Annotated in this window: 48 protein-coding genes and 1 tRNA gene; 27 read left to right on the top strand and 22 right to left on the bottom strand. The window is 63.0% G+C overall.

All coding sequences use genetic code 11. The features are described 5' to 3' along the window. Window positions 1–260: 260 nt before the first annotated feature. A complete protein-coding gene (locus tag PV760_RS19295; RefSeq protein WP_144027695.1) occupies window positions 261–740 on the top strand; it encodes a hypothetical protein in 480 nt (159 codons plus the stop codon). A 31-nt stretch (window positions 741–771) separates the two neighbouring features. On the opposite strand, the gene PV760_RS19290 is transcribed toward PV760_RS19295, so the two are convergent. Then, the gene (locus tag PV760_RS19290; RefSeq protein ID WP_354628471.1) at window positions 772–2,331 is read right to left on the bottom strand and encodes a glycoside hydrolase family 32 protein; all 1,560 of its coding nucleotides are present in this window, start codon (window positions 2,329–2,331) and stop codon (window positions 772–774) included. A gap of 326 nt (window positions 2,332–2,657) precedes the next feature. Here PV760_RS19290 and PV760_RS19285 point away from each other — a divergent pair, with 326 nt between their 5' ends. The 6 genes from PV760_RS19285 to PV760_RS19260 all read left to right on the top strand — a co-directional run bounded on the left by PV760_RS19285 (window position 2,658) and on the right by PV760_RS19260 (window position 9,423). Continuing rightward, entirely contained in the window at window positions 2,658–4,094 is a 1,437-nt protein-coding gene (locus tag PV760_RS19285) for a glycoside hydrolase family protein (protein WP_354628470.1), read from the top strand. 45 nt (window positions 4,095–4,139) lie between these two features. After that, entirely contained in the window at window positions 4,140–5,477 is a 1,338-nt protein-coding gene (locus PV760_RS19280; protein ID WP_018779915.1) for an ABC transporter substrate-binding protein, read from the top strand. A 47-nt stretch (window positions 5,478–5,524) separates the two neighbouring features. Then, the gene (locus PV760_RS19275; RefSeq protein ID WP_018779914.1) at window positions 5,525–6,406 is read left to right on the top strand and encodes a carbohydrate ABC transporter permease; all 882 of its coding nucleotides are present in this window, start codon (window positions 5,525–5,527) and stop codon (window positions 6,404–6,406) included. Continuing rightward, window positions 6,403–7,308, top strand: coding sequence for a carbohydrate ABC transporter permease (locus PV760_RS19270; protein WP_354628469.1), 906 nt, complete (start codon window positions 6,403–6,405; stop codon window positions 7,306–7,308). Before PV760_RS19275 ends, PV760_RS19270 begins: the two co-directional genes overlap by 4 nt. A gap of 38 nt (window positions 7,309–7,346) precedes the next feature. Further along, window positions 7,347–8,420 (top strand): LacI family DNA-binding transcriptional regulator, encoded by a 1,074-nt coding sequence (locus PV760_RS19265; protein ID WP_179128463.1) that lies wholly within the window; start codon window positions 7,347–7,349, stop codon window positions 8,418–8,420. 109 nt (window positions 8,421–8,529) lie between these two features. Continuing rightward, the gene (locus tag PV760_RS19260) at window positions 8,530–9,423 is read left to right on the top strand and encodes a glucose 1-dehydrogenase (protein ID WP_354628468.1); all 894 of its coding nucleotides are present in this window, start codon (window positions 8,530–8,532) and stop codon (window positions 9,421–9,423) included. Between the two features lie 286 nt (window positions 9,424–9,709). On the opposite strand, the gene PV760_RS19255 is transcribed toward PV760_RS19260, so the two are convergent. Next, complete coding sequence (locus PV760_RS19255; RefSeq protein WP_354628467.1) at window positions 9,710–10,168, bottom strand: Clp protease N-terminal domain-containing protein; 459 nt, start codon at window positions 10,166–10,168, stop codon at window positions 9,710–9,712. A 42-nt stretch (window positions 10,169–10,210) separates the two neighbouring features. Continuing rightward, the gene (locus PV760_RS19250; RefSeq protein WP_039239890.1) at window positions 10,211–10,414 is read right to left on the bottom strand and encodes a helix-turn-helix domain-containing protein; all 204 of its coding nucleotides are present in this window, start codon (window positions 10,412–10,414) and stop codon (window positions 10,211–10,213) included. A 35-nt stretch (window positions 10,415–10,449) separates the two neighbouring features. Between PV760_RS19250 and PV760_RS19245 the strand changes: the two genes are divergently transcribed. The 3 genes from PV760_RS19245 to PV760_RS19235 all read left to right on the top strand — a co-directional run bounded on the left by PV760_RS19245 (window position 10,450) and on the right by PV760_RS19235 (window position 12,368). Next, window positions 10,450–11,229 carry a hypothetical protein gene (locus tag PV760_RS19245; RefSeq protein WP_354628472.1) on the top strand — a complete coding sequence of 260 codons (780 nt, stop codon included), beginning with the start codon at window positions 10,450–10,452 and terminating at the stop codon, window positions 11,227–11,229. Between the two features lie 212 nt (window positions 11,230–11,441). Beyond that, complete coding sequence (locus PV760_RS19240; protein WP_354628466.1) at window positions 11,442–11,936, top strand: DUF2306 domain-containing protein; 495 nt, start codon at window positions 11,442–11,444, stop codon at window positions 11,934–11,936. A gap of 129 nt (window positions 11,937–12,065) precedes the next feature. Continuing rightward, a complete protein-coding gene (locus tag PV760_RS19235; RefSeq protein ID WP_079582576.1) occupies window positions 12,066–12,368 on the top strand; it encodes a hypothetical protein in 303 nt (100 codons plus the stop codon). A gap of 268 nt (window positions 12,369–12,636) precedes the next feature. Here the strand turns inward: PV760_RS19235 and PV760_RS19230 are convergent, their stop codons facing one another. Then, window positions 12,637–12,873 (bottom strand): hypothetical protein, encoded by a 237-nt coding sequence (locus PV760_RS19230; RefSeq protein WP_018779905.1) that lies wholly within the window; start codon window positions 12,871–12,873, stop codon window positions 12,637–12,639. A 174-nt stretch (window positions 12,874–13,047) separates the two neighbouring features. Next, window positions 13,048–13,542 (bottom strand): hypothetical protein, encoded by a 495-nt coding sequence (locus PV760_RS19225; protein WP_354628465.1) that lies wholly within the window; start codon window positions 13,540–13,542, stop codon window positions 13,048–13,050. Between the two features lie 210 nt (window positions 13,543–13,752). Between PV760_RS19225 and PV760_RS19220 the strand changes: the two genes are divergently transcribed. The 4 genes from PV760_RS19220 to PV760_RS19205 all read left to right on the top strand — a co-directional run bounded on the left by PV760_RS19220 (window position 13,753) and on the right by PV760_RS19205 (window position 15,724). Continuing rightward, window positions 13,753–14,475 carry a hypothetical protein gene (locus PV760_RS19220; RefSeq protein WP_144027694.1) on the top strand — a complete coding sequence of 241 codons (723 nt, stop codon included), beginning with the start codon at window positions 13,753–13,755 and terminating at the stop codon, window positions 14,473–14,475. Window positions 14,476–14,494: 19 nt separating this feature from the next. Beyond that, window positions 14,495–14,647 carry a hypothetical protein gene (locus tag PV760_RS19215; protein ID WP_018779902.1) on the top strand — a complete coding sequence of 51 codons (153 nt, stop codon included), beginning with the start codon at window positions 14,495–14,497 and terminating at the stop codon, window positions 14,645–14,647. Between the two features lie 382 nt (window positions 14,648–15,029). Continuing rightward, window positions 15,030–15,335 carry a hypothetical protein gene (locus tag PV760_RS19210; protein ID WP_275778201.1) on the top strand — a complete coding sequence of 102 codons (306 nt, stop codon included), beginning with the start codon at window positions 15,030–15,032 and terminating at the stop codon, window positions 15,333–15,335. Window positions 15,336–15,379: 44 nt separating this feature from the next. After that, entirely contained in the window at window positions 15,380–15,724 is a 345-nt protein-coding gene (locus PV760_RS19205) for a hypothetical protein (protein ID WP_079582573.1), read from the top strand. Window positions 15,725–15,952: 228 nt separating this feature from the next. Here the strand turns inward: PV760_RS19205 and PV760_RS19200 are convergent, their stop codons facing one another. The 6 genes from PV760_RS19200 to PV760_RS19175 all read right to left on the bottom strand — a co-directional run bounded on the left by PV760_RS19200 (window position 15,953) and on the right by PV760_RS19175 (window position 20,736). Continuing rightward, complete coding sequence (locus tag PV760_RS19200) at window positions 15,953–17,383, bottom strand: hypothetical protein (RefSeq protein WP_156369792.1); 1,431 nt, start codon at window positions 17,381–17,383, stop codon at window positions 15,953–15,955. Between the two features lie 172 nt (window positions 17,384–17,555). After that, on the bottom strand, window positions 17,556–17,837 hold the full coding sequence (locus PV760_RS19195) for a hypothetical protein (RefSeq protein ID WP_055974205.1): 282 nt from the start codon (window positions 17,835–17,837) through the stop codon (window positions 17,556–17,558). Then, window positions 17,834–18,142: a hypothetical protein gene (locus PV760_RS19190; protein WP_064723544.1), complete on the bottom strand. Its 309-nt coding sequence runs from the start codon at window positions 18,140–18,142 to the stop codon at window positions 17,834–17,836. The genes PV760_RS19195 and PV760_RS19190 overlap by 4 nt, the downstream gene beginning before the upstream one ends. Next, complete coding sequence (locus PV760_RS19185; protein WP_354628464.1) at window positions 18,135–18,806, bottom strand: helix-turn-helix domain-containing protein; 672 nt, start codon at window positions 18,804–18,806, stop codon at window positions 18,135–18,137. The genes PV760_RS19190 and PV760_RS19185 overlap by 8 nt, the downstream gene beginning before the upstream one ends. Before the next feature lie 827 nt (window positions 18,807–19,633). Next, a tRNA-Thr gene (locus PV760_RS19180) sits at window positions 19,634–19,710 on the bottom strand. 147 nt (window positions 19,711–19,857) lie between these two features. Then, window positions 19,858–20,736 (bottom strand): DsbA family protein, encoded by an 879-nt coding sequence (locus tag PV760_RS19175; protein ID WP_018779880.1) that lies wholly within the window; start codon window positions 20,734–20,736, stop codon window positions 19,858–19,860. Window positions 20,737–20,912: 176 nt separating this feature from the next. Here PV760_RS19175 and PV760_RS19170 point away from each other — a divergent pair, with 176 nt between their 5' ends. The 5 genes from PV760_RS19170 to PV760_RS19150 all read left to right on the top strand — a co-directional run bounded on the left by PV760_RS19170 (window position 20,913) and on the right by PV760_RS19150 (window position 27,582). After that, a complete protein-coding gene (locus tag PV760_RS19170; RefSeq protein ID WP_064723542.1) occupies window positions 20,913–22,409 on the top strand; it encodes an alpha,alpha-trehalose-phosphate synthase (UDP-forming) in 1,497 nt (498 codons plus the stop codon). Next, a complete protein-coding gene (otsB, locus tag PV760_RS19165; RefSeq protein WP_354628463.1) occupies window positions 22,399–23,196 on the top strand; it encodes a trehalose-phosphatase in 798 nt (265 codons plus the stop codon). Before PV760_RS19170 ends, otsB begins: the two co-directional genes overlap by 11 nt. Before the next feature lie 206 nt (window positions 23,197–23,402). Then, entirely contained in the window at window positions 23,403–24,485 is a 1,083-nt protein-coding gene (locus PV760_RS19160; protein WP_018779877.1) for an ABC transporter ATP-binding protein, read from the top strand. Window positions 24,486–24,574: 89 nt separating this feature from the next. After that, complete coding sequence (locus PV760_RS19155) at window positions 24,575–26,170, top strand: beta-N-acetylhexosaminidase (protein ID WP_354628462.1); 1,596 nt, start codon at window positions 24,575–24,577, stop codon at window positions 26,168–26,170. Then, window positions 26,167–27,582 (top strand): DUF4032 domain-containing protein, encoded by a 1,416-nt coding sequence (locus PV760_RS19150; RefSeq protein WP_018779875.1) that lies wholly within the window; start codon window positions 26,167–26,169, stop codon window positions 27,580–27,582. Before PV760_RS19155 ends, PV760_RS19150 begins: the two co-directional genes overlap by 4 nt. Before the next feature lie 62 nt (window positions 27,583–27,644). Here PV760_RS19150 and PV760_RS19145 read toward each other — a convergent pair whose 3' ends face one another. Next, complete coding sequence (locus PV760_RS19145) at window positions 27,645–28,346, bottom strand: GntR family transcriptional regulator (protein WP_227453684.1); 702 nt, start codon at window positions 28,344–28,346, stop codon at window positions 27,645–27,647. Between the two features lie 34 nt (window positions 28,347–28,380). Next, the gene (locus tag PV760_RS19140) at window positions 28,381–29,847 is read right to left on the bottom strand and encodes a chlorohydrolase family protein (RefSeq protein ID WP_110506121.1); all 1,467 of its coding nucleotides are present in this window, start codon (window positions 29,845–29,847) and stop codon (window positions 28,381–28,383) included. 160 nt (window positions 29,848–30,007) lie between these two features. Here PV760_RS19140 and PV760_RS19135 point away from each other — a divergent pair, with 160 nt between their 5' ends. The 6 genes from PV760_RS19135 to PV760_RS19110 all read left to right on the top strand — a co-directional run bounded on the left by PV760_RS19135 (window position 30,008) and on the right by PV760_RS19110 (window position 37,262). Then, entirely contained in the window at window positions 30,008–31,042 is a 1,035-nt protein-coding gene (locus PV760_RS19135) for an ABC transporter permease (RefSeq protein WP_209783734.1), read from the top strand. A 66-nt stretch (window positions 31,043–31,108) separates the two neighbouring features. Continuing rightward, window positions 31,109–32,833 carry an ABC transporter substrate-binding protein gene (locus PV760_RS19130; protein ID WP_039239854.1) on the top strand — a complete coding sequence of 575 codons (1,725 nt, stop codon included), beginning with the start codon at window positions 31,109–31,111 and terminating at the stop codon, window positions 32,831–32,833. An 81-nt stretch (window positions 32,834–32,914) separates the two neighbouring features. Then, the gene (locus tag PV760_RS19125; RefSeq protein WP_055974226.1) at window positions 32,915–33,916 is read left to right on the top strand and encodes an ABC transporter permease; all 1,002 of its coding nucleotides are present in this window, start codon (window positions 32,915–32,917) and stop codon (window positions 33,914–33,916) included. Next, window positions 33,913–34,965 carry an ABC transporter ATP-binding protein gene (locus tag PV760_RS19120; RefSeq protein WP_039239850.1) on the top strand — a complete coding sequence of 351 codons (1,053 nt, stop codon included), beginning with the start codon at window positions 33,913–33,915 and terminating at the stop codon, window positions 34,963–34,965. The genes PV760_RS19125 and PV760_RS19120 overlap by 4 nt, the downstream gene beginning before the upstream one ends. 8 nt (window positions 34,966–34,973) lie before the next feature. After that, the gene (locus PV760_RS19115) at window positions 34,974–35,996 is read left to right on the top strand and encodes an ABC transporter ATP-binding protein (RefSeq protein WP_354628461.1); all 1,023 of its coding nucleotides are present in this window, start codon (window positions 34,974–34,976) and stop codon (window positions 35,994–35,996) included. 36 nt (window positions 35,997–36,032) lie between these two features. After that, entirely contained in the window at window positions 36,033–37,262 is a 1,230-nt protein-coding gene (locus PV760_RS19110; RefSeq protein ID WP_055974230.1) for an amidohydrolase family protein, read from the top strand. 80 nt (window positions 37,263–37,342) lie between these two features. Here the strand turns inward: PV760_RS19110 and PV760_RS19105 are convergent, their stop codons facing one another. The 7 genes from PV760_RS19105 to PV760_RS19075 all read right to left on the bottom strand — a co-directional run bounded on the left by PV760_RS19105 (window position 37,343) and on the right by PV760_RS19075 (window position 46,989). Beyond that, window positions 37,343–37,828 (bottom strand): pyridoxamine 5'-phosphate oxidase family protein, encoded by a 486-nt coding sequence (locus PV760_RS19105; protein ID WP_018779866.1) that lies wholly within the window; start codon window positions 37,826–37,828, stop codon window positions 37,343–37,345. After that, window positions 37,825–39,030: an MFS transporter gene (locus PV760_RS19100; protein WP_231375290.1), complete on the bottom strand. Its 1,206-nt coding sequence runs from the start codon at window positions 39,028–39,030 to the stop codon at window positions 37,825–37,827. The genes PV760_RS19105 and PV760_RS19100 overlap by 4 nt, the downstream gene beginning before the upstream one ends. A 450-nt stretch (window positions 39,031–39,480) precedes the next feature. Next, window positions 39,481–40,944, bottom strand: a complete 1,464-nt coding sequence (locus tag PV760_RS19095) for an FAD-binding oxidoreductase (RefSeq protein ID WP_354628460.1) — start codon at window positions 40,942–40,944, stop codon at window positions 39,481–39,483. 113 nt (window positions 40,945–41,057) lie between these two features. Beyond that, window positions 41,058–43,022 (bottom strand): glycoside hydrolase family 13 protein, encoded by a 1,965-nt coding sequence (locus PV760_RS19090; protein WP_354628459.1) that lies wholly within the window; start codon window positions 43,020–43,022, stop codon window positions 41,058–41,060. A 2-nt stretch (window positions 43,023–43,024) separates the two neighbouring features. Further along, window positions 43,025–43,957 carry a sugar ABC transporter permease gene (locus PV760_RS19085; RefSeq protein ID WP_039239841.1) on the bottom strand — a complete coding sequence of 311 codons (933 nt, stop codon included), beginning with the start codon at window positions 43,955–43,957 and terminating at the stop codon, window positions 43,025–43,027. Next, a complete protein-coding gene (locus PV760_RS19080) occupies window positions 43,957–45,594 on the bottom strand; it encodes an ABC transporter permease subunit (protein ID WP_354628458.1) in 1,638 nt (545 codons plus the stop codon). Before PV760_RS19080 ends, PV760_RS19085 begins: the two co-directional genes overlap by 1 nt. A 96-nt stretch (window positions 45,595–45,690) precedes the next feature. Next, window positions 45,691–46,989, bottom strand: a complete 1,299-nt coding sequence (locus PV760_RS19075) for a sugar ABC transporter substrate-binding protein (protein WP_064723531.1) — start codon at window positions 46,987–46,989, stop codon at window positions 45,691–45,693. Window positions 46,990–47,198: 209 nt separating this feature from the next. Between PV760_RS19075 and PV760_RS19070 the strand changes: the two genes are divergently transcribed. After that, entirely contained in the window at window positions 47,199–48,926 is a 1,728-nt protein-coding gene (locus PV760_RS19070) for a glycoside hydrolase family 13 protein (protein ID WP_354628457.1), read from the top strand. A 20-nt stretch (window positions 48,927–48,946) separates the two neighbouring features. Then, window positions 48,947–49,969, top strand: coding sequence for a LacI family DNA-binding transcriptional regulator (locus PV760_RS19065; RefSeq protein ID WP_055974252.1), 1,023 nt, complete (start codon window positions 48,947–48,949; stop codon window positions 49,967–49,969). 13 nt (window positions 49,970–49,982) lie between these two features. Here the strand turns inward: PV760_RS19065 and PV760_RS19060 are convergent, their stop codons facing one another. Beyond that, window positions 49,983–50,504, bottom strand: a complete 522-nt coding sequence (locus PV760_RS19060; RefSeq protein WP_354628456.1) for a GNAT family N-acetyltransferase — start codon at window positions 50,502–50,504, stop codon at window positions 49,983–49,985. Beyond that, window positions 50,497–50,991: an SRPBCC domain-containing protein gene (locus PV760_RS19055; protein ID WP_026267458.1), complete on the bottom strand. Its 495-nt coding sequence runs from the start codon at window positions 50,989–50,991 to the stop codon at window positions 50,497–50,499. Before PV760_RS19055 ends, PV760_RS19060 begins: the two co-directional genes overlap by 8 nt. Window positions 50,992–51,142 lie beyond the last annotated feature (151 nt).

The following is a 51,142-nucleotide window of genomic DNA, read 5'->3' as shown; positions in this document are numbered from 1 at the left end:
GACAACACCTTCCAAGGCGCCACCTCCACCATCGCCTTCGCCTTCACCGGCACCCAACGCACCGAAACCACCAAATAAACCACCCCAAACCCCGGGAACCGGCCCGTCTTGCCCTTCAGGCCGGTTCCCGGCCATTACTGTGCCGGTCAAATCCAGGCTTTCGCTGAGTCTTGAGTAGACCTTGAGGGTCCGAAGGATCTTTTCCTGAGGATCCCTTGGGAGAGTTGGATCAAGGCCAATCCACACCATCAGAAACGGAAGTGACGACGAGCATGCGGATCAAGTTCATCCTCTGGCGCGGACCGGCCATCTTCCTGGCCGTCCTGCTGATGCTGATGGGCTTTTCGTTGTCTCCGGCCCATGCACAGTTCCACGACACCGAAAGCGCCGGCATGGCCGTGGCGGCAGCGCGGATCCCGGCACCGGCGGCCAATACCGTCTCCGTAACCAAGAGCTGTGATTCCTTCTTGTGGTTCGGCCAGGCCAAGATCAGTGTAGGAAGCTACACCGCCGTAACCTATGCGAACTACTACGAGCTCAAAGTCATCGATCCCGACGGCGTCGTCCAGTTCACTGGAGATCTGAGCAAGTCGTCCGGCCGTTCCTACAGTTCGGGAATCCAGAGCGTGGGAAACCTCAGCGGAACGTGGACTTACCAGATCCGCGGTTATTACAAGGTGCCCAACTCCACCAACAGCTGGGCAGGCCAGCCGCTGACCGGCACGCTGAACTGCCCCTGAGCCGCGGAATCCGCGACGCCACGAAGAGCTTCTAGATGGGGTTGCCGAACTCACGGATGGTTATCCCCGTGAAGTTGGCAGGGCCACCATCGGCATAGAGGGAAATCCCGGTGTCCCCGTCCGCGAAGTGAACTTGCTGCGAAACAACGGTGTGTCCGGAATTCACAAAGACCTCCACGCTTTGTTTATCGACAAAGATGCGCAGGTGGACGGAGCGGGCGTTGGCATCAATGGGTGCGGCAGCACGGGTGTACGGTGCCAGCGAATAGCCGGCCAGCTCGGAGGGACTCCTGTCCACGTACAACTCATCGCCGTACTTTCCGATGTTCGTGTGCCGCGTTCCATCGGCCGAACGGCCCACTGACACCCCGACGTTGGCTGCTGCGTCCCAGGAGATACTGAGCTCCAGTTCATAGGCACGGCCGGTCCATGGCAGGACGGCGCTGCCATTGACGACGCGGTCCGCGAGGGCGGTGGTGGCGCTGACGTAGCCCTGCAAGGCAGCGACCGGGGAACTCAGCAGGCTGTACCAGCCTCCTGACTGCCTTTCCAGCCTCAGCTCCCGGACAATCGAGTTTTGCCCGTTGTACCCATCGGATGCGTCGGTGGGGACGTCCCGGGCGGCGTATTTCCAGTTGTTCATCCATGCAACGGCAAGACGCTTGGTCTCCGGCGCTTCCACGGCCGGCCAAGTCACCCCGGCGTACCAATCCCAGCCCCAGTCCAACCACTGCGGCGTCAGGTCATCGGCAATGAAGGCCGAGCCGTTCCAGCTGCCAGTCCAGTACGCATAGGTCATGGGCAAGCCCACGCTGTAGGCATCCATGCTCGCGGCGAAGATCCAATGCCGGGTGCCATCGCCTGCAGTCATTTCAAACAGGTCCGGGCACTCGATCCCGCCGAGGGCGTGGTTCGGGTAGTCGAAGTTGGAGGTCCATTGCCAATCACGCAGGTTCGCGGAGGTGTAGAAGGCCGCATAGCGGGCCCGGCCGATGACGCACACCCATTCGCTGCGTGTCGCATCCCAATGGATCTTGGGATCGCGGAACCACTCAGCGTTGTCGATCTCGGCGGGTGTGGTGGCAGCCCGGCCGTCAGTGTTCACGATCACCGGATCCGGCAGGGCCGTGAAGTTGTAGCCGCCGTCGGTGGACCAGTACAGGTACTGCTCCTGGTACTTGCGGATGCCGTCGGTCGGCTTGGTAGCCAGCACGACGACGGCTCCCGCGCCAAAGCCTGCGGTGTTGGCCGTGTCCACCACTCCCGACCCGGACCAGACGGGGAAGTTCGGCTGGAGCGGCAGGACTACGCCGTGGTGGCTGAAGGACACCGCGTCAGTTGTGGTGGCGTGATCCCAACCGCCTTGGCCGTTGTTGATGCTGGAGTGCAGGTAGTACAGCTGGTAGCCGCCGTTCGTGTACACCGGCCTCTGCGGATCACACAACCATCCGGACGGCGGTGTCATGTGATAGACCGCCCGCTGCGAGGCAGCAGCCTGGGCGGAGCCGGACACGGCACCACCCATCAGCAGGGCCAAAGCGCCGGCTCCGGTGCCTTGGAGAAGGGTTCGTCGTGGAAATTGGGGCGTCATGAAGCGGTTTCCTCTCAAACATTCTTTGGTTGAGAACGCGGTGGGTGTGCGGATACGGCTGCGCATCCGGGCACGCCAAAGTGCGCCATCAAAGGAACTGGATTACTTCGTCCGGTGGGCGTGACCAAAGGTGTCTGCTCGGCGTCGAGGGACACAGGTGTGCCTCCGGTAGCAAGGACGTTAGTGGCTGGGGGTTTCGGTGGTCAAGCGTTTTAGCGAAGAATATTTTTGAGCAAATTAACTTTGCTAAAACGCTTGATCAATGTGTGTGACCTGCGCTACCTTCAGTGTGATCAAACGCTTTAGCAGAATGGACATCAGCGCAGATGAAACGCTCAGTCTTCTTCCAACCCGCCGACGGCTGGGTCGGCGACCTCATCCCTTTCGAGAAAGACGGGGAGTTTTGGCTCTACTACCTCCATGAAGTCCGGTCACAGCCCAAACCGGGCACTTCATGGAACCTCATCACCACCAAGGACCTCACCCAGTTCGAGGACCACGGCGTTGCCCTCCCGCACGGAACCGAAGCGGAACTGGACTTCAACGCCTACACGGGCAGCGTCGTCGTCGATGACGCCGGAGTCCACCACCTGTTCTACACCGGCCAGAACCCCCGCAACCTGGGCCCCGACGGCGCACCGCTCCAACTGGTCATGCACGCCACCAGTACCGACGGCATGCAGAGCTGGACCAAGCACCCGGAGCTCACCTTCGGAGCTCCCGACGGGTACGAATCCGGGGACTGGCGGGATCCCTTCGTTTTTCGGGATGAAGCCAAAGGCCAGTGGCGGATGCTGCTCGCGGCTCGGCATTCAGAAGGACCCGAGCGGCGTCGCGGTGTCATCGCCCAGTGCGTATCCACGGACCTGATGACCTGGGAGCACACCGAGCCTTTCTGGGATCCCCGCCGCTACATCACTCACGAATGCCCGGACGTTTTCCAGTGGGGCGACTGGTGGTACATGGTCTACTCAGAATTCTCGGAATCGTTCACCACGCGGTACCGGATGGCCAAGAGCCCTGACGGCCCATGGACCGTACCGAACCTGGACAGCATCGATGGCCGGGCCTTCTATGCGTCCAAAACAGCCGAACGCGACGGACGCCGCTTCTTCTTCGGATGGATCGCCAGCAAGGAAGGCAACAAGGACCACGGCCCTTGGGAATGGGCCGGCACCATGTCCGTCCTGGAGGCCCGACAGAATCCGGATGGCACCCTCGGGTTCTCCTTCGCGGATGAACTGGTGGAGAGCTTTTGGGAAGACGTGCACGTATCGCTGGCGGACGAGCTGCCGGCAGCTTTGGACGTGCCGGACAGCTACGCAGCCCTGGTATCCCGGGAGGAGCTCCCCTCGCAGTTCTACGCCAAGGCCGTGCTGGACATAGGGCCCGACACCACCGAATGCGGCCTGCTCCTGCGGGCAAGCCACGACGGCGACCAGTCCTACATCCTGCGCCTGGAACCCAAGCGCGGCCGCCTGGTCGTTGACCGATGGCCCCGCGCCATCACCGGCGACGCCCAGTGGCACGTTTCCGGGGACGTCCCCTTCGATATCGAACTGGAACGCCCCTGCGACCTCACCCCGGGCGAGCACAGCCTTGAGGTGATTGTCGACGGCGACACTTGCGTCGCCGTCGTCGACCGCCAAGTTGCGCTCAGCGCCCGGATCTACGACCTGACGGCGGGACGGATCGGCGTTTTCGCCGGTGAAGGTTCCGTCAGCGTCACCGAACTCGAAATCCGTCAACGCACCGAAAACTAATACCCCCCACCCCAACCTCTGTTCCAATCAAGGGAGATTGCCGCAATGAAAAAACTACTCCGCGTTGCCGCCGTCGCAGCCGCAGCCGCACTGGCATTGACAGCCTGCGGCGGCGGAGGAAGCACCGCCGACCCTGCCAACGTCAGCCCCACCGGCGAGATCAAACCCCGCGAAATCTCGTGGCTGCTCTCCAGGCCCGCCGACGGCGCAGTCATCAACATCATGAAGAAGCTCGCCGATGACTACGCCAAGGACCACCCCGGCTTCGCGCTGAACCTCATCACCACACCGGACCGGCCGTCCTACATCCAGAAGCTTGAGACCCTGGCTGCAGCGAACAAGCTTCCTGAACTTTTTGACACCGACGCCACCCCGTTCGCCCAGCAACTGGCGAAGCAAGGCAAGATGGTGGACGCCGACAAGCTGTTGAAATCCTTGAACCTCTACGACGACTACCGTCCGGGCGCCTTGGACTACCAGCGTTTCGACGACGGTTCGCTCTACATGATTCCGTTCCAATTCGAGCTGGAATTCATGTGGTACAACAAAGCCCTCCTGGAGAAGGCCGGCGTTTCCATCCCCAAGTCCCTCGATGACATCCCGGCCATGTGCACGGCTTTGAGGAAGGCCGGGATCACCCCGATCGCCATTGACGGGCAGGACCAGTGGCCGCTGGAACGCTACGTTGCCTACCAGCCCTTCCGCGAAGCCGGTCCTGACTTCGTGCAGAAACTGAAGAAGGGCGAGTCCTCATTCTCCGACGCCCCGGGCCAGAAGACAGTCAAGTGGATGGCTGATCTCGGCAAGGCCAATTGCTTCCAGGACGGGTTCTCTTCGCAGGGATACTCGGACGCGCAGAACCAGTTCACGTCCGGCCAGGCGGCCATGTACAACATCGGAACGTGGGAGCTGCCTAGCCTTGCCACGGACAAGCTCAACCCGGCAGTCCGGGACAACATAGATTTCTTCACCCTTCCCACCACTGAGGGGTCCGTGACCGCGGCCAACGAGTTCGTCTCACCGTCCGGCATCGGCATGGCCGTGAACTCGAAGACCTACGATCCGTTGGTCAGCGACTTCCTGAAGTTCGCCCTGGAGAAGTACCCGTCCGAGTACGCGGCCACCGGCGCACTGTCCCCCACCACCAATGTTCAGACGGCAATCCCGGCCAACGCCACCCCGCTCTACAAGAAAGCGCTGGAGACGGCCAACGATCTTGGTGACAAGCAGGCCATGCCGTGGGATACGCAGTTGGACCCAACCACCAACGGCAGGCTCCAGCAAGAGCTGGTCCTGCTGGTCCAAGGCAACATCACGCCCGAACAGTTCACCAGCACGATGAACGACGCCATCAAGCAGAACGCGCCCAAGTTCTTCAAGTAAACGTAGCAGCGGGGGGTCGCAAGGCCCCCCGCCCGAAAGGCCCCGCCATGCTTCCCAACCGGTCAAGGACGTCCGTCCTGGTCTTCCTGCTCCCTCCACTGCTGCTGTACTGCGCAGCCGTGCTGTTCCCCATCCTGCAATCCCTGTTTCTCAGCTTCTTTTCCTGGAACGGCATCAGCGACATGGAGTTCGTCGGGCTCCAGAACTACGTCCGGATGCTCACCGCCGATGATGTTTTCTGGCGCTCCTTCTTCAACGCGCTCCTCTACCTGGCCATCTGCCTGGTCCTGCAACTTGGCGGCGCCCTGGTTGTCGCAAGCCTGTTGACCTCGCTGCGCCGGGGCCGGGAGCTCATCAAGACCCTGTACCTGCTGCCCGCGGTCATCTCCACTGTGGCGATCGCCTTCCTGTTCGTGCGCATCTACTCAATCGATCCCGTCGGCCTGCTCAACCAGCTCCTGCACTGGGTGGGACTCGGTTCCTTTGAACGCGCCTGGCTCTCCGATGTGAATACCGTGCTTGCCGCAGTTTCGGCCCCGGAGGGATGGCGATTCACCGGGCTCTACATGCTCATCATCTACGCCGCACTGATCGCCGTTCCCAAGGAACTTGAAGAGGCCGCCGTCCTGGATGGCGCCTCCAAATGGACGCTCTTCACCAAGATCCGTTTTCCGTACATCCGCCCTGTCTGGATCACTACCACCATCATGGCCACCACCTACGGCCTGCGCGGCTTCGACATCCCCTATCTCATGACCAACGGCGGCCCCGGACAATCCTCCGAGCTGCTCACCACCTACATGTACAAGACAGCGTTCACCAGTACGGACTTTGGTTACGCAAGCACCATCTCCGTCTTCATCGTGATCGAGTGCCTCGTCGCCGTCGGCCTCATCCTTTTCATGCTCAAGCGGAAGGCAGACTCATGATCGCCCAGACAGCCCCGGCCACCAAGTCACCGGCAGCTCCGCCGTCCGCGCCGGCACCCAAACGGCGTCGCCGCAAGCCGAGCCTGTACCGGACGCTTTCGCGGGTCCTGATCATGCTGATCGTGATCGTCCAGGTGTATCCGTTGGCCTGGCTGTTCCTGACAAGCCTCCGCACGGAACAGGACTTCGCCACCGGAGACCCGTTCGCCCTGCCGAGCGCACTGACCTGGGACAACTACGCCCGGGCTTTTGAGACGGGTGACCTCGGCCGGAACATCCTCAACAGTTTCATAGTGACCATGGGCGCCAACTTTCTCATCGTCCTGTTCGGCATGATGGCCGCGTACGCCATCCAGGTCCTTGGCTTCCGATTGAGCCGGTTCGTGCGGGGGTTGTTCCTGGTGGGCATCATCGTTCCCGTCCAGATCGCCCTGGTCCCCCTGTTCATCGACTACTCCACCGTGAATCTGCTGGACACCTACCAGTCGATGATCATTCCCCTGGCCGGCTTTGCGCTGCCCATGTCCATCTACCTGTTCTCGTCCTTCTTTGAGTACATTCCCCGGGAAACCTATGAAGCGGCTTCCCTGGACGGCGCCGGGCCGTACCGGATCTTCGGCCTGATTACCCTGCCGTTGTCGCTGAACACCGTGGTGACCGTGGTCCTGGTAAACAGCATCTTCATTTGGAACGACTTCATTTTCGCCAACACCTTTGTCCTCTCCGAGGACCTCAAGACCATTCCCCTCGGTCTGCAGAACTACATCGGCGCCATGGGCAAGGTGGACTGGACAGCAACGTTTGCTGCTGTCTGCGTGACCATCACACCGCTGCTGCTGGTCTTCCTGGTGTTGAACAAGGCCATGATCCAGGGCCTGGAGAGCGGGGCGAGCAAGGGATGACCACCACAGCGGATGGATATACTCCTGATGGAGGACAGATGATTTCGCAGGAGAAAAATTCAGGCAGCGCGGCCGATGTTCCAATCACCACCGACCGCGCCCATCCGGTAACCCTCCGCGAAGTTGCTGAAGCAGCCGGTGTTTCAACGGCAACTGTCTCGTTGGTCATCAACAAGAAGAAGAACGCCCGCATCGCTGACGACACACGGCAGCGCGTTCTGGAAGCCATCCAGCTCCTGGGCTACCGGCCCAATGCGATGGCGAAGAATCTGGTCAGCGGAACTTCCAAGTTCATCGGACTCGTAGCGGACGGCGTGGCAACCACCCCGTTCGCGGGGCAGATCATCCACGGCGCGCAGGACGAAGCCTGGAAGCACGGTTACGCCCTGCTAATCGCCAACACCGAAGGAAACGTGGACCTGGAAAAGGACGCGATCGCCATGATGCTGGAGTACAAGGTCCGCGGCATCCTGTACTCAACCTGGTTCCACCGGGCCACGGAAGTTCCGGAAACCCTTCGTGAGTCCGACTTCGTGCTGGTCAACTGTTTTTCGCCGGATTCGCCGGCATCCCGCGCCGTAGTGCCCGATGAAGCCCAGGGCGGGAAATCGGCCACGGAAATCCTGCTGCGCGGGGGGCATCGTCGTATCGCCTTCATCAACACCACCACTCCCGCTCCGGCCAAGGACGGCCGGCTCGAGGGCTACCGGGAGGCGTTGGAAGCGGAGGGAATTGCTTTCGATCCGGAACTGGTGATGGAGGCGTACCCGGACCAGGAAGGTGGCTACGGCGCGACGGAGGAGCTGCTCAAGCTCAACGTTTCCGCCGTCTACTGCTACAACGACCGCATGGCCATGGGCCTCTACGATGGCCTGCGGGAACACGGGCTCGCCATTCCTGAGGACATGGCCGTTGTGGGCTTCGATAACCAAGAGGTCATTGCCGCGCACCTCCGCCCGCCGTTGTCCACCGTTTCCCTGCCGCACTACGAACTCGGGGCGGCCGGCGTCCGCATGTTGCTCGGCCTGGATCAGGCCGCTGGCGACGGCCCCGTGAAAATCGCGTGCCCCGCCGTTGAACGGGCTTCCGTGGCGGTGCACACAGCAGCTTGATATGGGAGGTGGTTCCCCGGTTTGGCAGGGACGCCTTCACGTGTCTAGGCTGGAAATCATAAGCTTACTTAGCTTTCGTGTTCCACGCCTAAGAAACCGGAGGACCACCATGACTGACCAGTACACCTTCCGCAACCCGGTCACCGCCTACGAGCAGATCTCCCCGCCGAAGCAGCACCAGCCCGAGCCCGGCCTCGACGCCGAACTCACGCCCAAGGCGGATCTCGGCGAGGAAAGCTACCGCGGCACCGGACGGCTTGAGGGGCGCAAGGCGATCATCACCGGCGCCGACTCAGGGATCGGCGCAGCCACCGCCATCGCCTTCGCACGTGAGGGGGCCGACGTCGCACTGTCCTACTTGCCCGAAGAAGAAGAGGACGCCGCGCGGATTGCGGCACTTGTCGAGGCAGCAGGCCGTAAGGCCGTGAAAGTCCCCGGCGACCTCAAGGACCCGGCGACCTGCCAGGAACTGGTGGGCACCGCCGTCGCGGTTTTGGGCGGCGTGGACATCCTGGTCAACAACGCCGGAAAGCAGGTTGCCCAGGAAAACCTGGCCGACATCACGGACGAGCAATTCGACCACACACAGAAAACCAATGTGTATGCAATGTTCTGGCTGACAAAAGCGGCGCTCCCGCACCTGCCGGCGGGCTCGACGATCATCAACACCACGTCCATCCAGGCATACAACCCGTCGCCCACCCTGGTGGACTACGCCACGACCAAGGCGAGCATCAACAACTTCACCAAGGGACTCGCGCAACAGCTCGCACCGAAGGGCATCCGCGTCAACGCTGTTGCACCCGGACCCATCTGGACTCCCCTGCAGGTCAGCAGCGGTCAACCCAAGGAAGAGCTCCCCGAGTTCGGCCAGTCCACTCCCCTGGGCCGCGCCGGGCAGCCGGCCGAACTGGCTCCGGCTTATGTCTTCCTGGCGTCGGCGGAATCCAGCTACGTAGTGGGCGAGACCCTCAACGTCAACGGGGGCAGCCCCACGCCATAGGCGCCACTTGGCACCATCACGACGGCGACGCCTCCACACGCTGGGGCGTCGCCGTCGTCGTCCCAGCCGCGCAGCCCTCGCGTCAGGGCCGGACAGCACTTCTGGGAGATGCGTCCGGCCCTGCGCCGCGGATCCGATGGGCAGCACCGGCCGACGAGGGGGGTCATGGGCCGTTGCTTGGATCCGCTGGATTCAGTCAAGTCGCTCCCACCCGCGGGGACACGAGTAATATGTACTCGTTTTTTGCTCCCGTTGGAGCCTCCCGCTACTTGGACTCTCTTCGGGACTATTGGGAGAGCAGCCGTTCTCGAACAGCTTCACGGTTTACCTTGAGCTCCTCGAACAGGGCGGACACGGGGTCATGCTCCTCCCGATCCAACAGGGAGAGTAAAAGGCTCGATGCGGTGATCTTCCGGGATTTTTGATCCACAGCAGATTTCACCATGCTCGCCATGACCTCCTTGGCTCCGGAGCTGAAAGGCGGCTTCCTTCCGCGGGTTGGCATGGGTGCCCGTACAAGTCCCTTGCTTTTGAAGCCGATGGCGTCCAGCGCAGCGGCGTCAAGCCTGGCCGCCGCCTTCCGCGCATCGTCCAGGGAGACGCCCAGGACATCAGCGGGGCCGCGTTCGTGGAGTGCCCCCAGGAGCAGGTGCTCAGTTCCCATTCGCTTGTCGCCCAGACTGCGTGCTTCTTCCATGGCAAACCCGACGATCCGGCGGGTGTCATGGGTAAATTGCTCAAACATTGCTCAACTCATTCCCTGTACTTGGTCATTCTCCGTAACTGGTCATTCCCTGTATTTGGCATGCACCGATTGCCGGGAAACACCCAAAGCGTCACCTATCTGCTCCCACGTCCAGCCTTGCTCGCGTGCCGCCCGGACATGGACGGCTTCCACTTGCTCGGCCAGGCGGTGAAGGGCACCCACGGCCCGCAATCCGACGGCGGGGTTGGTGGAGTGGATCTGCTCGGAGAGTTCATCAGCTTCCATGCTGTCAGGCTAGACTGACACGAGTCATTGTGTCAATGCAGACTGACAAGGAGCTTCTTCGCGGCATCCCGACCTACACGGCTAGACTCGTCGTGAAGGACGGATTGGGGGATCCACAACGACGCGCGCAATCGGTCGTTCCGCTGGTCGGTCGAAACCAGCGAGCAAAGGACCCCATGGCCTTCTTCCAGGATTTCCCCATTCCAACCCAGCCCAAACGTGGGCGCCAAGGCCGCTTCGTTCCCCCGCCATGGTCCGGGACACCCCGCTACGAGCTCCCCGCGCTGGTCCACATCGGTCAGTTCCTGTACTTCAGCCCCACCAGGGTGATCGCCGTCAAGGGCGTTGAAGTGTTCTCCACCGGATGCAATTTCGATCTGACCTGGATCATCCGCCGGGCCGACGAGACAGACGAGGAATGGGAAGCCCTCAATGGCGTGTTCTTCCAGCACGGGTTCCGCCCGAAGCCCGAACAAAATCTGCTGGACGTGCTTCTGCTGTTCGGCGTAGAACTCCCTGACGGTTCCCGCGCTTTCACCGGAGCCCACGGAGGTGGCCGGTACATGGACCCGTCACAGCAGCCCACAGCTCCCGTCCTCTCCTTCAACGGCGGTGGAGGCAGCGGCGGTGACGACGAACTTGCCGGCTCGGGATCACTCTGGCTGTGGCCTCTTCCCAAGGAAGGCGACCTTCGGCTGGTCACGCAATGGCCCGCGCTCGGCATCGAGGAAAGCTCTCTAATTCTCGACGGCGGACAGCTCAAGGCTGCTGCTGCAGGTGCCAAGGAGTTCTGGCCGGGCGAGTACACGCCATAAAAACGCTTGAAGGCTACGCAGGCAAGGATTTGCAGTGAGTAGCTGCCACTACCGTGTGCCTCCGGAGAATCCAGTTGACCAATATAGCGGCCACGATTGTGATCGCCGCCAGAGACCACGGACGTTCGAGCCGGAACAGGGCAGCGATTCCGATCATTGCGCCCATGTTGCCGCAGTCCGTCACTGCCCGTCCGACTCGCTAGGCTGGCCGTATGCCTTCGCCGTGGACTTTCCTGATCGCCCTGCACGCCATCGCTGCGGGCTACGCCCTGATCTTCGGCGCCGTAAACCTGCTCAAGCGCAACAAAGGCACCGCAGCACACAAGATCCTGGGCCGCGTCTGGGCGGCGACCATGTACGTCGTTGTCCTCACCTCATTCGGGATCCGGACCATCGACGGCGGGTTCAACTGGCTTCACGCACTTTCTGTGCTGACTTTCTGCACCTTGACCCTGGGCTTGTGGTCCGTCCGTAAGGGCAACATCCGCGCTCACCAACGATTTATGACCGGCAGTTACTTCGGACTCATTGGCGCGTTCATCGGCGTCGTTGCTGTACCGGACCGACGTCTCCCCCAAATGGCCGTTCACGACCTCGTAGGCTTGACCCTCTGGGTAGCAGCGATGGCTCTCACCGCCGGGCTGACTGTCGCCGGCCTGACGCAGCTTCGTCAGAAGACGACGCCAGGGGCCAGCGTCCGGCAGTAGCGCCGAACAGCGTCCCGAGACTTTCAATAATATGAAGGTGCGCCCGCTGAAAGACGTGTAACACCGCCGCCCAGCCACGGCCACACCGCACAACAGCCGATCCACCAGACCAACCAACGAGAAACGAATATGGACCTTCTTGACGCCCCCACAGTAGTGATCCCTGCCGTCCTCCTAGTGCACATCACCGGCGTGATGATCGTAGTGGCATCGGCTGCCGGCCTGGCGATTTCCCTGTTCACCGTAGTGATGGCCGTGCACCTCACCCGAACAACATGGGGACTGACGCAAAACCTGCGGGACCAGGAGCCGTTCCGCAGCAGCTGGAGTAAGGTTCTTGGCACTTTGAAGGCAGGGGTTGTCGCGGCACGCCCTCTGATCGTGGCGACACGGCAGAAGATCAGCCAGCTGAGATCGTACAAACCCCAGTAGCCCGGCTGACGTCCATGCAGCGCTTCTTCTTCTCGTCGGGCCCGCTCCATCGTGTGCGTTGCGTAGGCTGGGGCGAATAGGCGACGTGACTCGGCTTAGGGAGACGACCCCTCAGGAGTCCCACAAGATCTGCATGATCGATCGGCCGGAGCAGATTGAATCCCTCGCCCTACGAGACGGCGTGTCCCGTTTCGTGTCATGCCTGGAGTGGGCCTGCTGTAGTCCTTGAATAAGGCATCGTGGCGGGCAGCGACGTGCCAGCACACTCCTACATGTTGAACATCAGACGCCATTTGACCGGCACACCGTTGACGGTGCTGATGACGGTGCAGTACTGGACGATGGTGCCGCGCTGGGCGTAGTATTCAGCGGCCTGGTTGCATGTTGAAAGTGACTCATAGGTGTACACCCTCAACGTGGCCGCCTGGGCAGGAATCGCACCGCCGACGAGTGTGGAACCTGCGATGCCCAATCCGAGCAATGCTGCGGCAATTCTGCGTTTCATGGTTACTCCCCCAAATAGTCCTGTATGGATAGAGCGAAACTATCAGCGGGGGTTTCTGGCGTATATGGGCAGGGGTGCCCATGTCCGCCAGATGTAGGCGCCATGCCCTCTCCGCAAGAGTTTCTCAGGGAGCCGAAGTGGCGGCTGAGCTCAAGTAGCTCCGCCACCACACGCTTAGCCCAGCCTGGCCGCCCAGTACTGGCGCTGCTGCGAAGTTGCGGAGAGAACCCGCGGCGCTAACACCGCCTCAGGCCAGATCTGCACCAGATAGTCTTCAACAGCTGTCGAAGAGACCAAGTCGGGAGCCGCATCGCGGCCCACAGCGGACACTCGGATTCTGTAGTCTCCGGATTCGTCCTCCCCCATTTCTCCCAAGGCCGTCAGTTCCTCCATGGGTCCGCCGGCGGCCACCCGCCCTGCAGGAAGATTGGCTGAGACTTCATGAACGTCCTCCCACCCTTCCAGAACAGACTCGGGACGGGCACCTAGGACGTCTACAGTCATGGTGACCGGCCCCGAATTGATGCCGGTGTGGAACAGTGTGGTCCGGAAAGGCTGCTGGGCTCCATCTGCCCGGCTGGCTTGCAACGCCGCCACGGGGTCAGCAGGCGGGACCGGCTCCACTACCTGCTCGGCGGCTCGTAGCCCGTAAACACCTGAGATAATCATCGCTGCCTTATGAGACGTGTGCTTCCCTCCAGACGCTGGGAAGCGGCTCCGCGAGGCTCGTGGTGCCAAGCCACAACCCCACCCTCTATGACCCGGCACAGCGGACCTTTCACTGCAGTGGGGGACTTGACTTGCAATCCTCAGATCCTCTCTTAACACTGGACTGATCGGCAACGGACCGAAAAATAGTCAAGATTACTGGGGGATACCTTGAAAAAATCCGCGTTCGGAACCGCAATTCTTCTTGCTGCTGGTTTGACCATGGCATCTGTTCCGGCAGCAACAGCTGCTCAGTCGCCGGCACCCAAAGTGGCCGTTTCAGACGTGAACCAGTCCCTGGAACAGGCTCGTGAGTTCCTTACCCTTTACAAGGTAACGGCGGAAACTCAGGAGAGACTGGTCGCCAAATACCAGCGTGGTGAGACCTGGGACTCATTGAATGGGGCCACGCCGGTGGATACCCAAACCGTCGAGAAGACGGGCAAGACAGAAACTGTTTCCCGGTTCGCTGACGGCTCCGTTAACGTCACGTCAATTCAAAAGCCAGCGGCCGCGCCTCAAGAGGGCGAAATAACAACCCGTGGTATCAGCGAGTGCGGGTACTACCGTGTCGGAGCGACCGAGAACTACGACAATTGCTTGGTCGACTTCTGGGCGGGCCTGGTCTACATGGGCTTCCGCGCCGACTACTCTGCTGTCGATAACAATGTCGACTACATTCGAAGCATCTACTCCCCCGATTACATCATCGGCGGAGCATCGAGCGCAGAACAGACGGAGTTCGCGGTAACTCGAGAGTATGAAACACCCGGGGCCCCCGCGACGGCTCGCTTGACCGTCCTCGCCTATCCTGCCGGTACGCCCTTCGCGTTCAACTTCTGGGTTCAGCTGAATGTTGGCTTCGGCGGAGCCTACATGACCTACTCGTCCTAATTATCCAAGGAGGATCACCATGGGTGGAATCGCCGCCTGGCACCTCATCATTGCCGCAGTAGTCATACTCGTTCTCATCGTCGTGGGAGTGCTGATCTACATAGCCAAACGCGGCATCCCGAAGGGCATCGCACGCCGTGCTGCCCGCGGTAACGCAAAACGAACCCACTGACGGTCCCTATACGCAGGAGTCAAAGGCGACGGAGAGATCCTCCGTCGCCTTTGACTCCGCAGACCGGCCGTCTGCTTCAGCTCGAATGACAGCTACGTATTCAAGCGAAATGCTGTTAGCGAATCCAATTGGTGGTGGAACCAGACAGGCATAGTTTTGAATTGGAAGCCCCGCCGGTCCCCCATCGGCGGGGCTTTCCTGCGTTGTGGCTAGAATCAAACACACAAGAGCCTGAGGGGGCAGCGCCATTAAGAAGCCAAAGTTCGCATTCCTAGTCACGACGCTCGCAGTTAGTTCGTTTCTCGCGGGTTGTTCCGGCGAGGCACCCGGTTTCAAGGCGCTCGAGCGTCAATCCACAGCGAGCGACAGCCTTCCCGACGGTGTGAATTTCGGGCCCGACACAAACCTGAGCAAAGTACTTTTGGTCGCCGAGGCCAACGGTAAGAAATTCTTCCTCGGACAGGATGAGGAAGGGCTTACCTCATGCCTCGCTGTCTATCCCGTTGAAAACCCCGCCGGCTGGCACGCCAGTTGCGCAGGAAAGGGTTCAGGACGTGGAGAGATCCTGAAGGCGTCAGGGCCTGACCAGAAAACATCCATTCTCGTCCCAGACGGCTACGACACCAAAGACCTGGAAGCTTCCGGCTTCACCAAGGTACACGCCAACATTCTGGTCTCGAATAGTTAAGGCACGTCGGCTCGGCGCGAGTTGTTTAGAAAGCTTGGCCCGCCATGCACCTGGTTCAGCACATAGACGACGCGGTCGACCGCTACTGGACCGTGGACGTGAAGATCATCGGCATCTGGGAGGACGGACCGGCCGCCTGCGTAGTGCACCGCCGCTCCATGGACCCAACCACGATCCTGGGCCACCGGTTCGAGTTCACGCCCACCTCAGCGGACGGCACCATCGAAGGCTACGCGCGGGACATAGCGATCAATCTTGCCGAACCCCTAGGCACACTTGCGGCCACCACCCGACAGGACGAGCACGGCATCGTCTGGGTCGTCATCCCCGCGGACCGGCCAACACCGGAGCCGCCTGCCGAGGTCTTGGAGAAGCTCGGCGATCGGTAGGACATTAGTTCACTTCACCACAGCAGTTTGAGGCTGACGACATCAACTGTCGGCCTTGAACGCTGCCAAGGAAGCAGGGGTCATCTTCGGCCCGCTCATGGCCCTGATCTTCATCCCGTTCTACGCAATCAGCCTCATCCTGTCCGACCCAACAGCGGACCGAGGCCGTCCGCAGAGCCATCTACTGGGCCGAGCACGCCACCGGTCAGTAGTAGTCAGGCGCAGACCTCACACGCAGCGGTCGTCGAGTTCGGCGTTCCAGATGGCGTCCTCGTTCTCCTGGATGTGCAGCCGGATGTCCCACGCCTTCGAGTGGCTTCTCCGGTCCGGCGCAGCCACCTCCTTGGGGCCTGCCTGAGCGATGGTGTTCTCCCAGTCCACGAGCTCCGATGTCAGTTTCAGGTCTGTCGTCATGCGGACCATCTTGTCCAGCGCCAGTGTGTAGTAGACGCCATCGGATGGCTGGTCGAACGGGTACAGGCCTTGGTCCTTGTAGAGCTTCCGGATGACGGCCATCTGCTTCTTGTTCGGATAGAACGCCTTGTAGACGGACATACCGTTGAACTTCTCGTACTGGACGCTGATGAACGCCGCCGTGTACTCACGCACCGCTGCCGGCGCTTCCAGCAGTGTCGGGGCGACCAGGACACTGAGTCGCGGGTTGGTGATCTCAAACGTCGGGTAGGCCAATGTCCCATGCTCATCGAGGCCTACGCTCAGGGATGCCTCCGCCGGATGAGAGCTGTACCGCTGCAGGCTTTGCTCAAATTCGGTCCGGGCGTCATCCCAAGGGGTGGGCTTGGCAAAGCGCTTGTACCCGGTCATCGGGAACGTCGCATCATAGGGCGGGTATTCGACGCCGGACGGGTGGAGCTGCTTCCATTCAACCGGCTCCTGGCAGACCCGTTGGGTCAGATCCTCGTAGCCTGCTCTGGCTTCTGCCAAGGTGTATCCGAGCCGTTCCCGGGAATCCCCAAGCAATTCGATCATCACTGCGCGGCCGGTCGGGACGTAGAAGTCATCCTCGAACGGCTCCAGTCCAAGCTGACGGCAGTACTCGACGAGCATCTCGTGGGTGAACCGGTCCGTCGTTTTCGGTTCCTCGTACTTGGACGTGTCCTCGAAATCGTAGGGCTCGCCATTCTGGTTGAATTTCCACGGCTCAAAGTTGCTGAGGCTCAGGAACCGCTTCAGCCCTTCCTTGTCGTGGACTGTGAAGGTCCGTGAACCCCAACGGCCTCGGCCTGGTTCATCGTCGAACCGTTTGATGTTCCGGGGTTCGTCCTCGACCTCGACAGTAGTGATTCCGCGGGCGTCCGGGAAATGCATGTGAAGGGCGGCATGAAGGTTGGACCCTCCGCGGGAGTTGTCCACGATGGCAGTCCATTCCGGGTTGCTCGTCTCCAGAAGAAGCCACCGATAGCTCCAGTCGAGGGGTAGGAGTTTCTCGAAAAGTTCGGGAAGCGTGCCGTTCAGTTCAGTGACACCAACCCCTGTCCCGCCTTCCGTCGGACGGCCTTGAGCCCACACCCGCCACTCGTGAGCGCTGTCGTCCAAGGGCAGGTTGATGAAACCCATCCGGGTGGTGATCGGCGCCCATTCATTGCCCAGCAATAGCTTCGCTGACAACTTTTGGGCAGGTGTTTGACGCGGTGGCACTATGAGTTCCCTTCCTGAACGGGCGATTGATCGCCCCGACAGCATGCATGCTGCCACATCAAGCCCTTCAACTTTGACATGCGTAGTTTCAGCCTGCGCTTTGCTCTTACGTCAAATAACAATGGCCGGGATTTTATGACCATTGTTTTTAGACAGCCGCTCCTCGACGTTGTCAGCCGGATTTGAGGCGGTTGGCTGGCGGCAGGCTGTGATTGGCGGCAAGTATGCGCAGCGCGTCCATCGCCGGTGTCCGGTCGACCGGGTCCAGCAGCTGCCACGATCGGTGCCCCGGATCGGCCAGCTCTTTGTGCAGGGAAAGAACCCGTGACCTATCGCTGCCCTTCATCTGGGCCGCCGTGGCCAGCGGTGTTCTGATGGTCGCGCAGAGGACGACGGCATCATCGAGGTGCCGATCCCTGTCGCGGGAGTCCTCGCGGTAGGCCGCGCCTTTCAAGACCAACGCCCCGAGGGCATTCGGGATGCTGATGAGTACCGGTTCGTCGTCGTCGCCGCACCGGTCTCGATGTGCAGCACAATGTCGACATCCGCCGTTGGCCTGGAGACGGCAAGACCGGCGGCCGCAGCGTGCAGTTGCACCATGAGCCCACCGACCAACGTCCATTGGGTGGACGGCAGGGCACGGGCCAGTTCCACGCACTGTGGCCATGGTGTTCCCCAGCCGCCAGGAGGCACAGGCACGTCCCAGGTCTCGCGGTCATCTTCCGCTTCGGCGACTGCGTCCAGTTCAGGTTCAGACATGGAGCAGTTCGTTGATGACGCGTTGTCCGGCGCTGCGTTCGCGGGTTGCCAGTGAGTCCATGAGGTCCACGGCGATCGCTGCCACCGGCGCCCGGCCGTCGGCAAAGGGTTCATCCAAATCGACTTCATGAATGATGGCGTTGCCGTCTGGATCTTCAACCAGGCCGAACGCGTCCGCGAGGGCGGATACGTCGCCGATCATGACATAGCCCTCTGCAGTCCCGCTCCCGCCGGCCATCCCGAAGGTCCCTGCAATGGACTCCTCGCGCATGGCCGAGGCGCCACTCGGGATCAGGTGGTCGCTAAGTGCGGCCAGCCCGTCCGAAGTCGCCCTATAGCGATGGGTTATGTCCTTGTTCCGGGCAAGAACACGAACGGCGTCGGCGTCCAGCTCACGCAGTCGCCTCTTCAACCGGGACTTCTCCGAAGCGCTGATCCAGGTGGGGTTCTGGCCAGAGAGCAGCGCCAATGCAGCCCAAGCAATCCTGGCCGTCCAGGCGCGGCCGCGACGGGTACCGGCCAGGGCCAGGCGCTCCACCGACTGACGATCGATGAGCAGCATACGGCCAGCCCTGCCACTGGCCGTCAACTGGCCAGAGCCGAGCAGGCCATGAACGGACGCGCGGGTGATACCGAGCCTCTCCCCCACCTCCGCGACGGTCATCCCGTTCATGTTATGCATACACTAAACCATACCTAGGTAAGGATATGTGTCAATACTAGGAGCCACTGCAGTGTGCGTCCTGCCAATCCTGCGGGCCCGATACTGAGTGCGAAGATTGAGGCCAGATGAAAGGGCTGTGATGGGGAAGAGCAGGCCAAAGGCATGGGGCATTGTTGTGCGCCTCGATACGGGCGAGACGCTCTATTACTAGCTGCACCCCAGCCGGCCAGGAGACCGCTGACAGCTTCAAGTCTGGTCTCTCGCGTCTGTCGTCGCACGTTCAAAGTGGGGTTGGCAGCGCGGTTGTGGCTTTGCCCTTGGTCGAACCGAACTTGCTGTACGTCCGAGTGGCCCCGTCCCAGCCGCGGAACCTGCAACTGGCCCGCCACTTCCCTGTCGTCTCGTCCTTCGCGGCGCTGATCGTTCCCCAAGTGCCAATCGGCAGGCTGGACCTTCCCATCAGGAGGTCCCGTTCAAAGGCTCAGAATCAGTCCGGTACTTGGCCGTCCTTCGCACACTGCCTCTGCAACTCTGATGCTTCGACGCGTCGGAAGTACAGCCGGCACAGGTGTTGTTCCTGGTATCCGCCGGAATGGGTTGACACCTGCCGACGGTCCTATTTGTATCCCTGAGCGTCCCTACGTTGTCTCGGTCCGTCGTCGCCCTCAGGGCCTTCTTCTCTGACTGCATGGTTCCCTCTATGCAGCTGGGGAGCCCGCTGGTGTCGTCTGCCTTCTTGAAAGCGTGTAGTAAACGTGTAGTGCCCTGCATTTCAGACACGAAAAACCCCTCCATCCCGGGCAAAATCGCCGGAATGGAGGGGTTCGTGGAGCCCCCTGTCGGATTCGAACCGACGACCCCCGCTTTACAAGAGCGGTGCTCTGGCCAACTGAGCTAAGGAGGCACGCTCCGGCTACCCGGAACCATGCGCGAAAGAGCGCTAGATAAGGTTAGCCCAGACCATCCCCGTCAACGAAATTTGCCTGAGCAACAACGGCCGGCCACCTCAACGAGAAGGTGACCGGCCTCCGTCGTGATGTCAGATAAAGGCTTAGCCCTTTGCCGTGATGGCGGTCTGGATCTCGGCGTTCAGGTCAGTGGAACCGTCCCACTGCTTGCCGTCGACGAAGATGGTCGGCGTGCCGGTGATGCCGATTGCGGCTGCTTCTTGCGTGGCAACCTTCACCCAAGGACGGAACTGCTTGCTGTCCACGCACGAGTCGATATTGGCGGCGCCAACCTCAGTGGCCATGGCCTTCAGGTCCTTGTCGGAGATGCCTGCGCTGCCTTCGGCCGGCTGGCGTTCGAAGAGCAGGTTGAAGAAGTCCGCGTACTTCTCCGGGGAGGTGTTCGCTACGCATGCTGCGGCGTTGGCTGCGCGGGATGAGTAGTTGGTGGTGGACTGCAGGTCCAGGAACCCGAGGGGGCGGTACTCAAGGGAAATCTTGCCTTCGTTGCGGAGGTTGGTCAGGGACTCTCCGTAGGTGGTCTCGAACCGCTTGCAGACGGGGCAGATGAAGTCGATGTAGGCGATCACCTTGACGGGCTTCCCGGCCTCAGCTTCGCCGCCGGGCACGGTCACCGTGGCGGGCTTGGTGGCGGGAGCGGAGGGAACATCTGCGACGTTGACGCTGCCGGGCTCCGACTTCACCACTTCGCTGCCAGCCAGCAGCGTGACGCCGCCGTGGACGTTGCCGTTGGCCGGCGTCGGGCCCTGGTCTGCAACCGGAGCGTTGTTCTGGATGTTGCCGATAACCACTGCGGCGATTATGGCAATGATGACGACGATGGCAACCACGATGCCCCAGCCGACCAGAAGCTTGTTGCGCTTCTCCTTCTTCAACTGTTCTTCGCGGATTGCTCGCGCTTTTTCCCGTGCCTGGGCGGTGCGTTCAGCCTTTGACAGGCGGGATTCGTTTGCGGGGCTCATCAGTTCCTCGGGTTACTCGACGTCGTAGTGAATAGCTAGGGCAACGGGGACAGTTTACGGGAGCCAACTTGGAGCTCTACCGCGCACCCGTCCGCCCGGTAGTTGAACGATCAACCGCCGGGGAAGATTCCGCTAGTAGGCTGGGAGTTGAGTCACAGCAACCCCAGGGAGCATTGATGCAGGATTTGGCAAGCGAGAAACTCACAACCGAAGAGGGCGTACGGGCTTCTCCCGTCAAGAAGCCCACAGCAACCAAGTTCGATTTCATGGTGGTCTCCAACAGGTTGCCCGTCGATCGGATCAGCGACGACGGAGATGAGAAGGACGGCTGGCGCCGCTCGCCCGGCGGCCTGGTGACGGCGCTCGCGCCGATGATGACCAAGTCCGACGGCGCGTGGGTAGGTTGGCATGGCGCTCCGGATGAGACCGTGCGCCCGTTCAGCCATGAGGGCATGGACCTGATCCCCGTACAGTTGAGCAGCGATGACGTTGAACTCTTCTACGAGGGCTTCTCCAACGCGACCATCTGGCCGCTCTATCACGACGTCATCGCACCGCCGGAGTTCCACAGGACCTGGTGGGATTCGTACCGCAAGGTCAACAGGAAGTTCGCCGACGCCGTAGCCCGGCACGCAGCACAGGACGCCACTGTGTGGGTGCAGGACTACCAACTCCAACTGGTTCCGCGCCTGTTGCGGGAATCCCGGCCGGACCTCAAGATCGGCTTCTTCAACCACATTCCCTTCCCGCCGCCGGAGATCTTTGCCCAGCTGCCGTGGCGCCGCGAAATCATCGACGGCCTGCTTGGCGCTGACCTGCTGGGCTTTCAACGCCCCAGCGACGCCGGCAACTTCATGCGCTCCGCCCGCCGCTTCCTGGGCGCCAGCGTGAAGCAGCAGCAGGTTCATGTGAAGGGCCCGGACGGGGAGGTGACCCACATCGCCAGGGCGCAGGCGTTCCCCATCTCCATCGACGTGGACCAGATCCGCGAGCTCGCCGCCAGGCCGGACATCATTGAGCGGGCCCGGCAGATCCGCACGGACCTGGGCAACCCCAAGACCATCCTCTTGGGCGTGGACCGACTCGACTACACCAAGGGCATCCGGCACAGGCTCAAGGCTTTTGAGGAACTCCTGGCGGACGGACATATCAAGGTAGAGGATGCTACCCTCATCCAGGTGGCCAGCCCCAGCAGGGAGCGCGTGGAGCAGTACAGGCTTCTGCGCGAGGAAATCGAGGGCACCGTAGGCCACATCAACGGCACGTACGACACCATCCAGAACACGGCCGTGCGCTACCTGCACCACAGCTACCCGGTGGAAGAGATGGTGGCCCTGTATCTGGCTGCGGACGTCATGTTGGTGACGGCCTTGCGCGACGGCATGAACCTGGTGGCTAAGGAATACGTCACGGCCCGTTCCGAGGACGACGGCGCGCTGGTCCTCAGTGAGTTCGCCGGCGCAGCCGATCAGCTCAAGCAGGCCCTGCTGATCAACCCGCACGACATCGACGGCCTCAAGTCCACCATCCTGCGCGCCATCAATCTCTCCCCGAAGGAAGCACGCCGCCGCATGAAACTGATGCGCAAGCAGATCCTGGACCACGACGTCGATCATTGGTCGGCCGAGTTCCTGGCCGCCTTGGAGGAGAAGGTGGTTCGTGATGACAGCTGAGAACCTGTCGCTGTCACCGGAACTTTTGGACGCCGTCCGTCGTATTTCCGGCACGGAGCACCTGCTGGTGGCGCTGGACTTCGACGGAACCCTCTCGCCGATCGTCGACCGGGCCGAGGACGCGCGTCCCCTTCCGCGGTCGGCTGCTGCGCTTGCGAGCCTCGCCGAACTGCCACGCACGACGACGGCGCTCATCTCCGGCAGGGCCCTGGACAGTCTGCGGCTGGTCGCCTCTCCCCCGGCCAAAACGCTGCTGATAGGCAGCCACGGCGCCGAGGTGTGGCTGGGCGAAGGATCCCTGGGCCTGGAACTGGATGAGGACCAGCGGAAGAAACTGGCTGCCGTCCGTGAGGTGCTTGCCGAAATCGTGAACATCGCCCCCGGTACCGTCCTCGAAGACAAGCCTGCCGGAGTTGTCCTCCATACCCGGATGGCCGACGACGACGTGGCGGAGGACGCCGTCGAAGCCGCGACGCGGGTCCTGGGCGACTATCCAGGGGTGTACCTGAAGACGGGGAAGCGGGTGTTGGAAACCTCCGTGGTCCACGCTTCCAAGGGCGAAGCCGTGGAGTTCCTCCGCCAGGCGACAGGTGCCACGGCCATCCTGTTTGCCGGGGACGACGTCACGGATGAAGACGCCCTGGGCAGGCTCATGGGTGATGACGTCGGCATCAAGGTTGGCTTGGATTACACCCAAGCACAGTACCGGGTGGAGGCTCCCGTCCACGTGGCGGAGTTGCTGGAAGCGCTTTTGCGCGAGCGCCGACGGGTCACCGCGGAGGCCTGATATGTGAGCAGTTGCATATGTGATGTTCGTAACATTTAGGTAGTTAGTCAAAAAGTCTGACATACTCTTGGTTGTGATGTGACGCACAGTACCGTGCGGCGTTACACGATCCTCCCCGGCCTCAGGCCGGGGAGTTCAACTGAAGAAAATGAACCATTCACAACGGATCGTCCGGCACGTACCTGCCGGTGAAGGGATTGATAACTGTGGCTACAGTTACTTTTGATAACGCTACGCGTCTGTACCCGGGCACAGATAAGCCCGCCGTCGATAAGCTCAACATCGACATCGCCGATGGCGAATTCCTGGTCCTCGTTGGACCCTCCGGTTGCGGTAAGTCCACCTCCCTGCGCATGCTCGCAGGTCTTGAGGATGTGAACGCCGGCCGCATTCTGATCGGTGACCGCGACGTCACGGATGTTCCCCCGAAGGACCGCGACATCGCAATGGTCTTCCAGAACTACGCCCTGTACCCGCACATGACCGTTGCGGACAACATGGGCTTCGCACTGAAGATCGCCGGCGTTTCCAAGGAAGAGCGGGCAGAGCGTGTTCGCGAAGCCGCCAAGCTTCTTGACCTTGAGCAGTACCTGGACCGCAAGCCGAAGGCTCTCTCCGGTGGTCAGCGTCAGCGTGTTGCCATGGGACGCGCAATCGTCCGTAACCCGCAGGTCTTCCTCATGGATGAGCCGCTTTCCAACCTTGACGCCAAGCTCCGCGTCCAGACCCGTACGCAGATCGCATCCCTGACCCGCCGCCTCGGCGTCACCACGGTTTACGTGACGCACGACCAGGTCGAGGCCATGACCATGGGTGACCGCGTTGCAGTCCTGAAGGACGGCCTGCTCCAGCAGGTTGACACCCCGCGCAACCTGTACGACCGCCCGAAGAACGTTTTCGTTGCGGGCTTCATCGGCTCCCCGGCCATGAACCTGCTGGAACTGCCGGTCGTCGACGGCGGCGTCCAGTTCGGCGGAACGGTTTACCCCGTGCCGCGCGACGTTCTCCAGGAAGCCCACGGCCAGACCGTTACCGTTGGTTCCCGTCCGGAAGACCTCGAGACCGTCGGCAACGGCGAAGGCCTCCAGGTTGAGGTTGACGTGGTTGAAGAACTCGGTGCCGACGCTTACGTCTACGGCCACACCATCCTTGATGGCAAGAGCCACGACATCGTCGCACGCGTCGACGGCCGCCGCCCTCCGATGAAGGGCGAGTCCATCTTCGTTCGTCCGCAGTCCGGCCACGTGCACCTGTTCGACACCAAGACGGGCCTGCGCCTGGGCGACTAATCGCGTCTGTACGTTCCGCATTGTGATGGCGGCCCGACCCCTTCCGGTCGGGCCGTTATCACGTTAACCTTCTTCCCGGAAAGAACGGCATGAACACCACAGATCACCTGATTCCCCGGCCCTCCCACGTCGCACCCCAGGACGGCCCGGCTTTCACCCTCTCCCCCGGCGCCAGGATCGCGGCCGGCCATGCCGCCGCGCAGCCCGCTGAACAGTTGGCCGCGCTGCTCCGCACCGCCACCGGCTTTGCACTGCCGCTGGTTGAAGAACACCGCTCAGGAGATATCGCCCTGGAGTTGGTGGATTCGTTCGACGGCGGTCGAGAGGCTTACACACTGACCGTCGCCGAGGATGGCGTCCGGCTTACCGCCTCCACCCCTGCCGGCCTGTTCAACGGACTGCAAACGCTCAGGCAGCTATTCCCCGCAGCGATCGAAGAAACCGAGGCCGCCCAAAACCGCGACGCCGGCATCTGGGTGGTTCCCGCCGTCGAGATCCTGGACGCTCCGCGCTTTGCCTACCGCGGCCTCATGCTCGATGTTGCCCGCAACTTCCTCACGGTGGAGGAGGTCAAGGAGCAGATCGACGTCATGACGCAGTTCAAGTTCAATGCCCTTCACCTGCATCTGACCGACGACCAAGGCTGGCGGATCGAAATCCGCCAACCGGAAGAGAACCCGTCGGGCTTGGACTACAGCAAGCTGACCGACGTGGGCGGCCAGGGAGCGGTGGAAGTCGCCACGGCAGTTCCGCCCCGCGGCAAGTCCGGTTTCTACACCCAGCAGGATTTCAAGGAACTCCAGGCGTATGCCGCTGTCAGGAACGTCGTGGTCATTCCGGAGATCGATCTTCCCGGACACGTCAACGCCGCCCTCGCGGCCATTCCGCAGCTCAACCCGGACGGCGTCGCCAAGGACATGAGCACCACTGCCGACGTCGGCTGGTCAACACTGGACGCCTCACTCCCGGCCACCTACGAGTTCGTAGCCGAGGTCCTGGGCCAGCTTGCCGCGATAACCGTTGGCCCCTACCTGCATATCGGTGGCGACGAAGCACTGGTAACGGGGCACCGGAACTACCTCGACATGATGCAGGAATTTGCCCGCTTGGCTTCGCTGACCGGAAAGACCGTGGTGGGCTGGAACGAGTTCGCCGAGGCAGAGCTTCCGAACGGGGCCGTGATCCAGTACTGGTTCGGAGATCTGGAAGCGATTGTCCAGCAGGCTGATACCAGCACACTCACAGTGATCATGTCGCCGGCAGCCAACACCTATCTGGACCAGAAGTACTCCCCGGAGAGTCCTGTGGGCCTTGAATGGGTCAAGGGCGGCCCCTTCACCTGGGCCGAGTACTACAACTGGGACCCGGCCCAAGGCGGCCTGACGGACAAGCAGATCCTGGGTGTCGAAGGCCCCCTCTGGACCGAGACCGTCCGCAACAACCAACAAGCACAGTGGTTGCTCTACCCACGGGCCATCTCACTGGCGGAAGTCGCCTGGACCGGCCAGGAGTTGCGCAACGCCGGTGACTTCCGACGTCGGCTGGGCGCCTTTGGTGAGCGCCTCACCAAGCAGGGCGTCGTCTTCCAGGAGGCCCCCGACGTCGAATGGTCAGCCCCGCCGCTGAACCCCTTCACGGACGCGGGTGCGTCAGCTTCCCCTGAGTACGGAACAATTGAGGCATGAGCGAGCAAAACGAAGCCCAGTGGCACGACGAACCCACCGACTACGGGCAGATCGGCAAGCTCCCGCGGACCGAGGCTGCCAGCGCGCAGGATGCCGCCCCTCCGGCAAGCGTCATCGGTTCGCTGAACATCACGGCGGCAACGGCAGATCCGGAGTTGCTGGATCTGCCCTGGCACATTGCGTTGGAGGATTGGCCGGCTGAGAACCTTGCCGCCCTTCCCCGCGGTATTTCCCGGCACATTGTCCGGTTCGCCCACTTGGGCGGTTCGGTGATCGCCATCAAGGAAACGTCGGAGCACGTGGCACGGCACGAGTACCACATGCTGCGCAAACTGGCGCGGCTGGATGTGCCCTGCGTGGAGCCCGTAGCCGTCATTACTGGACGCACCACGGCGGACGGCAGGCCGCTCAATCCGGTACTGGTGACCCGGCACCTGAAGTTCTCCATGCCTTACCGCGCCTTGTTTTCGCAGATGCTCCGCAAGGACACCCTGACACGCCTTATTGATGCGCAGGCCCTCCTGCTGGTCCGCCTGCACCTGATCGGCTTCTACTGGGGCGACGTCTCGCTGTCCAACACGCTGTTCCGCCGTGACGCAGGTGCCTTTGCCGCCTATTTGGTGGACGCCGAAACGGGCGAGCTCTACCCGGACCTTTCCATGGGCCAGCGCGAATACGACCTTGAGATCGCCAGGGTGAACATCGCCGGTGAGCTCATGGACCTGCTGGACGGCGGCCTCATTGAGGAGAAGGTGGATCCTGTAGCCACCAGTGAGCTGATCATGGGCAGCTACCGCCGGTTGTGGACTGAACTGACCGAGAAGGAATCCTTCGAACTGGGCGAGCGCTGGCGCGTGGGTGCACGCATCCGGCGCCTCAACGAGCTCGGCTTCGACGTTGAAGAATACGCCATCAAGACGACGGCGGACGGCTCCACCATCCAGCTCCAACCCAAGGTGGTGGACGCCGGGCACCACCAGCGGCGGCTGCTACGCCTGACCGGTTTGGACGCCCAGGAGAACCAGGCCCGCAGGCTCCTGAACGACATGGACCAGTTCCGGGCCGACAACAACCCGGACCTGGACGAGGAAATCAGCGCGCACATCTGGGTCAGCCAGATCTTCGAGCCCATTGTCCGCTCCATCCCGCGCCATCTGGCGGGAAAGCTGGAGCCGGCAGAGGTCGTTCACGAGGTCCTGGAACACCGCTGGTACATGAGCCAGAAACAAGACAGGTACGTGCCGTTGGCTGAAACCGTGCAGTCCTACCTGGACACTGTGCTGCAGCACCGCCGTGACGAGGCCGCCATCATGTTGAACCCGGACACGGAACTGCTCAAGATCCTTGAGGTCGAGGTGGAGGAGTCAGGCCGGTACGACGACGAGGACGAGTACCCGGACGCCGACGACTAATGGAGTTTTTGTACAGTTAACGCCCCTAAGACGGCTCCTAAAGGGCGTTACCTGGACAAAACTCAGGGTTCCAGGGTTTCCGCGAGCCCGTTCAGCACGGGCTCGCGGCCCAGCTCGATGTGCGAGTACGCCAGTGAATACGCCAGGTCAGGCTTGCCCTTGAGGATCGCGTTGCAGAGTTCCGTGTGCTCGTCGCGTTGGAGTTCGTTGCTGCGGTTGTGCGTGAGCCCGAAAATCCAGCGCATCCGCCCGAACAGCGGCTTCACGGACTCGATGAGGAGCCTGTTCCCTGACAGGCGCACGATCTCGGCGTGAAGCTCTGCGCTGATCACGGCGACATCCTCGGTCCGGTCCTCGTCGATGGCGGCGTTGGAGGCCTCCATGAGTTCCTCCAACCGGCCGCCGTCGCTGCCCTCGGCCACCCGGGTGGCGGCCATCCTCGCGGCGAAGGTTTCCAAGCACAGGCGGATATCAAAGAGCTCATTGACGTCCGTGAGAGTCAGCTGGCGGACCACCGCCCCGCGGCGCGGGAAGGTCTCCACGAAACCGTCCTGCTCCAGGCGCTGGATGGCCTCACGGACCGGGATGCGGGAGACGCTGTAAATCTCCGAGAGTTCGCGTTCGCGCAGCCGCACGCCTTGGGCGTACTTGCCCGTGACAATGCCCTCCAGTACCAATTGGTAGACGTTCTCCGCGCGGGCCTCGTCATCGCGGCCATTCCCGGTTTCCGGCGTCGCCTCAGCCACTGTGGAACTTCCCTTCATCACTGCGTACGCTGCCGCCGCCGGACGGCGCCGGTCAGCGTTCCAACCGAGCATACACGGGCGGAAACAGCTCATCGGCCGGGCGGTTCCCAAAGTCACGGCTGCTGTAGGCTCCACGCATCCTGTCAAATAATTCCTGCCCCTTGGACCGCCAAAAGGCCAGGTCAACGCCTTCGATCGTCCCGTCAACCATGATGGTCCGGCCTGCCACGACGGACAGCACGGCCTGGCGGGCTGTGCCGTTGAGAAGGAGGGTCCGCAACGGGTCGTCGTGGACGCCGTCGCGGACGTCTTCCAAGGAGAACGCCACCAGGTCAGCCTGGGCGCCGGGCTCAAGCCGGCCCAGGTCCGGGCGCCTCAAGGCGTGGGCACCGCCCAGCGTGGCGGCGTCGAAGTATCCGGCGACGTCTCCGGCGTCGTTGCTTCCGGCGAGGATTTTGGCGAGCTGCACGCCGGCATCGATGCCCCGGATGAGATCGGGCGGGAACGAGTCCGTGCCCAGCGAAATGTTGATGCCCGCGCTCTTGTAGGCGTTGAAGGAGTCCAGTGTGCTGCCGTAACGCATGGAGGTGAGGGGGCAGTGGATGATGCTGGCGCCGCTGTCCGCCAACTGCGCGAGGTCGCCGCGATCCTCGCCATGGACGGCAGGGTTCCTGTCCGTGTAGGTGGCGTGCGGGATCAGGAGCCGCTCGTTGAGGAGGCCTACCTGGTCGAGGAGTTCCAGTGGCGTTACGCCGTGCCAGTCCTGGATGAGTTGTCGCTCCACGAGCCCTTGCAGGGAGTGCAGGCGCACCAGCACGTCCCGCTCGCTGGAAGCTGCGGCAGTGGCTTTGAGCAATTCGATGTCCAGCGTCTCAATGCGGCACGGGAGCAGGACTCCGTTGACCAAGGGATCGTTGAGCTCGTTCGCGTGGTCAATGAAGCGCAAGGCGTCGGCAAGACCCTCACGGCCGCGGTCGTCGTCGAACATGACTGAACGGCTGCCATCGTCCAACACGACGTTCACGCCCGAGCGGTAGGCCGGGCCGAGGTAACCGCGCAGGCCCAGCCGCCGGCTGGTCTCCGCCATGCCCGCCAGCTCCTCGAACGATTCCGCCCATTCGGAGTGCACTTCGGAGGCGATGGGCATGTAGGTGGTGATCCCGTGCAGGACGAGTTGGATCAGGGCGTACTCACGGATCTGCTGGCGTTCCCCGGCCGTGAAGACATCGGTGCGGCGGTTACGGAAATAGTCCTCGGACCACTGGTGGCCTTTGGCCTGCTCAGCGCCGGCCCAGCTGTCCAGGATGAGGTGGTCGATGTCGGTCAGGGCATCGAGGTCGATCAGGCCGGGCATGAGCAGCGCATCCCCCATGTGCCGTTCCTCGTCCACAGGACCGGTGAAGTCATGGCCCACGAAGTCGATGGTGTGGCCGCTGTAGACCACGCACGCGTTTTCCAGCAGCACGTGATGTCCGTTGTGGTGGCCCAGCACGTAGCGGGCGGTGACCTTTGTGCGCACGTCGTCTCCTGTTTCCTGTCCCGTCCGGACAACTCGTATTACTCTCTGGTATTCCAAACAGTACATTATTTGTGATTTACATCGCATGAATCCTGCTCTAGTCTATTTTGGTATACAAGAACTCCGGAGCAAGCTCCTGATCACGAAACGAGCAGAACCGTTGACCCAGATACAGTCCGTCGAACCAAGTACCGGCAGTCCGCCGCTGCCTCCGGCAACGACGCCGGAAGGCAAAGTGGCGGCACCTGCCGAAGCCCGCTCACTGCTCGCCACCGCATGGATGCGGATCCGGCGCAGCAAGGTGGCACTTCTTAGCCTGTGCGTCGTGGTGGCCATCCTGTTGTTCGCCATCCTTGCCCCTGTGCTCAGCGCCATGTCCGGCAACGATCCTTATACGTCCAACACCAGCCCCGAAGTGCTGGACGACTTCCAAACACCCGGGCTGCCCCTCCCAGGGTTCATGTACCCCTCGGCGCAGCATTGGTTGGGTGTGGAGCCCGGACTGGGCCGGGACCTCTTCGCGCGGCTTGCCTACGGCGGCCAGGTCTCCCTGACCATTGCGCTGCTTTCCACTGCAGTCTCCGTGGTCCTCGGCACGGTCCTTGGCGCAGCCGCCGGCTACTTCGGCGGCAAGACAGACGCCATCATCAGCCGGATCATGGACCTGTTCCTCGCGTTCCCGCACCTGCTCCTGGTGCTCTCGCTGACGCCCATCCTGCAGTCACGGCTCCGCGATACCCCGCTGGGCGAAGGCAGCTTCCTGCCCATGGCCTCGCTGGTGATCATCCTGGGCTTCTTCGGCTGGGCCTACCTTGCACGCATCGTCCGCGGCCAGGTGCTGAGCCTCCGCGAGCGCGAATTCGTGGAAGCCGCCCGGTCCTTCGGTGCCTCCCACCTCAGCGTCCTCTTCCGGCAGATCATCCCCAACGTCATGGGAGTCGTCCTCGTGTACGCCACCATGCTGATCCCCACCAACATCTCCGCCGAAGCGGCACTGTCCTTCCTCGGCGTCGGCGTCAAGGACCCCACACCGTCGTGGGGCCAGATGCTCAACGCCGCCCAGTCCGGCAACTGGTACCTCAGCGACCCGTGGTTCCTGGCTGTACCGGGCATCATGCTCATCGTCACCGTGCTGGCCTTCAACCTCCTGGGCGACGCCGTCCGGGATGCGCTGGATCCCAAGTCCTCCCGCTGACAAAGAACCCCGCCGACAAATTCCGCACCATTCCCCGCATCGCCCCCATCCTCTACAAGGAGCATCATGAAAACCCCCGCAAGAGCCCTCGCTCTTTCCGTGCTGATTGCCGTGGCAGCCACCGGCTGCGGCGCCGGCCAAAACCAGCCGGGCAACTCCAAGCCCGCAGAGTCCGTCACCGAGCTGGCCCCCAATGTGGTCAAGTCCGGCTTCACTTCCAAGGGCGGAAACCTCAACGTCCTGATGTCCTCCGATTTCCAGACCCTGGACCCGGGCAACAGCAACTACGTCCAGACGGCCAACGTCGGCCAGCTGTACTACCGCACGCTCACCATGGCCAAGGAAACAGCGGGCCAGCCGCCAACGGTCGTCCCGGACCTCGCCACGGACACGGGCAAGGTCTCCGATGACGGCCTCAGCTGGACGTTCACCCTCAAGGACGGCGTGAAGTTCGAGGACGGAACACCGATCACCTCCGCCGACATCAAGTACGGAGTGGAACGCACCTTCGCCCAGGATGTCTTCACCCAGGCGCCGCAGGAGTTGAATGCAGCGCTCGACGCCGGCGGGTACAAGGGACCGTACAAGGATCCTGCCGCTGTGCTTCAGGCTGTTGAAACGCCCGACGAGCGCACCGTGGTCTTCCACCTGAAGAAGCCCTTCGCCGAGTTCCCGGCCTTGGCGTCGCGCTCCAACACAGCTCCGGTCCCCAAAGCCAAGGACACCAAGCTGGACTACACCAACCATCCCGTTTCCTCGGGCCCATACATGGTGGAGTCCTACAACCGCGGCAAGTCCCTCAAACTGGTCCGCAATCCGCACTGGGATCCGGCAACCGACCCCAACCGCTCCGCCCTCCCGGACACCTTCAGCTTCTCCCTGTCCACGTCCCAGGCCACCATCAGCCAGCAGTTGCTTGCCGACTCGGATCCCAACGCCATCACGCTCGACTCCAACGGCGCGCTCCAAACCTCCGACTCCGCAAAGCTGGCAGATGCCAAGGTCAAGGACCGCGTAGCTTCGGGCCTGCTGGGCTGCAACGACGTCCTGAGCCTGAACACCCAGAAGATCAAGGACCCTGACGTCCGCAAGGCGATCGCCTTGGCCCTGGACCGCCAGTCCATCCTGGTGCAGTACGGAGGACGCCGCTTCGGCGAGATCACCCAGAGCCCGCTGAACTCCAAGATGCGCGGCTACGTGGAAACGGAGCTGGAACTGGACCCCACCGGCAAGCCCAAGCTCGAGGAAGCCAAGAAGCTCCTGGAAGGCAAGGACTACCCCAAGACCCTGACGTACGGCTACGCCAACAACCGGGACGCCTTCAAGAACACCGGCACAGTGGTCCAGCAGAACCTCAAGGCCCTGGGCATCGACGTGGAACTGGTTCCGATTCCCGCCCCGAACTACTACTCGGTCCTCGCCAGCGAACAGCTCCCGGACATGGGCCGCTCCGGCTGGTGCGGTGGCGCCGACCCGGCATCGGTCCGCACCTCCGCCGACCCTCTGTTGGGACCGAACAATGAGGGCACCAGCTATGGCTTCTCCAACACCTCCCGTTACTTCGACCCCGTTGTGTCCAAGGCCATGTTCGATCTGCGCAACACGGACGGCACCTCCGAGGAACTTGGCAAGAAGTGGGCAGAGGCCTTCGGTTCTGCCTTGAAGACCTACCCGATCGTCCCGCTCATCCGCAGCCACACGAACAGCGTGGTCGGTTCGAATGTCCGCAATGCCCAGGTGGGCTACTTCTTCGGCGGCATCGACCTCTCCATCGTCGGCGTCGAGCAGTAACCGGGCTTTGATAACCATTCGGGCATAGTCCAGAAGGAGAAGCGGGCCGCCTGCCCCGGCGGGCGGCCCGCAACCACCACCATGATGACTTTCATTCTTCGCCGGACCGGATCGCTGGTCCTGCTGCTTGCCGCCGTCAGTTTCATTACGTTCACGCTCTTCCAGCTCGGTCCGTCTGATCCCGCCGCCGCAGCCTGCGGCCAGGAGTGCACTCCCGAACGCGTGGCTGAAGCCCGCGTAGCCCTGGGCATGGACCAGCCATTCCTTATCCAGTACATCGACTACATCCGCGGCTTCTTCTCCTCGCGCATGATCGGCGCTCCGGGAGCCCAGACGCTTTGCGAATGGCCCTGCCTCGGCAAGTCGTTCCAAACCAATGAGAACGTTGCCGACATCATCGGCCGCTCGCTCCCCTACACCTTCTCCATGGCCATCGGCGCGCTGGTCCTGTGGACCATCACCGGCGTCGGACTGGGTCTGCTGGCCGCCCTCCGCAAAGGAACGCCGGTGGACAAGTTCATCGTGGGTGCTGCCTCAGTGGGGGTCTCGCTGCCCATCCCGGTCACCGGCTTGTTTCTGCTGCTCCTGTTCGTCAACCAGCTGCATCTCCTGCCGTTCACCACCAACGAAATCAACAGCCCGTTCGGACCGCAGGGTCCCGGAGCCTGGGTGGCCAACTATCTGTTGCCGTGGATCGCCTTGGCTGTCCTGTTCAGCGCCTCCTATATCCGCGTCACCCGAACCAACATGATTGAAACCTTTGGCGAGGACTTCATCAGGACCGCCCGTGCGAAAGGCCTGGCACCCCGGACGGTCACGTTCAAGCACGGCGTCCGTGCGGGCATCACCCCGGTTGTCACCATGCTCGGAATGGACATCGGCCTCCTTCTCGGCGGAGCGGTCCTCACTGAACAGATCTTCTCCGTCCCGGGCCTGGGCTTCACGGCAGTGCATGCGGCCATCTCCGGCGACCTTCCAGTCACCATGGCCATCACCATGCTGGCCGCGTTCTTCGTCATCGTTGCGAACGTCGCCGTGGACCTCGCCTACGCCGCCATCGATCCCCGAGTGAGGCTCCAATGACCCAGCTTCAGACCAACACCGCGAGCGCTACTGCCGGAAGTACAGCAACCGCTGCTTTCCTTGAAGTCCGCGGTCTCACAGTGAAGTTCCCTACGGATGACGGCGTTGTCTCCGCAGTGAACGGCATGGACTTCGCCCTGGAACGTGGCGAGACCCTGGGCATCGTGGGTGAATCCGGATCCGGAAAGTCCGTCACCAGCCAGGCCTTGATGGGCCTGCTCAAAGGCACCTCCGCGCAGGTGACCGGGCAGGCCATGTTCCAAGGCAAGGACCTGGTGACGCTGCCCGAGTCCGCCATGCGCAAGCTCCGCGGCCGCAACATCGGAATGATCTTCCAGGATCCACTGTCGGCGCTGCACCCCTTCTACACTGTGGGCCACCAGATTGCCGAGGCCTACCTGGTCCACAACAAGGCGAGCAAAAAGCAGGCCCGGGCGGCCGCCGTCGACATGCTGGGAAGGGTGGGTATCCCCAGCCCGGAGCAGCGCTTCGACGAGTACCCGCACCACTTCTCCGGTGGAATGCGTCAGCGCGCCATGATCGCGATGGCGCTGATCTGCGAGCCGGAGCTGCTGATTGCCGACGAACCCACCACCGCCCTGGACGTGACTGTCCAGGCGCAGATCCTGGACCTCATGTCAGAGCTCCAGGAGGAAACGAACTCTGCGCTGATCCTCATCACGCACGACCTCGGCGTAGTGGCCGAGGTCTGCGACAACGTGCTGGTCATGTACGGCGGCCAGTGCGTCGAGTCCGGGCCGGTGGACGACATCTTCTACGACACCCGGCATCCCTATACCCTGGGCCTGCTCAACTCCATGCCCACGCTGAACAGCGCCGCAGGCCGGCTGAACCCGATACCCGGCCAGCCGCCGTCGCTCCTTGACCTGCCCAAGGGGTGCATCTTCAGCGCGCGGTGCCAGTACGCCGAACTCGTCGGCGACGGCGTCTGCGCCAAGCAGCGTCCGGAGCTGACAATCGACGACGGCCACGGCCAACGCTGCCACTTGAGCGGCCCGCAGATCATCACCATCCGGAATTCGCGTTAGGACCAGCCGTGGAACATGAACCAATTCTCCATGTGGAGAACCTGCAAAAGCACTTCCCGCTGAAGGGCGGGTTTCTGCCAGGAGCCGCCAAGCGATCGGTCAAAGCGGTCGACGGCGTGTCCTTCAGTCTCGCCCGCGGCCAGACTTTGGGGCTCGTGGGTGAGTCCGGTTGCGGCAAGTCGACCACCGGCCGCATGGTGGCCCGGCTTATGGACCCGACGGCCGGGCGGATAGTGATCGACGGCGTGGACATCAGCCAGTTGCGCGGCCGGGAGCTGTACAACTTCCGCCGCAAGGTCCAAATGATCTTCCAGGATCCTTTCGCTTCCCTGAATCCGCGGCAGAGCGTGGGCACAGCCATTGCCGCTCCCATGGTGGCGCAGAAGATCAACCCGCCTGGCGGCCTGAAGAACCGGGTCAAGGAACTTCTGGACCAGGTTGGCCTGAAGCCGGAACACTACAACCGGTTCCCGCATGAATTCTCCGGCGGGCAACGCCAACGCGTGGGTATTGCCCGGGCCATTTCCCTGAACCCGTCGGTCATTGTGTGCGATGAGCCCGTCTCCGCGCTGGATGTCTCCGTGCAGGCCCAGGTGGTGAACCTCCTGCAGCAGATCCAGCAGGACACCGGCGTTTCCTACATTTTCATCGCCCACGATCTCTCCGTGGTCCGGCACATTTCCCACGAAGTTGCGGTGATGTACCTGGGCAAGATCGTGGAGCAGGGACCCCGCGACGAGCTCTTCCGGAACCCCCTGCATCCCTACACCAAGGCCCTGCTCTCGGCAGTGCCCCTGCCGGATCCAAGGGCTGCCCGGGAACAGGTGAAGATCCGGCTTCGAGGCGACCTGCCCTCTCCTGCCAATCCGCCCAGCGGCTGTGTCTTCCGGACCCGTTGCCCCTTGATCGGGACCCTCCCGGAAGAACAACGCCAGCGCTGCATCAACGAGATTCCAACACCGGCGACGCCCGCCGCGCCGGCCTGCCACCACGCGGGTATGGCCGCAACGGCCCTGGCGGGCGTGAAATAGACGCAGGCAATTGATCCACAACCAAAGGAGCAACCATTGAATACCCTGATCCGTGCCGTCCGCCCGTGGGGGCAAGCGCTCAGCGATGTCACCATCGTCGCGGGAGAAGCAGGCGGCAAGATCACCGGCGTCGAACCTCATGACCCGGACCGCGCCGTTCCAGCCGACGTGACCGTAGTGGAGGGACGCGGACGCTTGCTGCTGCCATCCTTCTCCGACGTCCACGTCCACCTCGATTCCACCCGGATCGGTTTGCCGTTCCGCGAGCACACCGGCGGTCCGGGTGTGTGGACCATGATGATGAACGACCGGAAGAACTGGCGCAACGCCGAGGTGCCACTGCAGGATCGCGTGAACGACACCCTGGGGAGGATGATCGCGAGGGGCACAACCCGGGTCCGCTCCTACGCACAGGTTGACGTGGACTGCAGGCTGGAACGCTTCGACGCCGTTGCTGCCGCCAAGGAGAAGTTCGCCGGCCAGGCTTCGGTGGACATCATTGCTTTCCCCCAAGCCGGCTTGTTACTGGAGGAAGGGACGGTGGAACTCATGGAGGAAGCGCTCAAGGCCGGCGCCAACGTGATGGGTGGCATTGATCCCTGCACCCTGGACCGGGACCCCGCGAGGCACCTCGACATCGTGTTCGGCCTCGCCGAGAAGTACCAGGTCCCCATTGATATCCACCTTCACGAACCCGGCGAACTCGGCGTGTTCAGCACGGACCTCGTGCTGGAACGGACGCGGGCCCTGGGGATGCAGGGCAAGGTGACCATGTCCCACGCCTACCAACTGGGCAGCGTCAATGAGGCCACCACCCGCAGGCTGATTGACGCCTTCGCAGAGCTTGATGTCTCCCTGGCTTCGGTGGCTCCAGCTGCTGCCGGCCAGTTGCCCATCCCGCTGCTGACCGAGGCCGGGGTACGGCTCGGCCTGGGCGAGGACGGCCAGCGTGACTACTGGTCCCCCTACGGCAACACCGACATGCTGGACCGGACGTGGCAGCTCGCTTTCACCCATGGCTTCCGCAAGGACGAGCTGATCGAGCACTGCCTGGCCATCGCCACCATCGGCGGGGCGAGCATCCTGGACCCCGCCGCGACCCGGCTGAAGGACACGGCCCACCGTCCCGGCGTCGAGGTTGGCGATCCGGCGGAACTGCTCCTGGTGGACGGCGAAACTGTGGCGTCCACGGTGATGGACCGGGGCAGGGACCGCACGGTCATCCACGCCGGCAAGGTAGTGGCCGACCAGCTGGAACTCGTCTAGCCGGCACGAAACCCGCCCCTGACCAAGCTCCCGCCCCGCAAGGGGAAGAAGCCGGACAGGGGCGGGTTTCTTGGTTCGGCCTATTCGGCGCGGGCCGTGGGGGCGTTATCGAGCGGCGTCCACCAGGTCACGGCGGGAGTCACCGTGAAGCGCCGTCCCGTGACTTTGTTGGGCGTGATGCGGATGAACTGGTCCTTTTGCCCTGCCTCCCAGGGAAAGAGCAGGAGCCCGATGGTGTCCAGCACCTCCTGGGTCAGTTTCACGGCCGACGCCTGGCCTTTGACCACCACGCTCCACGCCACGCCGGTTTCGGCGTTGACCCCATCGGCTTCGATGGCCACTGGCGCGTCGCCGAGGGCAGCGTGGAGCTTGGTACCCTCGCCGGTCCGGAACACCATGGTGCCGTGGTCAACCTTGTAGTTCACGGGGAAGATGTCCGGGTGGTCGTCCACCCACACGGCAAGCCTGCCCACTGAGACGCCCCGGAGGAGCTCCCAACATTCGTTGGTTTCAAGGATTTCGGTGGCGGGTGTTGCTGGCTGGTTCGTCCCTGATGAGTTCGTCATAACGCCGAGGATACGCCGCGGGGGTGCGCCCCGACAGGCCCGGCCGGCTCCGGGGCTGACTCGGCTGATCCCACGCTGACCAATGGTCCGCGGATTGCGAAGAATCCAGCACCGGCCAGCACCACAGCTTCCGCGGCAAGCACGCAGAACGTCACCTCCCACCCTCCGGTCACCGCATGCAGCAACCCTGCCAGCAGCGGGCCGAGGGAGGCCAGGGCGAATCCGAAGCCCTGGCTCATGGCCGATAGCCGCCCGGCAGATTGCGGCCCGGCTGACCGGATCACTACCAGGGCCATGGCCAATCCGAAGCCTGCGCTCTGGACAACCCCCAAAACCCCGACGGCGATGAACTGCAGTTCCGTAGGTGCGGTGAGGACTCCCAGGAGGGCAACGGCCACCGACAACCCCAGTCCCGGCGCCATGACCCGCAGGATACGCGGGCGGCTGGCAAGGACCGGGGCCAGCAAACTGGCCGGGAGTCCCGCCAGGCTGAACCAAGCGAGCAATGCCGCAGAGTCGGCTGGCGAAAGACCCCGGGATACCAGGTACACGGCCAGCCACGACGTGATGGCGAAGTACAGCATCGCCTGAAGGCCGAAGAACGCCGTGACAGCCCACGCCGTGCGCTGTCTCCGCAGCGGTGTGGCTGCACCGGAGGCTCCGGAAACCGTACCCGCAGCGGCGGGTGCCGCCGTCGGCCGTCCTCCGGACCGATGGATCAGGAACGCGCCGATCAAAGCGGGCACCGCCCACACCGCGAGGGCTGAGGGCAGGTTTCCGCCAAAGGCCTGCTCCAGGGGCTGAACGAGTCCCGCGCCCAGCGCAGCGCCGAGACCGAATCCCATGGTGCACAGGCCAGTCCACCAGCCCGTGCCGCGATTGGCTTTGACGATCTGCGGTACCAGGACACTTGCGGTCATGATCGCCGAGCCCGCCAGGAATGTACCGGGCAACAGCAGCGCAGGCACCGTCGCACGAACGATCAGGGCCGCAGCCAGTACCAACAGGGCCACCGCAACGGCACGCCCGGTTCCGACCCGCCGGGCCAGCCAAGGCCCGATCGGACCCGAAATGCCAAAGGCCAGCACCGGCAGAGTCCCCAGCAGCGGAAGCAGCGCAGGATCCAGCCCAAACACCCCGGGCACTTGGTTCATCACCCCGGCGACGGTGGTAATGGCCGGCCGGAGATTGATGGAAACCATAACGAGAGCAAGCAACACGAGCCCCGTAGCGAGTCGGCCCCCACTCCCCGAAGGTAGGACACCAGCTCTGCGCCGTTCTTCCACGTCAATCTCCTCACAGCCACTTTGGTATACCAAGTAAGACTATGAGGTGATTGACGGAAAGTAAATGCAGGGAATCTGCGGGGTGTAATAAGCGGTCGGTAAAATTTGGGATACCAGTGGGTGCCCAAGGTGCACCTACCCAAAGGTCCGGAACGCGGCAGCGCGCGTCCAAAGTGGGCAGCCTACGTCACCGCCCCAAAGGGCCGGAACGCGGCAGCGCGCGTCCAAGGCGGGAAGGCTACGTCACCGGCCCAAAGGGCCGGAACGCGGCAGCGCGCGTCTAAGGGAGGCACGACCGAGCGCGCAGAGCGTTCTGGCCCTTTGGGCCGCCCACGCGCCCACGCGCCCACGCGCCCACGGACTGCCCTAGATGGCCTTTCCCGGATTCAGGATCCCCTGCGGATCGAACAACTCCTTGATCCGCCGCTGCAACTCACGCACCGGCTCAGGCTGCTCAAGCCCCAACCAGCGGAGCTTGTACTGCCCGATCCCGTGCTCGCCCGTGATGGTCCCGCCCATTTCCAGGCCTACCCGGATGGATTCGTCGAGGGCTGCGTTGAGGCGGACCAGTGCGTCGGCATCCGTGGCGGGGTCTACCCTGTCCATCCAGAACGTGGGGTGTAGGTTGCCGTCGCCGGCGTGGGCCACTACTTTGAGGCGGACCTGGAAGCGTGCGGCCATGGCTTCCAGTTCGGCGACAAAGTCCACCAGGCGTGAACGCGGCACCGCGATGTCCTCCCCTACCCTGAACTCGTCGTCGACTTCCACGCCGCGGCTGTTGCGGCGCAGTTCCACCAGCATTTCCGCTTCGGCGCTGGCTTCGGTGGTGACTGTGGCGCCGCCCGCGGCGAGGACCTCCCGGACGACGTCGGCCTCCGCAGCGGCACCGAAGCCGTCGGTCTGGATGAGGAGCAGGGACTTGCCGCGCTTTTGCAGGTCGCCTCCGTGCAATTCGTCCAATTGCTCAAGGGTGCCGTTGTCCAGGAGTTCCATGATGGCGGGTTGCACTCTCGCCCGGCCAACGGCCAGCACTCCGGCGGCAGCGTTGCGGAAGTCCTGGTAGAACGCAGCGATGGTGTGGACTTCGCGCGGGAGGTACTTCAGCCGGACAGTTATCCCGACCACGATGCCCAGGGTTCCCTCGGAGCCCACCAGCAGCGCGGTCAGGTCGTAGCCTGCCACGCCCTTGAAGGTCTGGTGGCCGGTGTGCATGAGCGAACCGTCCGCCATCACGACATCCAGCGCCAGCACGGAATCGCGTGTCACACCGTACTTTGCGCAGCGTAGGCCTCCTGCGTTCGTGGCCACGTTGCCGCCGATGGTGGACATTTTGTAGCTCGCCGGGTCGGGCGCGTACATGAGGCCGTGCGGGGCGGCGGCGGCGTTCAGCTCGGCGTTGATGACGCCCGGTTCGACGACGGCGGTCTCGTCATCGGGGTTGAGGTCCAGGATGCGGTTCATCCGTTCCAGGCTCAGGACGATGCAGCCTTCGGTGGCGTGCGCTCCTCCCGATACGCCGGTTCCCGCGCCACGGGCGACGATCGGCACGTGATGGGCGGCGCAGCTGCGAACCACGTGCTGGACATCCTCTACGGATTCTGCCCACACAACGGCCAATGGAAGGTGTCGCTCCACTGTGGGCCCTTGGTCGATTGAGTAGACCGTGAGGGCTTCTTCGTCCCGGGCGAGTTGGCGGTCTTCAAGGCCGTTGGCCAGTTCCGCCAGGAATTCCCTTTGCGCGGCCGTGTGCCGTGCAGTTTCTGTTCCGCCGGCTGTGCGGCTCCTGACGCTTTCTCCTGATGTTCCGGCGATAGCCGTTTCGTCCGACAAGACATTCCCTCCACATGTGCACCGCGGACACGCCAAACCGGCAGTCTTCGCAGTGTTTTCTGTGGTGCCAGTCTAGCCAGACCGGCGTCGGCCGGCACGGAACCTGGCGCCCCCTACCGGCCCGGCACTGCGGTTCCCGGGAGCTCCCAGACGCCGGCCGACGGCCCTTCCGCCCTCAGCCGCACGCCGTCGACGCCGGTTGGTCCGGCCGGTGCCGACGTCACCGTCCCGGACTGGTGCCGTGGCGCGGCCAGCAGGGCCCGCAATTGCGGTTCGGACAGGACAGAGGAATCCATGACGACAGTGGCGTCGCACCTCGCGGCGAAGACCAGCGCTGAGGTCCCGGAGCATTCACGGATGAAGACCAGGGCATCCCCTTGGGCGTGGAGCCATCGGATCCCGCCGTCGCCCAGTGCCGGCAGCTCTTTGCGGAGCCGTCCCAGGGTGGCGTAAGCCGAACGCAAGTCCTTGCCCACCCGCTCCGGGGCGTTCCAGGGCATGGGGGTCCGGGAGTCTTCGCCGTTGAACCCTTCCAGGCCGAACTCATCGCCGGCGAACATGACGGGAACGCCCGGCAGGCAGAAGGCGAGTACTGCGCCCACTTCCGGGCCGCCGTCGATCATGACCGTTGCCGCCCGGGCGGTGTCGTGCGTGTTCAGGGCGTTCATGTTGTTTTGTCGCACACCCCAGCTAAATCCGGCGGACAGATCCTGGTGGGTGGCCAGGAGATCTTCCGCGCCGATCCTGTTTGGCCCTGTTTGGGGGGAGCCGAAGAAGTTCACATCCGGAGCGTCCTTGGCGAGCCAGGACCACAAGGGGCGGGTGAAGTTGGAGTACGTCATGGCACCCTGCCAGTGTTCACCGGTGACATCGGGGGCTGCGTCGGACGTGGACTCGGCCAGCAGGGCGGCGTTCGGGTTGATCTCGCGAACCCGGTCCGCGATGAGCCGGGCTACTTCGTGATTGAGGTCCACGGATCCGAGGCGCCCGGTCATGTTGCCGACGTCGATCCGCCAACCGTCCAGGCTGAATGGTGGCTTGAGCCAGCGCGCCACCACCGAGTCTTCGTCGGTGATGAAGCGTCGGCGCAGAGCATCCGAGGCCCAGTTGAACTTGGGCAGCGACGGCACGCCCCACCAGGACTCGTAGCTGGAATGGTCGGCGCTGAAGTAGTAGTAGCCGGCTTCCTCCGAGCCCGGATCTGCGAGCGCCTTGACGAACCACTCATGCGCAGCGCCCGAGTGGTTCGCGGTGAGGTCCCCCAGGACCTTGATCCCGCGTGCGTGAGCCGCTTCCACCAGCTGCACCAGGGCCTGGTCCCCGCCCAGGAGCGGGTCCACCGAGTCGAACGTGGATGCATCGTAACGGTGGTTGGAGCGGGCCGGAAAGAACGGAGTCAGGTACAGGACATCGACGCCCAGCTCCCGGAGGTGATCGAGCTTGCCCGTGATTCCCGGCAGGTCTCCCCCGTAGAACTGAGTAGCTGCCTGCCCGCCCGTCCCGACAACCGGCTCATCCCAGGAACATCCGATGGCCCAATCGGGAACAGGGTGGCCATCTGCCTGCTTCGAGCGGGCGAACCTGTCCGGGAACACCTGGTACATGGTTCCTCGGCGGAGCCACTCCGGCGCCGGGGCAAACGTTGTCGCCCTGAAATCGGCGGCGTCGGACACATCGCGCCGGAAAAGCCCTTGGGCGTTGAGGTTCCAGTAGCTCCGCCCCACCGTGCCGGATACCGCCGTGCCAGATACCGCCGTGCCAGGGACCGCCGTGCCGGCGGGAGCGCCGTCGTCGTGCGCTTCTGTTACTTCCAGCAGGAAGCGGTACTTGGCCACGGGATTGGCTACCAGCATCGCCGCTTCCCACCATTCCCAGCCGTCGGCCGTGCCCAGCCGGATGGCGGCGTCGTAGCGCGGCTCGCCGTCCTGGACGGACCGGACCCAGACCTTCGACGCCGGACCCCACCCCTGGGGGACGCGTACCCGGAGGCGGACGGTATCGCCAAGGGATACGGACTGAGGGGAGGACGTGGAGACGAAGAGGCTGGAGCCGTCGTGGTGCGGAAGCGCGATGGGCATGGTCAGCCTTTCACTGAGCCGGCGGTGAGTCCGCTGACAATGTATTTCTGCAGGAACAGGAACAGCGCCATGACAGGGATGGCCGCGATGACTGCGCCGGCTGCGAAGACTCCCCAGTTCTCCGAACGCTGCTGGGCCACGTAGGAGTAAAGCCCGACGGCGAGTGTCTGGCTGTCAGGGTCTGTCAGGACCACGCTGGCGATGACGAATTCGCTGGAGATTCCAATGAATGCCAGCAGTCCCACGACAGCAAGGATCGGTGTCACCAAGCGGAGGATGATGCCGAAGAAGATCTGCACATGGCTGGCGCCATCGATCTTGGCGGCTTCGTCCAAGGATTGCGGGACAGTATTGAAGAACCCGTACATGAGATACGTGTTCACGCCCAACGCACCTCCGAGGTACACCATGATGAGGCCCAGTTGGCTGCCGAGCCCCAGGGCCGGGATCACCTGTGAGATGCCGCTCAGGAGCAGGAAGATCGCGACGACGGCCAACAGTTGCGGGAACATCTGCAGCAGGAGCAGCGTCAGCAGGCCCACCCGGCGGCCCTTGAAGCGCATCCGGGAGAAAGCGTACGCGGCCATGGCACCGAGGAACACCGTGGCGGCTGAGGTCACCACCCCCACCACCAGCGTGTTCACGAACCAGCGGCCGAATGGGCGGCTTGGATCGCTGAAGAGAGCCGTGAAGTTGCCGGTGTCGAATCTGGAGAACAGCCCGTTGGAACCTACCAGGGTGCCGTTGGAGTCCAGTGCCGCGGACAATACGTACAGGAGGGGGAACACTGCGAAGATCGTCGTGACGACTCCCACCACATGCCGCCACCCCTTGTCTTTGAACCAAACCCCGAACGGGCGGCGCTTGGGCACCAGCGGCGAGGGGCCGCCGTCGGACGCTGTTTCCTTGCTGGCGGCGAGAGTGCGTACGCTCATCAGTTCACGTCCTCGAGTGCTTTGGTCTGCTTGAAGCTGATGGCCGAGATCGTGGCCACGATGATGAAGATGATGATGGCCAGTGCGCTGGCCAACCCGTAATCACGGCCTGTTCCCTGGCCGAAAGCCACCTTGTAGACCAGGGTGATCAGGATGTCGGTGGCTCCGATGTCGCGATCGGTGTCCGCGAAGCGCGGCCCACCGCCGGTGAGCATGTAAATCACGTTGAAGTTGTTGAAGTTGAACGCGAAGGACGAAATCAGCAGGGGTGCAACGGACACGAGGAGCAGCGGCAGCTTGATGGAGCGGAACACCCGCCAGGCAGAGGCGCCGTCCATGCGTGCGGCCTCGTCAATTTCGGAGGGCAGCGACTGCAGCGCGCCGGTGCAGACGAGGAACATGTACGGGAAGCCGAGCCACACGTTGACCACCAGCACGCTGACCTTGGCCAGGACGGGGTCGGTCAGCCACCCGATGTTCGCACCGCCCAGCAGGGTCTGGTTGAGCCAGCCGAACTCGGGATTCAGGATGCCGGACCATACCAATCCGGAGAGGAAAGCCGGGAACGCGTAGGGCAGGATCATCAGGATCCGGTACACCTTCTTGCCACGGAGGTCCTCACGGTTGAACGTGATGGCCAGGAAGAGGCCCATGATGAAGGTCAGTGCCACGGACGCAACGGAGAACGTGAAGGTCCAGATAATCACGCCGAGGAGCGGTCCGCGGAGGCTGGGATCGGTGAAGGCGCGGGCAAAGTTGTCCAGGCCGACGTCGATCTTCCAGCCGGTAGCCAGCGTTTCACCCTTGGAATCCGCGAACGCACCTTTGCCGTTGTCGGTGTACTGGGTACCGGTTTCAGTGTCCGTGAAGGTGTCCGTGCCGGCGTCATAGTGCAGGGCGGGCTTGAACTGGTAGGCCGTGCTGCCGTCCGCAGTGCGCAGCGTTCCGTCAGCGGGATCGCTGGAGACCGGCACCGCGATCTTCAGGATCTCCTGTTGATTGGCCACGATCTCCTGGAACTTGAGGGTCTCGAAGCCGGGCAGGGAGTTTGCTTTGCCGGTGGAATCCTTGCCCGCAGCCGTCGCGTCAGCGAGTGCTTGCCCGGTGCTGCCAATCTGCGCTTTCCCCGAGGGGTCCGTGAGCAGCAGGTAGAAATCACTGCCCTTGGTGAGCACGGATGCCTTGTACGCGGGCGAATCCGGGACACGTTTCTGGGCAGTTAACTGGATGGCGGAGATGGCATCATCCTTGGTGCTGTTGTGGCCATCTCCGTAGTTGGTGAACGCGATGTAGCCGCTGAAAACCACCACCAGGACCTGGAAAACCAGCAGGAACAGCACACCGGGAGCGAGGTACTTGGCGGGCAGCCCACCCTTTCGGAGGTAGATCCAGTTGATGGCAAGGACCACCAGGGCGGACACTCCCAGCGCAGCCCACGACTGGCTCAGGAAGAGCATCATCAGCACGTAGACGGCGAAGGCATCCACCAGGCCCAACAGGACAATCTTCAGGATGGTGCCCTTGAGGGAATCGGGGTGGTGCTTGCCCTGCATGCGGCGGGTATTGCCGCGACGCGGCCGGGGCGGTGCGGTGCTGGCGGCGGTTGCCGGGAGTTCTTGGATGTCTGGGGTTGGCATTGTGGGTCCTTGCGTCAAGCGGATGGCGGCAGGCACGGGCCGGACGGTGGTGTGCCGCCCGGCCCTGGGCAGACCGGTGGAATCACCGGTGCGGGATCAGCCGCCGATCTTGGACTTGATGCTGGCGGCCATCTTGGCCCATGCCTCAGCCGGGTCGCCCTGGCCCTTGATAATGGCAAGCTCCGTAGCTCCCCAGTCAGCCCACACTGCACTCATCTCGGGGATGGCAGGCATGGGAACGCCGGTGGCACCGATCTTGCCGAACGCTTCCACCACGGGATCGCTGGCAGCCTTCTCGAAGGAGGACTTGAGGGCCGGCGGACGGCCACCGGCTGCATACATGGAGTCCTGGGCAGATTCCGAGGTGAGGTAGTTGGTGACGAATTCGTTGGTGGCCAAGGCGTTGGCGCTCTTGGCGCTGATGAAGAAGCCGTTGACGCCGATGAAGGGCTGGGCAGGTTCGCCACCGGCGGTGGGCAACTCGTCCACCGCGAACTTGATGCCCTTCTTCTGCACGTCCGGCACGTTCCACGGGCCCGTCAGGAAGTACGGGGATTCGCCGGCGAGGAACTTCTCCTTGGCGATATCGCCGGTGATGTTGGAGTTGATGATTTTCTCGCCGGCATCGCCCCAAACGGCCAGCTTCTTGGCAAATTCGACGCCGGCGGCGTCACCAATGAGGAGCTGCTTGGCGTCATAGCCACCATCGGCGTTCTTGCCGAACACCTGGGAACCCATGGAGGACTGCAATGGGTACAGGTGGTACGGGTCGCCCTGTTTGGGGTCCATGCCGACCAGGAACGGGAACGTGGCTTTACCGTCAGCAACGGCTTTCTTTCCGTTGGCCACAACTTCGTCCAAGGTGGCGGCTTTGCTGTCCACGATGCCGGTGTTACGAAGGAGCGCGATGTTCTCGATGGCGTACGGGACACCGTAAACAGCCCCGTTGTAGGTCATGGCCTTGATCGAGGAGTCCTGGAACTGCCCGGCCTTGTCGCCGAGTTCCACGGGTGCGATGACGCCGTTCTGGACGAATTTGCCGATCCAGTCATGGGGTCCAACAATGAGGTCCGGTCCCTGTCCGGTGGGCACCTGGGTAATGAAGTCGTCCCGGACCGCTGCGAAGTCCTTGACCACGAGCTTCACTTCGATGCCGGTGTCCGACTTGAATTTCTCGGTGATGTCCTTCAACGCCGGCGAGCGTTCGGCGTCTACCCACATGGTGATGACACCGGCTCCTGACGCTTTGAGGTCGGGCTTTGCGGCTTCGGAGGTGGGCGATGTGGAAGCGCTTCCGCCGCAAGCGCTCAGGGCCAGGGCTGCCACGGCAGAGATGGCTCCCGTGGTGAAAACGCGGCGGGTGGTTCGAGTCTCGAGGGTGTTGTGCACCTTCATTGGTGTCCCTTTCGTTCTTTTTCCTTCGACGGCAGGGGCTCTGGGCCCGGTCGCATCGCCGGTGACATGGCTCACAACTGCAAGCGCTTCCACACACTACAGGGCAATTGCTTCTTTTGAAAAGCGCGCTTGCATATCAGCCTGTAAAGAAAGCATCCTTAGGACTGGAAACGTTTACAATTTCGCGCTTTCTCTTCTACGATGACTCCATGTCCGTTGATTCCTTGCTCCAGGTTGCGGCCCACGAGCCCCCTGCAGCCTTCACACAGCTCAGCCCGGTCCACGACGCCTCCACGGCTCACGGATGGTGGCGCTCCGCTGTGATTTACCAGATCTATCCACGCTCCTTCCGGGACCTGAACGGGGACGGTGTGGGAGACCTGGCGGGCATCACTGCCGAACTCAGCCAGTTGGCACGCTTAGGGGTCGACGCCGTCTGGCTGTCGCCCTTCTACCGCTCACCGCAGCGGGACGCCGGTTACGACGTCAGCGACTACTGCGACGTCGATCCACTGTTCGGGACCCTGGCGGACTTCGATGCCCTTATCTCGGAGGCCAACAAGCTCAACCTCCGAGTCATCGCCGACATCGTTCCCAACCACTGCTCGGACCAGCACGTCGCCTTCCAGGCAGCGCTGGCCGCCGGTCCCAACAGCCCCGAGCGGGATGTCTTCATCTTCCGGGACGGTCTGGGACAAGACGGCAACGAGCCACCCAACAACTGGCAGTCGCACTTCGGCGGACCCGCCTGGACGCGGATCATCGAAGCCAACGGGCGGCCAGGACAGTGGTACCTCCACCTCTTCGATTCCTCGCAGCCCGACTTCAACTGGGACAACCCCGCAGTGCACGCCGAATTCGAACGCGTGCTCCGCTTCTGGCTGGACCGTGGAATCTCCGGCTTCAGGGTCGACGTCGCCCATGCCCTGGTCAAGGCCCCCGGCCTGCCCAACTGGGGTGGCCGGGCTGACGGCAACAGCACGGAAGGCTTCCCCGGCCAGGACGCCCCCATGTTCGGCCAGCCTGCCCTCCACGGGATCTACCGCCGCTGGCGGACCATCCTGGAAGAGTACGGTCCGGACCGCATCCTGTGCGCCGAAGCCAACGTGGACCCGCTCTCGCGCCTGGCCCAATGGGTACGTCCGGACGAAATGCACCAGGCGTTCAACTTCCCCTACCTGCACGCAGGTTTGGACCTCAACCGCCTGCGCCACATCATCACCGACTCCTTGGTCTCGCTGGACGCCGTAGGCGCCCCCAGCACCTGGGTCCTTTCGAACCACGATGTCGTCCGCCACGTCTCACGCTTCGGCTACGACGGCCCTGGTCCCCGTGACGGCGATGGCATCGGCCCTGACGACGTTCAGCCCAACGAACAGCTGGGACGACGCCGGGCTGCCGCGGCCACCATGTTCATGCTCGGCCTCCCGGGCGGTGCCTATCTCTACCAGGGCGAAGAACTGGGCCTTCCCGATTCCTCCAGCATTCCCGGGAGCCTGCGTCAGGACCCCACCTTCGCGCGAACCGGCGGAGCCAGGATCGGACGCGACGGTTGCCGCGTACCCCTGCCGTGGCGTTCCGCGGAGCCCCATGCAGGATTCGGTCACGGTCGGGACCCCTGGCTTCCCCAGCCCGAGTCCTGGCCCGCACTGGCGAGGGACGAGCAGGAGTCTGATCCGGCGTCGCACCTTAACCTGTACCGGGCGCTGCTGGCGGAACGGGCACGGCTGCGGCTGGGCGCCGGGTCCCTCGCCTGGGTGGAGGACTACTGCACGCAGTCCACACTCGCGTACCTCAACGGGGAAACGCTGGTGGTCATGAACGTCGGCGAAGAACCCCTTCCGCTTCCGGCGGGCGAGGTCATCCTGCGCAGTTCCGCGGCGGACGCCACCCATCCATTAGGCTCGGGGGAGACAATCTGGCTGTCAGCCAGCTAACTTTCCCACCAAGGAGCAGCATGACCGGCATCAAGGACGTAGCCGAGCGCGCAGGGCTGTCCGTTGCCACTGTTTCACGGGCCTTGAGCGGGAAGGGCCACGTGTCCCCCGCCAGCCGGGAACGCGCGCGGGCAGCAGCCGCGGAGCTCGGTTTCGTGTTGTCGTACCATGCCTCAAGCCTCGCTTCCGGCCGTACGCACAACGTTGGCCTGGTGGTGCCCTCGGTCCACCGCTGGTTCTTTTCAGCGGTGATCGAGGGCGCTTCGGCCGCCCTCCTCGAAGCCGGCTACGACCTCACCCTGTACAACATCGGTGAAAACCCGGCTCATCGGCACAGCGTCTTCAGTGACTTCCTGCTCCGCAAACGGGTGGACGCAGTGATCGCTGTCTCCCTGGAACTCAGCGAAGCCGAAATCCAGCAACTCCATGCCATGCACCGGCCCATTGTCGGCATTGGCGGCCCCCTTCCCGGGGCTTCGACCATCCGGATCAATGATGCCGGCATCGCGATGCAGGCCACCAATCATCTGCTGGGGCTTGGCCACACCAAGATTGCCCACATCACGGGAAGCGAAACCTACGACCAGGACTTCCAGCTGCCCGGAACCCGCCGCGGCGGTTTCGAAAAAGCAATGAACGACGCCGGCTGCCCGGTGAGGCCCGAATGGATCGTTACGGCGGACTTCACCATCGAAGGCTCATACGCCGCTGCCCGGCAACTGCTGGCCAGTGCGCCCGAACGGCCCACCGCCGTGTTCGCAGCATCGGATGAGATGGCGATCGGCACCATCCTGGCCGCCCGCGATTTTGGGCTGCGGATTCCCGAGGACCTTTCCGTGATGGGCATCGACGGCCACGACCTGGGGAACGTCATGGGCCTGACCACGATCGACCAGGATGCCAAGGGGCAGGGGGCACTGGCGGTTCACACTCTGCTGGGTGCCATCAATAACGGCCTGGTACTGGAGCCCGAGGACGCCGAACACCCCACCAAACTGGTGGTGCGTACAAGCACGGCAGTGCCCAAGGTGGGCCCAGCCTAAGTTTGGGAGCGGCCTAGGAGAGCTTCCGCTCCATCACGAGCTCACGTTTGGTGGTGTCCTGCGGATAGGGCTTGCTGGCTCCGGTCATTTCGAATCCGTGGCGTCTGTAGAAGGCCTGGGCGCGGGAGTTCTCCTCATGCACGCCCAGCTCCAGATAGCCGGCCCCGAGCTCGTTTGCCGCAGCTGCGCAGGCCTCCTGGAGAAGCTCGTCAGCCAGGCCCAGCCCACGATGCTCAGCTGCGACGTACACGCTGATGAGCATCGCCTGCAGTGGGCGCTCGGGATCTTGTGGATGCTTGGCCACTACCCGCATCAGGCCACAGAGTCTGGAGCCGTCCTCGCCGCCGTCAGCCACCAGGGTAACGCTGGATTCCCCGGACATGGCAGCGGCTCGTTCCCGCCACTGGCTGTCCGTCTGACGCCGCGCAGCTGCAAGGCTCTCCACGTACGCCATGGGGGTGTCGGCGAGCATCTCCAGCCGGACATTCTTGAGCAGCAGCCAATCGCCTGCGTGGAGCCTGCGGACCCTAGGCAACTGCTCCGCCCATGAACCGGGCGTAGCGCTGGAGGACCCGAGGCCAGCCCTCGGCATAGGAGGCCCTGGAGGCCGCAGGATCTTCCGCGCCCTCCCAGCCATCGTGGATCAGGCGCACCTCCGTACCATTTTCGACGGCGCTGAACACCACCCGGATCTCGGTGGACCACAAGGGAGTGCCGGCGGGATACCAGCTGGCATGGAAGGACAGCGGGGGCTGCCAGTCATCGATTGTTCCCCACACGGACGTCCGGCCGTCTTCAGCCGTCTCCAGGATGAGGTTCTCCTCGAACTCAACGTGGGAGCCCGCACCGTAGACGCTTTCCTCTTCCAAGGGCCACCAGAGATGCGGGTGGTCCGTGAATCCTTGGAAGGCGTGGGAGACGTTGCTGGGGACCACGACACAAACGATGAGCGGCTCGAGGTCGTTGCTGCCCTGTTGGGCCGACTCGGGCTCCGACTCGGGGTGGCTGAAGAGGTTTTCCATGACCACCAACTCTACCGGTGGACCGAGCCCAGACGCATTGTGGTCCTGAGGGCCAGTACGTGGGAAGTTGAAGTGTTTGTTAAATGGAAGAGCCCCAACCGTGGTTGGGGCTCTTCGTTAATGGTTGTCCGGCGGTGTCCTACTCTCCCAC

The organism is Paenarthrobacter sp. CC6 (assembly GCF_040560085.1).
GTDB classification, from domain to species: domain Bacteria; phylum Actinomycetota; class Actinomycetes; order Actinomycetales; family Micrococcaceae; genus Arthrobacter; species Arthrobacter nicotinovorans.
This window is presented reverse-complemented; position numbering and strand designations above follow the sequence as displayed.

Bases quoted from the DNA above. Each gene is read 5' to 3' on its own strand.
- PV760_RS19290 (WP_354628471.1), bottom strand. From the start codon at position 2,331: ATGACGCCCCAATTTCCACGACGAACCCTTCTCCAAGGCACCGGAGCC.
- PV760_RS19285 (WP_354628470.1), top strand. From the start codon at position 2,658: ATGAAACGCTCAGTCTTCTTCCAACCCGCCGACGGCTGGGTCGGCGAC.
- PV760_RS19280 (WP_018779915.1), top strand. From the start codon at position 4,140: ATGAAAAAACTACTCCGCGTTGCCGCCGTCGCAGCCGCAGCCGCACTG.
- PV760_RS19275 (WP_018779914.1), top strand. From the start codon at position 5,525: ATGCTTCCCAACCGGTCAAGGACGTCCGTCCTGGTCTTCCTGCTCCCT.
- PV760_RS19270 (WP_354628469.1), top strand. From the start codon at position 6,403: ATGATCGCCCAGACAGCCCCGGCCACCAAGTCACCGGCAGCTCCGCCG.
- PV760_RS19265 (WP_179128463.1), top strand. From the start codon at position 7,347: ATGATTTCGCAGGAGAAAAATTCAGGCAGCGCGGCCGATGTTCCAATC.
- PV760_RS19260 (WP_354628468.1), top strand. From the start codon at position 8,530: ATGACTGACCAGTACACCTTCCGCAACCCGGTCACCGCCTACGAGCAG.
- PV760_RS19255 (WP_354628467.1), bottom strand. From the start codon at position 10,168: ATGTTTGAGCAATTTACCCATGACACCCGCCGGATCGTCGGGTTTGCC.
- PV760_RS19250 (WP_039239890.1), bottom strand. From the start codon at position 10,414: ATGGAAGCTGATGAACTCTCCGAGCAGATCCACTCCACCAACCCCGCC.
- PV760_RS19245 (WP_354628472.1), top strand. From the start codon at position 10,450: ATGCAGACTGACAAGGAGCTTCTTCGCGGCATCCCGACCTACACGGCT.
- PV760_RS19240 (WP_354628466.1), top strand. From the start codon at position 11,442: ATGCCTTCGCCGTGGACTTTCCTGATCGCCCTGCACGCCATCGCTGCG.
- PV760_RS19235 (WP_079582576.1), top strand. From the start codon at position 12,066: ATGGACCTTCTTGACGCCCCCACAGTAGTGATCCCTGCCGTCCTCCTA.
- PV760_RS19230 (WP_018779905.1), bottom strand. From the start codon at position 12,873: ATGAAACGCAGAATTGCCGCAGCATTGCTCGGATTGGGCATCGCAGGT.
- PV760_RS19225 (WP_354628465.1), bottom strand. From the start codon at position 13,542: ATGATTATCTCAGGTGTTTACGGGCTACGAGCCGCCGAGCAGGTAGTG.
- PV760_RS19215 (WP_018779902.1), top strand. From the start codon at position 14,495: ATGGGTGGAATCGCCGCCTGGCACCTCATCATTGCCGCAGTAGTCATA.
- PV760_RS19205 (WP_079582573.1), top strand. From the start codon at position 15,380: ATGCACCTGGTTCAGCACATAGACGACGCGGTCGACCGCTACTGGACC.
- PV760_RS19190 (WP_064723544.1), bottom strand. From the start codon at position 18,142: ATGTCTGAACCTGAACTGGACGCAGTCGCCGAAGCGGAAGATGACCGC.
- PV760_RS19185 (WP_354628464.1), bottom strand. From the start codon at position 18,806: ATGACCGTCGCGGAGGTGGGGGAGAGGCTCGGTATCACCCGCGCGTCC.
- PV760_RS19175 (WP_018779880.1), bottom strand. From the start codon at position 20,736: ATGAGCCCCGCAAACGAATCCCGCCTGTCAAAGGCTGAACGCACCGCC.
- PV760_RS19170 (WP_064723542.1), top strand. From the start codon at position 20,913: ATGCAGGATTTGGCAAGCGAGAAACTCACAACCGAAGAGGGCGTACGG.
- otsB (WP_354628463.1), top strand. From the start codon at position 22,399: ATGACAGCTGAGAACCTGTCGCTGTCACCGGAACTTTTGGACGCCGTC.
- PV760_RS19155 (WP_354628462.1), top strand. From the start codon at position 24,575: ATGAACACCACAGATCACCTGATTCCCCGGCCCTCCCACGTCGCACCC.
- PV760_RS19150 (WP_018779875.1), top strand. From the start codon at position 26,167: ATGAGCGAGCAAAACGAAGCCCAGTGGCACGACGAACCCACCGACTAC.
- PV760_RS19145 (WP_227453684.1), bottom strand. From the start codon at position 28,346: ATGAAGGGAAGTTCCACAGTGGCTGAGGCGACGCCGGAAACCGGGAAT.
- PV760_RS19130 (WP_039239854.1), top strand. From the start codon at position 31,109: ATGAAAACCCCCGCAAGAGCCCTCGCTCTTTCCGTGCTGATTGCCGTG.
- PV760_RS19125 (WP_055974226.1), top strand. From the start codon at position 32,915: ATGATGACTTTCATTCTTCGCCGGACCGGATCGCTGGTCCTGCTGCTT.
- PV760_RS19120 (WP_039239850.1), top strand. From the start codon at position 33,913: ATGACCCAGCTTCAGACCAACACCGCGAGCGCTACTGCCGGAAGTACA.
- PV760_RS19105 (WP_018779866.1), bottom strand. From the start codon at position 37,828: ATGACGAACTCATCAGGGACGAACCAGCCAGCAACACCCGCCACCGAA.
- PV760_RS19100 (WP_231375290.1), bottom strand. From the start codon at position 39,030: ATGGTTTCCATCAATCTCCGGCCGGCCATTACCACCGTCGCCGGGGTG.
- PV760_RS19090 (WP_354628459.1), bottom strand. From the start codon at position 43,022: ATGCCCATCGCGCTTCCGCACCACGACGGCTCCAGCCTCTTCGTCTCC.
- PV760_RS19085 (WP_039239841.1), bottom strand. From the start codon at position 43,957: ATGAGCGTACGCACTCTCGCCGCCAGCAAGGAAACAGCGTCCGACGGC.
- PV760_RS19080 (WP_354628458.1), bottom strand. From the start codon at position 45,594: ATGCCAACCCCAGACATCCAAGAACTCCCGGCAACCGCCGCCAGCACC.
- PV760_RS19075 (WP_064723531.1), bottom strand. From the start codon at position 46,989: ATGAAGGTGCACAACACCCTCGAGACTCGAACCACCCGCCGCGTTTTC.
- PV760_RS19070 (WP_354628457.1), top strand. From the start codon at position 47,199: ATGTCCGTTGATTCCTTGCTCCAGGTTGCGGCCCACGAGCCCCCTGCA.
- PV760_RS19065 (WP_055974252.1), top strand. From the start codon at position 48,947: ATGACCGGCATCAAGGACGTAGCCGAGCGCGCAGGGCTGTCCGTTGCC.
- PV760_RS19055 (WP_026267458.1), bottom strand. From the start codon at position 50,991: ATGGAAAACCTCTTCAGCCACCCCGAGTCGGAGCCCGAGTCGGCCCAA.